Origin of the sequence: Nitrospira moscoviensis, from assembly GCF_001273775.1 — a bacterium.
GTDB lineage: Bacteria > Nitrospirota > Nitrospiria > Nitrospirales > Nitrospiraceae > Nitrospira_D > Nitrospira_D moscoviensis.
Window position 1 is genome coordinate 1173170 of record NZ_CP011801.1, and the last position, 56702, is coordinate 1229871.

General features: G+C 60.8%; 54 protein-coding genes and 1 pseudogene (1 of these 55 cut by a window edge). 47 read left to right on the forward strand and 8 right to left on the reverse strand.

All coding sequences use genetic code 11. The features are described from left to right. The 14 genes from aroB to NITMOv2_RS05855 form a co-directional block, all read left to right on the forward strand. Positions 1-841, forward strand: partial view of a 3-dehydroquinate synthase gene (gene aroB, locus NITMOv2_RS05800; protein WP_238590475.1) — the 3' portion only. The gene continues 299 nt to the left of window position 1, outside the view; 841 of the gene's 1140 nt are visible here — the last part of the coding sequence; its start codon lies off the left edge, out of view; its stop codon occupies positions 839-841. 8 nt (positions 842-849) lie between these two features. Next, positions 850-2112 (forward strand): GAF and ANTAR domain-containing protein, encoded by a 1263-nt coding sequence (locus tag NITMOv2_RS22530; protein WP_083447782.1) that lies wholly within the window; start codon positions 850-852, stop codon positions 2110-2112. 147 nt (positions 2113-2259) lie between these two features. Then, the gene (locus tag NITMOv2_RS23800) at positions 2260-2430 is read left to right on the forward strand and encodes a hypothetical protein (RefSeq protein WP_187299372.1); all 171 of its coding nucleotides are present in this window, start codon (positions 2260-2262) and stop codon (positions 2428-2430) included. 113 nt (positions 2431-2543) lie between these two features. Beyond that, positions 2544-3809, forward strand: coding sequence for an urea ABC transporter substrate-binding protein (urtA, locus tag NITMOv2_RS05810; protein WP_053382008.1), 1266 nt, complete (start codon positions 2544-2546; stop codon positions 3807-3809). A gap of 101 nt (positions 3810-3910) precedes the next feature. Beyond that, on the forward strand, positions 3911-4327 hold the full coding sequence (locus NITMOv2_RS05815; protein WP_145976181.1) for a hypothetical protein: 417 nt from the start codon (positions 3911-3913) through the stop codon (positions 4325-4327). Between the two features lie 10 nt (positions 4328-4337). Beyond that, positions 4338-4640 carry an urease subunit gamma gene (ureA, locus tag NITMOv2_RS05820; RefSeq protein WP_053378977.1) on the forward strand — a complete coding sequence of 101 codons (303 nt, stop codon included), beginning with the start codon at positions 4338-4340 and terminating at the stop codon, positions 4638-4640. A gap of 23 nt (positions 4641-4663) precedes the next feature. After that, positions 4664-5140, forward strand: coding sequence for a relaxase family protein (locus NITMOv2_RS05825; protein ID WP_053378978.1), 477 nt, complete (start codon positions 4664-4666; stop codon positions 5138-5140). A gap of 42 nt (positions 5141-5182) precedes the next feature. Next, positions 5183-5677: an urease subunit beta gene (gene ureB / locus NITMOv2_RS05830; RefSeq protein WP_053378979.1), complete on the forward strand. Its 495-nt coding sequence runs from the start codon at positions 5183-5185 to the stop codon at positions 5675-5677. Between the two features lie 53 nt (positions 5678-5730). After that, a complete protein-coding gene (locus NITMOv2_RS23280; protein WP_145976182.1) occupies positions 5731-6222 on the forward strand; it encodes a hypothetical protein in 492 nt (163 codons plus the stop codon). A gap of 187 nt (positions 6223-6409) precedes the next feature. Continuing rightward, positions 6410-7291 carry a hypothetical protein gene (locus tag NITMOv2_RS05835; protein WP_145976183.1) on the forward strand — a complete coding sequence of 294 codons (882 nt, stop codon included), beginning with the start codon at positions 6410-6412 and terminating at the stop codon, positions 7289-7291. Between the two features lie 666 nt (positions 7292-7957). After that, positions 7958-9685: an urease subunit alpha gene (gene ureC, locus NITMOv2_RS05840; protein ID WP_053378981.1), complete on the forward strand. Its 1728-nt coding sequence runs from the start codon at positions 7958-7960 to the stop codon at positions 9683-9685. Between the two features lie 9 nt (positions 9686-9694). After that, on the forward strand, positions 9695-10381 hold the full coding sequence (locus NITMOv2_RS05845) for an urease accessory protein UreF (RefSeq protein ID WP_053378982.1): 687 nt from the start codon (positions 9695-9697) through the stop codon (positions 10379-10381). 61 nt (positions 10382-10442) lie between these two features. Beyond that, positions 10443-11114, forward strand: a complete 672-nt coding sequence (gene ureG / locus NITMOv2_RS05850; RefSeq protein ID WP_083447783.1) for an urease accessory protein UreG — start codon at positions 10443-10445, stop codon at positions 11112-11114. Continuing rightward, positions 11098-11979 (forward strand): urease accessory protein UreD, encoded by an 882-nt coding sequence (locus NITMOv2_RS05855; protein ID WP_053378983.1) that lies wholly within the window; start codon positions 11098-11100, stop codon positions 11977-11979. Before ureG ends, NITMOv2_RS05855 begins: the two co-directional genes overlap by 17 nt. A 1-nt stretch (position 11980) precedes the next feature. Here NITMOv2_RS05855 and NITMOv2_RS05860 read toward each other — a convergent pair whose 3' ends face one another. Further along, on the reverse strand, positions 11981-12772 hold the full coding sequence (locus NITMOv2_RS05860; RefSeq protein ID WP_145976184.1) for a hypothetical protein: 792 nt from the start codon (positions 12770-12772) through the stop codon (positions 11981-11983). A gap of 337 nt (positions 12773-13109) precedes the next feature. Here NITMOv2_RS05860 and NITMOv2_RS05865 point away from each other — a divergent pair, with 337 nt between their 5' ends. The 21 genes from NITMOv2_RS05865 (at position 13110) to NITMOv2_RS05965 (ending at position 37343) form a co-directional block, all read left to right on the forward strand. Then, a complete protein-coding gene (locus NITMOv2_RS05865) occupies positions 13110-14882 on the forward strand; it encodes an NAD+ synthase (RefSeq protein ID WP_053378985.1) in 1773 nt (590 codons plus the stop codon). 151 nt (positions 14883-15033) lie between these two features. Beyond that, positions 15034-15930 (forward strand): DUF6733 family protein, encoded by an 897-nt coding sequence (locus NITMOv2_RS05870; RefSeq protein WP_145976185.1) that lies wholly within the window; start codon positions 15034-15036, stop codon positions 15928-15930. A gap of 142 nt (positions 15931-16072) precedes the next feature. Beyond that, entirely contained in the window at positions 16073-17332 is a 1260-nt protein-coding gene (locus tag NITMOv2_RS05875; protein WP_053382010.1) for an ammonium transporter, read from the forward strand. A gap of 97 nt (positions 17333-17429) precedes the next feature. Further along, entirely contained in the window at positions 17430-17768 is a 339-nt protein-coding gene (locus NITMOv2_RS05880) for a P-II family nitrogen regulator (protein ID WP_053378987.1), read from the forward strand. Between the two features lie 5 nt (positions 17769-17773). Next, positions 17774-20449, forward strand: a complete 2676-nt coding sequence (gene glnD / locus NITMOv2_RS05885) for a [protein-PII] uridylyltransferase (protein ID WP_053378988.1) — start codon at positions 17774-17776, stop codon at positions 20447-20449. 50 nt (positions 20450-20499) lie between these two features. Beyond that, the gene (glnA, locus tag NITMOv2_RS05890) at positions 20500-21909 is read left to right on the forward strand and encodes a type I glutamate--ammonia ligase (RefSeq protein WP_053378989.1); all 1410 of its coding nucleotides are present in this window, start codon (positions 20500-20502) and stop codon (positions 21907-21909) included. Positions 21910-22213: 304 nt separating this feature from the next. After that, entirely contained in the window at positions 22214-23536 is a 1323-nt protein-coding gene (locus tag NITMOv2_RS05895; RefSeq protein ID WP_420799891.1) for a CmpA/NrtA family ABC transporter substrate-binding protein, read from the forward strand. Positions 23537-23559: 23 nt separating this feature from the next. Beyond that, positions 23560-24537 (forward strand): ABC transporter permease, encoded by a 978-nt coding sequence (locus tag NITMOv2_RS05900; protein ID WP_053378990.1) that lies wholly within the window; start codon positions 23560-23562, stop codon positions 24535-24537. A gap of 59 nt (positions 24538-24596) precedes the next feature. Next, positions 24597-25439, forward strand: a complete 843-nt coding sequence (locus tag NITMOv2_RS05905; RefSeq protein WP_053378991.1) for an ABC transporter ATP-binding protein — start codon at positions 24597-24599, stop codon at positions 25437-25439. Positions 25440-25495: 56 nt separating this feature from the next. Continuing rightward, positions 25496-25936, forward strand: coding sequence for a cyanase (gene cynS / locus NITMOv2_RS05910; protein WP_053378992.1), 441 nt, complete (start codon positions 25496-25498; stop codon positions 25934-25936). A gap of 304 nt (positions 25937-26240) precedes the next feature. Beyond that, positions 26241-27458, forward strand: a complete 1218-nt coding sequence (locus NITMOv2_RS05915; RefSeq protein WP_053382012.1) for an ammonium transporter — start codon at positions 26241-26243, stop codon at positions 27456-27458. A 247-nt stretch (positions 27459-27705) separates the two neighbouring features. Next, positions 27706-27936: a hypothetical protein gene (locus NITMOv2_RS05920; RefSeq protein WP_053378993.1), complete on the forward strand. Its 231-nt coding sequence runs from the start codon at positions 27706-27708 to the stop codon at positions 27934-27936. 26 nt (positions 27937-27962) lie between these two features. After that, complete coding sequence (locus NITMOv2_RS05925) at positions 27963-29096, forward strand: ammonium transporter (RefSeq protein WP_053378994.1); 1134 nt, start codon at positions 27963-27965, stop codon at positions 29094-29096. A gap of 3 nt (positions 29097-29099) precedes the next feature. Continuing rightward, positions 29100-29546 carry a QcrA and Rieske domain-containing protein gene (locus NITMOv2_RS05930; protein ID WP_053378995.1) on the forward strand — a complete coding sequence of 149 codons (447 nt, stop codon included), beginning with the start codon at positions 29100-29102 and terminating at the stop codon, positions 29544-29546. A 55-nt stretch (positions 29547-29601) separates the two neighbouring features. Continuing rightward, the gene (locus tag NITMOv2_RS05935) at positions 29602-30648 is read left to right on the forward strand and encodes a cytochrome b (RefSeq protein ID WP_053378996.1); all 1047 of its coding nucleotides are present in this window, start codon (positions 29602-29604) and stop codon (positions 30646-30648) included. 28 nt (positions 30649-30676) lie between these two features. Then, positions 30677-32101, forward strand: a complete 1425-nt coding sequence (locus NITMOv2_RS05940) for a multiheme c-type cytochrome (RefSeq protein WP_053378997.1) — start codon at positions 30677-30679, stop codon at positions 32099-32101. A 14-nt stretch (positions 32102-32115) separates the two neighbouring features. Beyond that, on the forward strand, positions 32116-32631 hold the full coding sequence (locus NITMOv2_RS05945) for a nuclear transport factor 2 family protein (protein ID WP_238590478.1): 516 nt from the start codon (positions 32116-32118) through the stop codon (positions 32629-32631). Between the two features lie 47 nt (positions 32632-32678). Further along, positions 32679-33530, forward strand: a complete 852-nt coding sequence (locus NITMOv2_RS05950; protein ID WP_053378998.1) for a CBS domain-containing protein — start codon at positions 32679-32681, stop codon at positions 33528-33530. A gap of 114 nt (positions 33531-33644) precedes the next feature. Next, entirely contained in the window at positions 33645-34820 is a 1176-nt protein-coding gene (locus NITMOv2_RS05955; RefSeq protein WP_187299375.1) for a delta-60 repeat domain-containing protein, read from the forward strand. A 133-nt stretch (positions 34821-34953) separates the two neighbouring features. Further along, on the forward strand, positions 34954-36171 hold the full coding sequence (locus tag NITMOv2_RS05960) for a hypothetical protein (protein WP_145976186.1): 1218 nt from the start codon (positions 34954-34956) through the stop codon (positions 36169-36171). A 251-nt stretch (positions 36172-36422) separates the two neighbouring features. Further along, on the forward strand, positions 36423-37343 hold the full coding sequence (locus NITMOv2_RS05965; protein ID WP_053379001.1) for a PilZ domain-containing protein: 921 nt from the start codon (positions 36423-36425) through the stop codon (positions 37341-37343). Between the two features lie 816 nt (positions 37344-38159). Here the strand turns inward: NITMOv2_RS05965 and NITMOv2_RS24910 are convergent. Both NITMOv2_RS24910 and NITMOv2_RS05970 read right to left on the reverse strand, forming a co-directional pair. Then, positions 38160-38339: pseudogene (locus NITMOv2_RS24910) on the reverse strand (hypothetical protein); the annotation flags it as partial. A 150-nt stretch (positions 38340-38489) separates the two neighbouring features. Then, positions 38490-40775: a [protein-PII] uridylyltransferase family protein gene (locus NITMOv2_RS05970; RefSeq protein ID WP_083447789.1), complete on the reverse strand. Its 2286-nt coding sequence runs from the start codon at positions 40773-40775 to the stop codon at positions 38490-38492. Between the two features lie 67 nt (positions 40776-40842). Here NITMOv2_RS05970 and NITMOv2_RS05975 point away from each other — a divergent pair, with 67 nt between their 5' ends. Next, positions 40843-42567, forward strand: a complete 1725-nt coding sequence (locus NITMOv2_RS05975; protein ID WP_053379003.1) for a [protein-PII] uridylyltransferase family protein — start codon at positions 40843-40845, stop codon at positions 42565-42567. A 2-nt stretch (positions 42568-42569) separates the two neighbouring features. Here NITMOv2_RS05975 and NITMOv2_RS05980 read toward each other — a convergent pair whose 3' ends face one another. From NITMOv2_RS05980 to NITMOv2_RS06000, 5 genes are all read right to left on the reverse strand, one after another. After that, positions 42570-43664: an ATP-binding response regulator gene (locus NITMOv2_RS05980; protein WP_053379004.1), complete on the reverse strand. Its 1095-nt coding sequence runs from the start codon at positions 43662-43664 to the stop codon at positions 42570-42572. 115 nt (positions 43665-43779) lie between these two features. Further along, positions 43780-44058 (reverse strand): hypothetical protein, encoded by a 279-nt coding sequence (locus NITMOv2_RS05985; protein ID WP_238590479.1) that lies wholly within the window; start codon positions 44056-44058, stop codon positions 43780-43782. Positions 44059-44273: 215 nt separating this feature from the next. Next, complete coding sequence (groL, locus tag NITMOv2_RS05990; RefSeq protein WP_053379006.1) at positions 44274-45911, reverse strand: chaperonin GroEL; 1638 nt, start codon at positions 45909-45911, stop codon at positions 44274-44276. Positions 45912-45952: 41 nt separating this feature from the next. Then, entirely contained in the window at positions 45953-46252 is a 300-nt protein-coding gene (locus tag NITMOv2_RS05995) for a GroES family chaperonin (protein ID WP_053379007.1), read from the reverse strand. 240 nt (positions 46253-46492) lie between these two features. Beyond that, complete coding sequence (locus NITMOv2_RS06000; RefSeq protein ID WP_053379008.1) at positions 46493-47491, reverse strand: sigma-70 family RNA polymerase sigma factor; 999 nt, start codon at positions 47489-47491, stop codon at positions 46493-46495. A 205-nt stretch (positions 47492-47696) separates the two neighbouring features. Here NITMOv2_RS06000 and NITMOv2_RS06005 point away from each other — a divergent pair, with 205 nt between their 5' ends. The 11 genes from NITMOv2_RS06005 to NITMOv2_RS06055 all read left to right on the forward strand — a co-directional run bounded on the left by NITMOv2_RS06005 (position 47697) and on the right by NITMOv2_RS06055 (position 56698). Then, on the forward strand, positions 47697-48893 hold the full coding sequence (locus NITMOv2_RS06005; RefSeq protein ID WP_053379009.1) for an MFS transporter: 1197 nt from the start codon (positions 47697-47699) through the stop codon (positions 48891-48893). Positions 48894-48981: 88 nt separating this feature from the next. Further along, positions 48982-50190 (forward strand): bifunctional 3,4-dihydroxy-2-butanone-4-phosphate synthase/GTP cyclohydrolase II, encoded by a 1209-nt coding sequence (locus NITMOv2_RS06010; RefSeq protein WP_053379010.1) that lies wholly within the window; start codon positions 48982-48984, stop codon positions 50188-50190. A 133-nt stretch (positions 50191-50323) separates the two neighbouring features. Beyond that, positions 50324-50860, forward strand: coding sequence for a 6,7-dimethyl-8-ribityllumazine synthase (ribH, locus tag NITMOv2_RS06015; protein WP_083447791.1), 537 nt, complete (start codon positions 50324-50326; stop codon positions 50858-50860). Then, complete coding sequence (gene nusB / locus NITMOv2_RS06020; RefSeq protein WP_083447792.1) at positions 50850-51320, forward strand: transcription antitermination factor NusB; 471 nt, start codon at positions 50850-50852, stop codon at positions 51318-51320. The genes ribH and nusB overlap by 11 nt, the downstream gene beginning before the upstream one ends. Next, on the forward strand, positions 51317-52651 hold the full coding sequence (purB, locus tag NITMOv2_RS06025; protein WP_053382014.1) for an adenylosuccinate lyase: 1335 nt from the start codon (positions 51317-51319) through the stop codon (positions 52649-52651). Before nusB ends, purB begins: the two co-directional genes overlap by 4 nt. Further along, positions 52648-53439, forward strand: coding sequence for a chlorite dismutase family protein (locus NITMOv2_RS06030; RefSeq protein ID WP_083447793.1), 792 nt, complete (start codon positions 52648-52650; stop codon positions 53437-53439). The genes purB and NITMOv2_RS06030 overlap by 4 nt, the downstream gene beginning before the upstream one ends. A 28-nt stretch (positions 53440-53467) precedes the next feature. Next, positions 53468-54175 (forward strand): phosphoribosylaminoimidazolesuccinocarboxamide synthase, encoded by a 708-nt coding sequence (gene purC / locus NITMOv2_RS06035; RefSeq protein ID WP_053379013.1) that lies wholly within the window; start codon positions 53468-53470, stop codon positions 54173-54175. A gap of 139 nt (positions 54176-54314) precedes the next feature. Then, entirely contained in the window at positions 54315-54536 is a 222-nt protein-coding gene (locus NITMOv2_RS06040) for a hypothetical protein (protein WP_053379014.1), read from the forward strand. 67 nt (positions 54537-54603) lie between these two features. Continuing rightward, the gene (purS, locus tag NITMOv2_RS06045; protein WP_053379015.1) at positions 54604-54843 is read left to right on the forward strand and encodes a phosphoribosylformylglycinamidine synthase subunit PurS; all 240 of its coding nucleotides are present in this window, start codon (positions 54604-54606) and stop codon (positions 54841-54843) included. A 77-nt stretch (positions 54844-54920) separates the two neighbouring features. Then, positions 54921-55640 (forward strand): phosphoribosylformylglycinamidine synthase subunit PurQ, encoded by a 720-nt coding sequence (purQ, locus tag NITMOv2_RS06050; RefSeq protein WP_053379016.1) that lies wholly within the window; start codon positions 54921-54923, stop codon positions 55638-55640. Continuing rightward, on the forward strand, positions 55640-56698 hold the full coding sequence (locus NITMOv2_RS06055; RefSeq protein WP_083447794.1) for a DUF262 domain-containing protein: 1059 nt from the start codon (positions 55640-55642) through the stop codon (positions 56696-56698). Before purQ ends, NITMOv2_RS06055 begins: the two co-directional genes overlap by 1 nt. The last annotated feature ends 4 nt before the right edge of the window (positions 56699-56702 follow it).

The window sequence follows — 56702 nt, forward strand, 5'->3', positions numbered from 1 at the left end:
CGAGCGGAGCTCATGGCTGCTGGCTCTTGGAGGAGGGGTCGTGGGCGATATTACCGGGTTTGCGGCCGCTATCTATCAACGCGGCATTCCCTTTGTACAGATCCCGACCACGCTGGTCGCGCAGGTCGATTCCAGCGTCGGGGGCAAAACGGGCGTGGACCATCGTCTCGGCAAGAACCTTATCGGGGCCTTTTATCAGCCGCGGGCGGTGTGGATCGACCCCATGACGTTGCGCACATTGCCGGAGCGCGAATGGATCGCCGGTCTTGCGGAGGTCATCAAATACGGGATTATCGCCGACGAGCCGTTTTTTTCATTCCTCGAGCGCGAGATGCCGGCCATACGAGTCCGTCAACCCGACGGCGTCGCCGCCATCATCAAACGATCCTGTGAGATCAAAGCGAGCGTCGTGGCGGCCGATGAGCGGGAGGGGGATCGGAGGCGGATACTCAACTACGGGCATACCATCGGACATGCGTTAGAAGCGTTAGGCGGGTATCGATCGTTGATTCATGGGGAAGCGGTTGGGATTGGGCTCTTTCAGGAAGCCGACTTGGCGTGTTATCAAGGCATGTGTGATAGATCCACCGTGCAAAGAATTGGAGACGTTGTGCAGGATGCCGGGCTGAGCGTGGACATGCCTCGATGGCCGTCGAGCCGGCTTTGGAAAGCCATGTTGCATGACAAGAAAGTCTCCGGCGGACAAGTCGTGGGCGTCTGGCCGGAAAAGATCGGGCAGGTTCGCGTGGCGCCTCTCGGGCGGAAAGTCTTCGAACGGTGGTACGCCGAACGGAAGGACGCGCCGCCGCAACGGGTGGCCGCCAAGGCTTCTCGGAAGTAGAGACCGGTATGGAAGGCAGAAAGACATCGACCGCGCAGTTGGAACAGGCCCTGCGGGAAAAAACCCGCGAAGTCGATGTACTGCACCGCATCAGCGAATCGATCAGCAATACCTTGGACCTGGAAGCGGTGCTCAGGCACATCGTGGACGTCGTCGTGGAAGTCACCAAAGCGGATGCCTGCCTCTTGTATCTGCTGTCGGATCGCCGTGATGAGCTGATTTTGCGGGCGTCCAAAAACCCGCACCCCAAACTCATCGGGCGAATCACCATCGGTCTCGGTGAAGGGATCACGGGGTGGGTCGCCCGCGAGCGGACACGCGTCGTGATCCCGAGCAACGCCAGCGAAGATCCGCGGTTTAAGTTCTACAACAATCTTCCCGAGGATCGGTATCAGGCCTTCGTGTCCGTTCCCATCATGGTGAAAAAGGAAGTGATCGGCGTCATCAATGTGCAGCATAAACGACCGCGCCGATACCGGGAGGACGAGCTGGCGTTGCTGACCACCATCGCGAACCAGGTCGGCGGCGCCATCGAAAACGCGCGGTTGTACGATCAGATGAAGCGGAAAGCGCTCCAGCTCGAGACGTTGTCACAAGTGTCCGATACGGTGGCGTCCAACCGGCTGATCGACGACATGCTGCAGCTCATCGTCACGATGACCGCGCAGATGATGGGCTCCAAAATCTGCTCGGTCATGTTGCTGGACGAGCAGACGGGCGATCTGCGCATTGCGGCCACGCAAAGCCTGAGCGAAGAGTATCGGCGCAAGCCGCATTTGAAGATCGGGCAGAGCATCAGCGGCAAAGCGGTGCAGGAGCGCCGGCCGATCATCGTGCCGGATGTCACCAAAGAACGCACGTACATGTATCCGGATCTGGCGGTGAAGGAAGGGCTCTGCTCGTTATTGAGCGTGCCGATGCTGATGCGCGACAAGGCCGTGGGCGTGATCAACAGCTACACGTCCGTGCCGCATACGTTTACCTCCGAAGATATCCGTCTGATGCAAACCATCGCCAACCAAGCGGCGATTGCCATCGAACACACGACCCTGATGGAAAAATCTTTCGAAATGCAGGAGGCGTTGGCGGTCCGCAAGCTGCTGGAACGGGCCAAAGGCTATCTCATGAAATCCAAGAAGCTGTCGGAAGAGGACGCGTTCAAGCTGATCCAGCGCCAGAGCATGGATCTGCGGAAGTCGATGCGCGAAATCGCCGAGGCGATTCTGCTCGCGGGTGAGATCGAAGAGCGGGCGGGTGTGAAGAGCCGATAGCCCTCTTTCCGCCGGCATACGGTGTACGAGGCCCGCTCGTGCATCCGAGCCGACGGTCGCAGGTTTTTTCTCACCTCCTCCAACTCGACGGTCTTCGGGCGCATCTGCTCCTGGAGTCGGGGTAGTCGTGTGTGAGCCCAGCTCGACATGGTCCGCGCCGAGTCTGCCGGTGAAGCGTTCGATTGCGTCGCGATGCCGGCGTGGTTTCGCCATCGGGAGCGAAGCCAAGGGTTCATCGTCGATGACGAGGGTGGCGTGGAAAAAAACGGCAAGCGGTTCAGCGGCGACAGAGTCATGTCCACCCCGTACCACTGCTAACCGCGCCCGGCGGTGAAATGAGGCAGACCGTGTCACACCAGCGGATCGATGAACAGAAAGACGTGAGTGGCGAAGACGCGTCGCGGCGTGAATTGTTGGTGCGTGGCGTTCGGATGACGGCCGGCGTAGGGATCGCCTCCCTGCTCGGCAATCTGGGCCAGTGGGCGTTGTCGTATGCGGCGGACAGGGAGCCGATTAAAATCGGCGTGCTGCACTCGTTGAGCGGCACGATGGCGATCAGCGAGGTCTCGCTGCGCGACGTCGTCCTGATGGCGGTGGGGGAGATCAATGCCAAGGGCGGCGTGTTGGGCCGGCAGATCAAGCCCGTGGTGGTCGATCCGGCGTCGAACTGGGATTTGTTCGCCGAAAAGGCCAAGCAACTGTTGCTCCAAGACAAGGTGGCGGTCGTGTTCGGCTGCTGGACGTCGGTGAGCCGCAAGTCCGTGCTGCCGGTGTTCGAAAAAAACAACGGGTTGTTGTTCTATCCCGTGCAGTACGAAGGCGAAGAGTGTTCGCACAACGTGTTCTACACCGGTGCGGCGGTGAACCAGCAGGCCGTGCCGGCGGTGGAATACTTGATGAGCCAGGCCGGCGGCGGCTACAAGAAGTTTTATCTGCTCGGGACGGATTATGTCTATCCGCGCACGACGAACAAAATCCTGCGCGCGATGCTGGTGGCGAAGAAAGTGCCGCCAGCGTACATCATGGAAGAATACACGCCGTTCCACCACCAGGATTATCACGCCATCGTCGGGAGGATTCAAAAGTTCGCGGCCGGTGGCGGGGCCTGTGTGATCAGCACGATCAACGGCGACAGCAACGTGCCGTTCTACAAAGAATTCGCCAGGCAGGGCTTGCGCGCCGAAGATGCGCCCATCATGGCGTTTAGCGTGGCGGAGGACGAATTGCGGGGCATGGATACCACGGCGCTGGTCGGCCATCTAGCCGCGTGGAATTACTTTCAGAGCGTCGACACGCCCCAGAACAAGCAGTTCGTGGCGAACTTTAAAGCCTATTGCAAGAGGAACAATCTGCCCGACGGCGACAAGCGCGTCACGGACGACCCGATGGAAGCGGCCTATTTCGGTGTGCACGTGTGGAAGCAGGCGGTGGAAAAAGCCGGAAAGACGGATGTGGAGGCCGTGCGCAAGGCAGTCTACGGGCGGAAGTTCCTGGCGCCGGGCGGCGAAATCATGATGGACCCGGCCAACCATCATACGCACAAGCCGGTGCTGATCGGCGAGATCCTCAAGGACGGCCAGTTCAAAATCGTCTGGCGCTCCACAGGGTTGGTCAAACCGGAGCCCTGGAGCGAGTACACTAATCCGGACAAGGGCTGCGATTGGATCGATCATCAGGGGACCTATCAGAAGAGATAGACAGTCCCCGCGCGCGCCGCCAAGCCGGCGGCACCTGCCGGGAGAAGAGGATATAGAGCGAAGTGACTTGCCGGCGGATAATGGCGGCCATGGTGCCCGTGATGGCTGCCGTCATCACATGTGCCGGTGCAGTCGGTGCAGAGCTTCCCGTGGGGAAGCAGGTGCCGATCCAAGAGTTGCGCGAACGGGCCAGCTCGTTGGTCGGGCGTGACGTCGTGATCGCCGGCGTCGTTGAAACGGTGGAGCCCGTCACCGAGGAGAATTTTGAAAGCTGGAAGTTGGCGGCTCCATGCGTCGGCAGCTATTTCGTGACGATGAAGGACCACTCGGGGTCAATCGACGTCTTGGTGCGAGGAAATTGCATTAACCAACTACAGGCGAGGCATGGGCCGCGACTTGAAAAAGGGCAAACGGTCTGGATCAAGGTCAGGATGTTCGTGCCGGATTTGAACATCTTTGCTTTGAATCCGCTGGTCCGAGCGGTGGCGCAGGATTTCGGTCCTTTGGCGCCGGAATAAGAAAAGGCTTATGCATCTGACACCACGCGAGCAGGAAAAGCTGCTCATCTATGTCGCGGCGAATCTCGCCAAGGAGCGCAAGGCGCGCGGGCTCAAGTTGAACCACCCCGAAGCCATGGCCTATCTCACCGCCGCCATCCTTGAAGGTATCCGCGACGGCCGCTCCGTGTCGGATCTCATGAGCTACGGCGCGACATTGCTGAAGAAGCAGGACGTGATGCCGGGCGTGGCGGAGATGATTCCCGAGCTGCAAGTCGAAGGCACGTTTCCGGACGGGACGAAGCTGGTGACGGTGCACGAGCCGATTCGATAGGCTGATCGTTGAATAGGTGACGCATGGATGACCAAACCCGGAAATCCATTTCGGAAATTTTGGGGAGCTCTAAACCAAGAGATTTAGTTGAGGAGTTCAAGGAACATTTGCAAGAGGCCGGAATAGAGATCAGGGAGTTCCGTCAAGGGAAATACTGTGCTGCTTTGAAGGACGGAAAAACAACATTTCTACTCGCGCACGGATCTACAACTCTGGACGGATGGTGGGGGATACCTGAAGAACACGTCAAGATACTAGAAACTGATTCGGAAGGGGCCGGGATTTCCAGTTGGGGTGCAGTATTGTTGCACAAGGCTTCTCATCGAGGCTATTGGATTAGCAGCGAGCATTTGTTGGAGCTTATCGACATAATTCCGTTAAGGCCTGATAGGCAGGGAAAGTATCACTTAACCAGCGATCTGCTCGATAAACAATCTATGCTAGCGCCTCCATTTTTCAGTATTAAGAAATTTCTCGATCTCACAGGGATGGGTGTATGAAAAGTTCCGGCCGAAAGATAAAAACGACGTTCGGAGATAACTATGAAAACAAAGACTAAAGCGACGGGAGCAAAGTCTCGACACAAGATCTCACCTAGAAAGAAGCCTGTTAGATCCCTCCATCCCGCTGCTGTTATTCCCGGCGAAGTGATCCTCGGCGACGGCGACATCGTGGCGTTCACCGGCCGGCAGACTGTGGAGCTGACGGTGGCGAACACCGGTGACCGGCCGATTCAAGTCGGCTCGCACTGCCACTTCTTCGAAGCGAATCGCGCTTTGCGATTCGCTCGCGAGAAGGCCTACGGCTTCCGGTTGCAAGTGCCGGCGGGGACGGCCGTGCGGTTCGAGCCGGGCGAGGAGAAACGCGTGAAGCTGGTAGCGATTGGTGGAAACCGCGTGGCGTATGGAATCAACGGCCTGGTCAATGGCCGACTGGATGATCTAGCGGTGAGGGAGCGAGCGCTGGGACGGGCAAGGGAACAAGGATTTATCACCTCCTCACCCCAGCCCTCTCCCCCTGCGAGGGGGAGAGGATGAAGGTGAGGGGGCGTATCATTGGCTCGTTAAACCTTTAGACGGAAGGTTCTGTCATGCGATTACACCCTTACTGCTCTGTGCTGCTTACCCTGTTACTGACCATCGTTCTTAATGACATTGCGCTGGCCCTGAATGCAAAAAAGGACCCTACCGTGGTGGATGTAAGCAATACTGTCGTGGGCGAGGTAGTGGGGATTTCGGCGATTCCATCCGCTCTTACGGATGTTGCCATAAGTGCCGCGGTCGCTTTGGACATTCCAGGGCAGTCCATGGTCGCTCATGTGTCCTCAGCACAATTTTTCGGTAATGCGCGTGTCATCTATGACCAGCCGAACTGTACTGGTCAAGCGTACTTCAACGCTGCTGGCCTTTTGGCAACGCCCCGTGTATTTCCTATCATTGGGATAGGCGCAGGTGGATTTGCTCTTTACATCCCTCGACCCAATACCATGCCTGTCACGATTACAGCACAGGGTTCCAGTTGGGATTTTACAGGCGTATGCAATGCCGGCAGCGCCACGAGTGTCGTGCGGCCGACTTATTAATTGACCTAAGCCAGCGATTCGTGGTGTCATTCCGCTTTGTCAATCCATAGCTATGACATGTCGATGGGTTCAATGACTGAATCTTGAGCGGCGGAGTGCCGATTAACATCTGGTCCACTAAGCTAAGGTAAGGCTGATGGCTCTATTGCTAATATTAGTGTTGGGCGCCGTTTTACTATGCCCCCCAGTGACTGTCGCCGAAAGCGTCGGTGAGCAACGTGCAAAAGACCTGCTACAGAGGCAACTAGAGCCCAACAAGAAAAACCGAGCGAGAGAAGGGCAAAAACTCCAGCCAGCAACGGAACCATTGAAGCCGTTCGCGCCATTTTCTTGGGACGATGACATTCTTCTAGCTGTCCGGAAATTAAATGCACTGCCCGGAGTGGACCGTGTCACCATGGGAGATGGCTCCGGTACAGAGCTTGATGTACGGCATATTGAAACTAAAGAACACTTAGAGACGCTGCTTCAAAAATATGTCCGCGAAAGCGCCTATAGCCGTGGAGATATAGATACTTTAATAAGTCTAAACATCACGGGCGAGTATTTAGACAAGATGGGTAGTCAGCGTCTCTATCACAAAGCTTTTATGTATCTCAGTGCTCGTCCCGTAATCATTTCTGGAACTCCATTTGAGCTTACAGTGGCTTTCGCTGGAAATCCTGGTTTGGCGGTAGCCCATCCTGACAAGGTGCTCACGGCGAATGTTGTGTCACGCACTAGCAAAACACCACTAGCTCTCGATTTTTCCGGTGTGATGATGAAAGTGGACCTTATCTCTGATTCCGTCATACTCAATGAGACGTTGCCCTCAATCGAAAGGCTCTTAGAAGACAAATACCGGAGATATGATCCCAATCATCACTACATCCATGAATGGCGGAATGGGGGAACTCTTCATACAAATGAGAACCAAAATCTGCTCACTGTCTATGGGCCGCACCCGTTTGGATTGGAATACAGCAGTGAAGCATTAGCGCGTTCACTAGCCCAAAGGTATCTCAACCATGTCGCTAATTTGGAATCACAACAGTTTAAGGGCAAGAAGGACATGAAAGAAGGCTTATAGCGCTTATGACTTATGGCATTTACAACGTCAGTCGAGCTGGAGGCAGCATTAGTTCGTCGTTGCGGGCTTGAATTAGCGGAGAACGGCACAAGCAGCGGAGTTCTAGTTTTTCGGACTACAAGTCTATCCTCACGGGGCCGGAGCAAAGAAGAATAGATATGCGCCGAAGGATTTGTGGAGCGTTCACAGTTAGCCTAGGAATCTGCCTTTGCCTGACGTCGTGTGTATGGCCTAATGTTGTAGCGCCGGGGTCCAAATTATGCCCGGTTGGCAGGGAAGATGTCGTTGTAGTGCCGTTTTCTAGCTTTGGGGATAAGGGAGATCAAGGAGCAAGGCTCTACTTTAAAGAATCTCGCTATGTCCGACATACGGACGAGGTCGTTTATATTGGCAAAGAAATTAACCCGTTCAGTAAGCAGGATTTCAAGCCAGGGACCGTGAAACTGGCAAACATCGGATACTTGCCTACGCCATCTCAGGCTTATGCCGACAGAGGCCTTATCGCAGGTTCCTATCTTGAGCCATGTTCACCGCAGTGGTTTGATGATAGCAAGATACCGTCGTACGTGAAGGAACGACGTTGATTTTCCCTTTCTATCCTTGCTCTGGCCAAGAACACGTCGAGTCAGTCGTCCGCATACGGCAGCTCTAGCGGAGGGGCAGGCAATGAGAATTCCGCGCCGCCAGTACAACGATCTCTACGGCCCGACGGCCGGCGATCGCATCCGCCTGGCCGACACCGAGTTGCTGATTGAGATTACGCGCGACCTCACCGTGCCCGGCGAGGAAGCCAAATTCGGCGGCGGCAAAGTCATCCGCGACGGCATGGGGCAATCGCCCGCGGCGACACGCGCCAAGGGCGCGCTCGATCTGGTCATCACCAACGCCATCATCATCGACTGGTGGGGCATCGTGAAGGCCGACATCGGCATTCGCGACGGCCGCATCGCCGGCATTGGGAAGGCCGGCAACTCCGATCTGATGGACGGCGTCACGAAGGGAATGGAGATCGGCCCAGGAACGGAAGTGCTGTCGGCGGAAGGCAAGATCATCACGGCGGGCGGGATCGACACGCATATCCATTTCATCTGCCCGCAGATCATCACCGAAGCGCTGGCGAACGGACTGACCACCTTGATCGGCGGCGGCACGGGGCCGGCAACCGGCACGAACGCCACGACCTGCACGCCCGGTCCCTGGAACATCCACCGGATGCTCGAAGCAGCGGACGGGCTTCCGATCAATCTGGGCTTTCTCGGCAAAGGCAATGCCTCATTACCCGACGGATTGCGTGAACAGGTGGAAGCCGGCGCCATCGGGCTCAAGCTGCATGAAGATTGGGGGACGACGCCGGCGGCGATTTCCACCTGTCTCGACGTGGCGGAAGAATACGATGTGCAGGTCGCGATTCACACCGATACGTTGAATGAGGCCGGGTTCGTCGAAGACACGATCAAGGCCTTCAAGGGCCGCACCATCCACTCGTTCCATACGGAAGGGGCGGGGGGCGGCCATGCGCCGGACATCATCAAGGTCTGCGGCGAAGCCAACGTGCTGCCCTCCTCGACGAATCCGACCATGCCCTTCACTGTCAATACGATGGACGAGCATCTCGACATGCTGATGGTCTGCCATCATTTGAATCCGCGTGTGCCGGAAGACATTGCGTTCGCCGAGTCGCGAATCAGACGCGAGACCATCGCAGCGGAGGATATTCTGCATGACATGGGCGCCATCAGCATCATGTCATCCGACTCGCAAGCCATGGGCCGTGTCGGCGAAGTGATCATCCGCACCTGGCAGACGGCTCATAAGATGAAAGTGCAGCGGGGGCATTTGTCGCAAACGGCGGCCGAGAAGCTGTCGGCGGCGAACGACAACTTCCGCGTGCGCCGGTACGTCGCCAAGTACACGATCAATCCGGCCATCGCGCACGGCATCGCTCATGAGGTGGGTTCGGTGGAAGTCGGCAAATTGGCGGACCTCGTCCTCTGGAAGCCGGCCTTCTTCGGCGTGAAGCCCGAGATCGTTTTGAAGGGCGGCTTTCCGATGTCCGCCGCGATGGGCGACCCCAACGCCTCCATCCCGACCCCGCAGCCCGTCTTGACGAGGCCGATGTTCGGCAGCTTCGGCCGCGCGCCGTTTACGACGAGCCTGACGTTCGTGTCGAAAGCGGCGCTGGAGCGAAATGTTCCGGCCACGTTGCGGCTGCAAAAGACCGTGTCGGCGATTAAGAAATGCCGCGGCATCGGCAAACGGGATTTAAAGCTGAACGACGCGCTCCCGCGCATCGACGTCGATCCGGAAACCTATGTCGTGAAGGCGGATGGGCAAGTGTTGAAATGCGAGCCGATGGCGGTTCTTCCGATGGCCCAACGCTACTTTTTATTTTGACGGCTGCCTATGAACGCGCTGTCCCTGCTCCGCGGCCTTCGCTTTGTCGACAGCTTTTTCCCATCCGGCGGGTATGCCTTCTCGTCAGGGTTGGAAGCGGCGGTGTACGGCGGGCTGGTCAAGAATGCTGAAGACCTGTCTCGTTTCGTGTTCGAGTCGTTGACGACAGGAATAGGAGAACGTGAAGCAGTCGCTGCTGGGGTCGCGCACGACGCGTTCGTGTCCGGCCGTCTTGAAACGGCCTTGAAAGCTGATCGAGAACTGGATGCGATGAAGCTGAGCTGTGAGGGACGAACCGCCAGCCGGCAAATGGGGCGGCAAGTGATACGCGTTGCCGCTGGGCAGAGCGAGCCGCCTCCTCTCTTGGCGGATTACCAGGCACTGGTCGAGTCTGAAAAGACGCCCGGACACATGGCTGTCGCCCTTGGGCTAGCGTTGGCGTCTGCCGGATGGTCCAAAGAAGACTCCATTGCCGCATTTCTCTATCAGGCAGCGACAGGATATGTCGCGGCCGCGATGAAGTTGCTTCCGATCGGCCAGCGGGAAGGGCAGGGGTTGATCGAAAGCTGGCTTCCGGCAATCGGGCGCGTCAGCAAGCAGGCGGCGCCGCAGCGAGTGTTCCGCTCCTGGTCGCCGGTGCAAGATATCTACGCCATGCGACACAGCCGGCTGGAGTCGCGGTTGTTTCGGTCTTAGGAGCCGCTCTCCCTAACCTCTCCCCCACCGTGGGGAGAGGCGAAGGTGAGGAGGAATTTTCATGCATCGTTCCGACGAACATCTCTGCGGCAATGGCCGAACGACGGCGGCGCGTCAGCGGCACATTCCCGTCATCGGCGTCGGCGGGCCGGTGGGATCCGGCAAGACGGCGCTGGTCGAAGCGCTCTGCCTGAAGCTCCGCGATCGCTACAGCCTGGCCGTCGTCACCAACGACATCTTTACGAAAGAAGACGCCGAGTTTCTCACGCGCCGCGGCGCCTTGCCGCAAGATCGGATTCTCGGCGTCGAGACCGGCGGCTGCCCGCACACGGCCATCCGCGAAGATGCGTCGCACAATCAGGAGGCCCTGAACGATTTATTGAAGCGCCATCCCGACGCCGAGTTGATGTTCGTGGAGAGCGGCGGCGACAATCTCGCCGCGACGTTCAGCCCCGAATTAGTGGACAAAGTGATCTACGTCATCGACGTGGCCGCCGGCGACAAAATCCCGCGCAAAGGCGGGCCGGGCATTACGCGGTCGGATCTGCTCATCATCAATAAAATCGATCTTGCCCCGCACGTCGGCGCGGATTTGTCGGTGATGGACCGCGACAGCCGGCGCATGCGTGGCAGCCTGCCGTTTGTCTTTACCAATCTCAAAACCGGCCAGGGTCTCGATCAGGTCATTGCCTGGGTCGAGCAACTGATTCCGCGCCATGCGCATCGCCGCTGACAACATGTCGAATGCGGCGTCGCAAGCCGTGCGGCTCGATGCCGTCGGCCGCTGCGGCGCGGCGGAGTACCGATTCGAACGGAAGGGACCGCGCACCATCCTGGCTCGATCATCCTGCTCCAGCCCGTGGCATTACTTCCCTCCGTCCCATTTGGACGACAGCGGCTGCGCCTATACGTGGTTGGTCAACCCGTCCGGCGGTTTGGTCGGCGGGGACCATGTCACCGTTGCGGCAGAGCTGCGCGACGACACGCATGTCGTGATGACCAGCCCGTCGGCCAACCGGGTCTATAGAAGCGTCTCAGAGCCGGCTGTACAGGACATCCGTCTCTCGGTGGGGCCGGGCGCGCGACTGGAATGGCTGCCGGAACTGACGATTCCCTTCGCCGGATCGCGCTTTCAGCAGTCGATCCACGTCGGCCTGGCTCCCGGTGCGACGCTCGTGTTGTGGGACGCGATGGCCTCCGGCCGCATTGCGCGGGGCGAACGCTGGGTCTTTGCCGAGTATGCCAATGAGATTCAGATCCACTGCGATTCCGGGGGCGCCGTCGTCGAACGATTCCAATTGACGCCGGAGACAGTCGGCACCGTTGCGGTTCAATGGGACTACGTGGCCTCGCTCTTCGTGGTGGGCGGCGGGATTTCCGCGGATGGCGCTAAGCGGCTTCATGAGCGCCTGGGTGAAGTCTGTGATCGGCAACCCGGAGCGTTGCTCGGCGGAGTATCCGAGCCGGCCGCTCCCGGTCTCGCGGTCAAGGTGGTCGCCAACTCGGCTCACGCGCTGGCGCGGTTTCAAGAAGCGGCGTGGACGGCGGTGAGGCACTGCCTGTGGGATCTGCCCGCGCCTGCGCTGCGCCGGTATTGAACTAGCGCGCAGGTTGAGTCTGCATCCGCTTCTTGAGCGCTTCCAACTCCGCCTTCAACGCGTCCAGCTCTTTGGCCTGTTGGTCCACCACTTCTTTCATCGATCGCTGGTCGCCGCTCGAAAGAGCCGGTGTCGAGGGCGGGGTAGCGGGGGAAGAAATTGTCCGCAGCGCCGCATAATTGATCGCGAGCCGCGGCTGTTCCGGCTCGATTTCAGCCCACCGCTGTCCGTTCGACGACGCTTCCTGGGCCTGTTCCGGTTTGAACGATAAGACGTAGATCGACAGAGGTTCGTCTTTTGTCTGAGGAGAGGCGTGCAGGTGGCTCAAGGCCAGCCGAATGGTCCCGCCGTCCACGTACAATGTGCCGGCGGTGCGATCCGAGTCGGGCCCGACCTGGAATCGCACGCGTTGATCCGGCTCGGCGCGCTCCAGCGCGGCGGCAATAGCCGGTGCCAGAAAGGCGGTCTCTTTGGCGGAAAACAGCGGGGCGGGCTTGATGCCCCGGCTCGCGCCATCGCCGTCCGCCGGCGCAATGCCGACGTGAATACCCAGCACGACCCGTTCAACGACGTCGGACGAGATGGACACCGGATGGCCGGCCCGAAACGACTTCAGTGGCCCGCTGTATCGGACGGTCGTTCCGCGAGACGCGAGCCGTTCCAGCACGACGGCTCCTTCCGGTCCGCTCTTCACCGGGATGACGTCCGGTGCCAGCAGGCCGCAGCCCGCCAAAGTACAGACGGTGGCCATAAGCAGAGAGCGGAGGAGCTGTATCGTACGAATGTTGCCCACGCGGTTCTCCGAAGGGAGCCAGTGTAGCATAAGCGCGTCCGGGAATCCGCGCTGGTCCCCTCCGAAAGGCGGGATGCCGAACCATTGACAGGAGCGAAGGGCGATTGCTATAAAGGCCTACCTTTTTCCGGGGACAATGGAGTCTCCCGGTGGCGGTATAAGCGAAGCAGGACAATGACGTCCTCGGGCCTCTTCTTCATGAGAAGAGACCGGAGGGCGTTTTTTTTTGATTGGAATGTACCGGGGAGCGGCCAGCCGTCAGCCTTCAGCCATCAGCGTAAGACGGACTTTTTCCGTTTAGGCTGATCGCTGACTGCTGAAAGCTGAATGTATCTTTATGCGGACGCTTCGAATCGCCATGGCCCAAATCAACCCGACGGTCGGCGACATCGCCGGGAACACCCGTCTGATCAAGGCCTGGTTGAAGGAAGCGCGGAAGGCCAAGGCTGATGTCGTGGCGTTTCCCGAATTGGCGGTCACCGGCTATCCGCCCGAGGATTTGCTGCTGAAGCCGCGCTTTGTGGCCGACAATCGTCGCGCGTTGGATGACATTGCGAAAGACTGCAAGGGCCTCATCGCGGTGGTCGGCTATGTCGGACAGGGCGAGGCGGATACCGCGAAGCCGCGACAGGCGACGGTGATTGCGGCCGGGCACCATGCCCTCTCCAATGCCGCGGCCGTGATGACAGAACGGCGCATCGTCACGACCTATAGCAAATGGCTTCTCCCGAACTACGGCGTCTTCGACGAGCGCCGGTACTTCGATCCGGGCCGCCGGCTTCCCTTGTTCACACTTCGAGGCGTGACAATCGCCGTCAACATCTGTGAGGACATCTGGGTCCCCGACGGCCCGACGCGCTGGCAGGCCGCGGCCGGCGCCGATGTGATCGTCAATATCAACGCCTCTCCGTTTCACATCGGCAAGAGCCGGGCACGGGAGCACATGCTCGCCACGCGCGCGCGCGAAAACGGCGTGATCGTCAGCTACACCAATACGGTGGGCGGGCAGGACGAGTTGGTGTTCGACGGGAACAGCGTCATCGTGGATCAAAACGGCGAGATCGTCGCGCGCGGAAAAGCCTTTGCGGAGGATCTGATCGTCGCCGATCTGAACATCGAAGCCGTCGCGCGCCATCGCCTCGCCCAGGGGCGCAAGAAGCGGCTCACGGCCTCGATGGCCGGGGCGGTGGAGCGGATTACCGTCAAGGTTCCCGCGGGGTCGGCGAAGCGGCCGCGCCTCGTGCCGCCGCTGGAAGCCCCCCTCGGCGAACTGGACGAAGTTTATCGCGCCCTGGTGGTGGGCGTGCAGGACTACGTCCGGAAGAATCACTTCAAGAACGTGGTGATCGGGCTGAGCGGCGGCGTCGATTCGGCGCTCACCGCGGTGATCGCCGTCGATGCGCTGGGTCCGCAGAACGTGCTGGGCATTTTCATGCCGTCCCCCTATACGTCGCGGGAAAGCGGAGAAGACGTGGCGGAGCTCGCGCGCCGGCTCGGGATCGAGTACCGGACGATCCCGATCACGCCGACCTTCCAGTCGTACCGGGATGCCCTGGCGCCGGCGTTTCAGGGAAAGCCGGTCGATACGACCGAGGAGAATCTTCAGGCACGGATTCGCGGCAACGTCCTGATGGCCTTCTCGAACAAGTTCGGCCATCTGGTCCTCACCACCGGCAACAAGAGCGAAATGAGCGTGGGCTACGCGACCTTGTACGGCGACATGGCGGGCGGTTTCGCGGTCATCAAAGACGTGCCGAAGACGATGGTCTACGCCTTGTCGCGGCTGCGCAACGCGAGAGGGCCGGCGCCGGTGATTCCGAAGCGCGTGCTCGATCGCGCGCCGACCGCCGAGTTGCGGCCGGACCAGAAGGACGAAGACAGTCTGCCGCCGTACAGCGTGTTGGATCCGATTCTCAAAGCCTATGTGGAAGAGGACCGGTCTATCGAAGAGATCGTGGAGATGGGCTACGACCGCGCCGTCGTCGCCAAAGTGATGGCGATGGTCGATCGCAGCGAGTACAAGCGGCGGCAAGCGCCGATCGGCATCAAGATCACCTTGCGGGCGTTCGGCAAGGATCGGCGGATGCCGATTACGAACGGCTACCGCTAGGCAGGTTGTTGAAACGTGCTGCGGCCTTGCAGAGACCGACAATGGCGTCGGTCGTTTCCACTGGCAATGGCGCCAGAGAATGTGGGCACGCCGCTCCATCGTGGAGCCGGCGAAAGACAATGTCTTTTCATTCTTGGGAGGTGCCATGTCAATGTTCGAACGACGACGTGGGAGTGGGGCGGTATGTGGAGTGATCCTGGCGGGGAGTCTGTTGGTCGGCTCCCTCGGCCACGCGCAGGAGGTGGACGTTCTGACGCCGAGAGTGACCGAAGATTTGATGGATACGAAGAAGCATCCCGTGACCGTCACGATGGCCCTGCAAGCCGACAGCTTCTTCGGCTTCAACCCGCAGGTTTACGGTACCTATGGCCTTACGGAAAATGTGGCCCTAGCCTTCAACTTTACCTATTGGACGATGATTTCCGGCGTCGGCGTCCACGACGCCAATCCTTGGCTGGAGACGGACATCGGGTTGAGCCTCACGTTTCTCGACAAGCGGCTCGCGATCACGCCGATGATCGGCTTCGTCCATGGCCAGTTATTGTCGTCCCGCGGCGGCTTCTTCCCGAACGGAGGCGGCAGCGTGAACGAGCGGACGACGGCCTTCGAGGGCGCCGTGCCGAACATCACGGTGAATTACATCGACAAGTACGTCGAAGGCGAATTCTACTTGGGCTACTACAAGGCGATCCGGAGCGAGGGGGGAAGTCCGGGTGATACTGGACCTACCTGTACTCCGGTGCCGGCAGCGGGGGGAAATTGCCTCGGTCCCACACAGGGCGGTGCGCGCGGCACCTGGGACTTCCTGCACTACTGGGCCAACGTCGGCTATCGCGTGAACAGCATGTTCTCGCTCGGCGTGCACTACGAGCATTTGCTGACGACGCGCGACAACAGCGCACCGGGGGCTCAGCAAGACTACTATCGTTGGTTGGGACCGTATGTCGAGCTGAAGCTGGCCGGCGGCATGGCCTTCCGGTTCACCACCGGCCACGACTTTACCGACAACCAGGACTTCTACAAGCTGAAGTTCACCAAGACGTTCTAGGCGGCCATCGGCGTCCTCCTCTCAAGAGGAGGGGAGGGCGCAGGCAACGAGCGGTGGGTTACAGAAGGAGGCGGATGTGCGCATACGAACGGGTTGGATGGGCCTGCTCTCCAGCGGCATGGTTGCATTGACCGCGGTCCTGATGCCGGCATCGGCTTGGGCGCAGGCTGCGGCGCCTCTCAAAGCCGACACCGGAGATACCGCGTGGGTGTTGATCTCCTCCGCGCTGGTCCTGGCCATGCTGGCGCCCGGCCTCGCTCTGTTCTACGGAGGGCTGGTGCGCAGCAAAAACGTCCTGGGGACGATCATGCAAAGTTTCATGATCCTGGCCGTGGTCAGCCTGTTGTGGGTGCTGTTCGGGTACAGTCTGGCCTTCGGTCCGGACAAGGGCGGCGTGATCGGCGGAGTTGATTGGATCGGGCTCAACGGCGTGGGGGCGGAGCCGCATCCCTCCTATGGCCCGACGATACCGCATCAAGCCTTCATGCTGTTTCAGCTCATGTTCGCGGCCATTACACCGGCCTTGATCACCGGAGCCTTTGCCGAGCGCAAGCGGTTCAGCGCGATGGTGCTGTTTTCCGCCCTGTGGTCGGTGCTCGTCTACGTGCCCCTCGCCCATTGGATTTGGGGCGGCGGGTGGCTCGCCAAAATGGGCGCGCTGGATTTTGCGGGCGGCGCCGTCGTCCATATCAGCTCCGGCGCGGCGGCGTTGGTCTGCGCCCTCGTGTTGGGGCACCGGCGGGGATACGGGACGGATTATATGGCCCCGCACAATCTGCCGATGACGCTCTTGGGCACGGGCCTGCTGTGGTTCGGCTGGTTCGGGTTCAACGGCGGCAGCGCGCTGGCGGCCAACGGCGTGGCGGTGTCCGCGATCGTCGCGACCCACACGGCTGCGGCGATGGCCGCATTGATGTGGTGCCTGGTGGAATGGCTCCATCGCGGCAAGCCGACCGTCCTGGGCGTGGCCAGCGGCGCGGTGGCGGGCTTGGCGACGGTCACGCCGGCGGCCGGCTACATCGGGGCGTTTCCGGCCATGGTGATCGGCTTTTTCGCCGGTCTGGTCTGCTATTTCGCAATTGTGTGGAAGGGGCGGTTCGGCTATGATGACTCGCTCGATGTCGTGGGGATTCATGGGGTTGGAGGGATCCTCGGTATCCTGGCGACAGGTTTGTTTGCCAGCAAAGCGATCAACGCCGGGGGCGCGGACGGCTTATTCTACGGCAACCCCGGCCAGTTCGGCGTGCAAGCGCTGACTGCCGTGGTCACGGCGGTGTTTTCCGCCGTCGGCAGTTACGTGATTCTCAAGATTGTGGACGGCGTGACGGGATTGCGCATTCAGCCGGATGAGGAAGCCACCGGTTTGGATCTAAGTCAACATAATGAAAGGGCATATTCGTGAGCGGGCGAGGGGCTAGAGGCGAGAGGCTAGGTTGTCAGCAAAAGCCGAACGTATCGATGAGCCCCTGGCCCCTTGCCTCTAGCCTGGAGGGATCGACATGAAATTGGTCGAAGCCATCATCAAGCCGTTCAAGCTGGATGAGGTCAAAGACGCCTTGTTGGAAATCGGCATCCAAGGCATGACCGTCACCGAAGTCAAAGGCTTCGGCCGCCAGAAGGGACACAAAGAGACTTATCGCGGCCAGGAATACACGATCGAATTCGTGCCGAAAGTGAAGGTCGAAGTGGCCGTGCAGGACAGCCAGGTGCAGCGCGTGTTGGATACGATCACGCGTACGGCGAAAACCGGCAGCATCGGCGACGGCAAGATTTTCGTGCGCGATCTCGAGACGGCGGTCCGGATTCGCACTGGAGAAACGGGGGATACGGCTCTGTGAGCTTTATGCCGGATCAACGGGCGGTGGCGTTGCATGACGCGGACGGCGCGACGGTGGGCGCCGTGCTGGCGGAGCAGCGGCAAGCCATCGCCCAGCGTTTGATGGAGGGCGCGTCGGGGACCGAGATCGTGGCGGCGCAGACGGACTTGGTGGACGGTTTGATCATCGGCCGCTATCGGAACGCCGCCCGGCAGGGCGACGAGGCGGTGATGTCGGCCGCGTTCCAACATTGTTGCCTGGTGGCGCTGGGCGGCTACGGCCGCCGGGAGATGGCGCCGTACTCCGATGTGGATCTCATGGTGCTGTACCGGCCGGAGGTCGCGAAGATCGTTCCGGAGTTCGTCCGGCAGGTGTTGCATCCATTGTGGGACGTGGGCTTTCAAGTGGGCCACAGTGTGCGGACTATCCAAGACTGCCTGAGCCTGGGGCTGACCGACGTCACGGTCCGCACCTCTATGATGGAAGCGCGATTCTTGACCGGCAACCCGCAGCTCTTTCAGGAGTTCCATTCGGCTTATCTCCGCAAAGTGGCGACCGCCGGGGTGGACAGGTATCTCGATCTGAAACTGAACGAGCGGCAGCGCGAGTACGAGAAGTTCGGCGAGACGGTCTATCTGCTCGAGCCGAACGTGAAGAAAAGCAAGGGCGGTCTCCGGGATCTCCACGTCCTGCAATGGGCGGGGCTGGCGCGCTATCAAGCCCCCACGATTCGGGAACTCTCGGACCGCGGCATCCTGTCGCGGCAGGATTATGTGACCGTCAGCGAGGCGCGCGAATTCCTGCTGCGCGTGCGCTCGCTGCTCCATGTCCATGCCGGCATGGCGCAGGAAATTTTGTCGTTCGACGAGCAGGTGTGGCTGGCCGAGCGGTTCGGGTTTCAGAATCGCCCGCATCTGCTGGCCGTCGAGCAGTTCATGCAACAGTATTATCGCCATACGGTGGGCTTGCACGAAGCGTCCGTCCGGTTCATCCGCCGCTGCCGGTCGCAATCGTGGTGGGCGAGAATCAAGAGCTGGCTGCCGGCTCCGGCGCTCGACACCCATTTCGTGTTGAACGGGGAGACGCTCACCGTGCCGGCCGAGGCGCGTCCGCGGGTGCTCGAAAGTCCGGCCCTGCTCATGCGGCTGTTCGACCTGGCCCGTTCCCGCCGGCTGTCGATCGATACGGCGTTGTTGGAGGACATTCACCGGCACGTGGAAGGACTGTCGGACCGGGGATTCCGCGATCCGGAGGTCAGCCGGACGTTCGTGCAGATCCTCGCCGGTCCGGGAACGGCCCAGACGTTGGAGGCGATGCATCGGGCGCACTTGCTGGAAAAAATCATCCCGGTGTTCGCCACCGTGCGCGGGCTGATGCAATTCAACCAGTACCACAAATACACGGTGGACGAGCACAGCCTGCTGGCGGTCGCCAAGGTCGAGGCCCTTAATCAGGATAACGGCGTGCTCGGCGACGTGTACCGCGAGATCAAGCGGAAGGATCTGCTGCACCTCGCCGTCCTCTTGCATGACTTGGGCAAGGGCCAGGAGGAAGACCACAGTGAGGCGGGCCGGCGCATCGCCGAGGAAGCCGCGGCCCGCTTGGGCTTCGATGAAGCGGACGGCCGCACGTTGACGTTTCTCGTGCACCGCCATCTGCTGATGGCTCACACGGCCTTCCGGCGCGATCCCAACGACGAACGCGTCGTGCTGCCTTTTGCCCGGGAAGTCGGCACCCCGGAAGTCTTGCGGAAGTTGCTGGCGCTGACGGCGGCCGATATCGCCGCCGTCGGCCCCGGCGTGCTCACGAAGTGGAAAGAATCGTTGCTGATCGAGCTGTATCTCCGGACGATTCAGGAAGTGTCGGGCGAACGGGAGGCCGCCGAAGCGCCGGAGCGGCTGAAGCGCATCGTCGCCGACGTGCTCGGGCAGCCGCCGCTGCGCGGCAATCCGGACGTGTCTCAGGAGTGGGTCGAAGCGCAGCTCGGGCAGTTCCCCTTGCGGTACGCGTACGGCACCGCGCCCAAGCGGATTGCCGCCCAGTTGGACGTGATCCGCCGGTTGTCTCCGGGAGACGTGCTGGTCAGCGCGGAATTCAACGCCTCGCTGGGAACCTGCGAGTACGCCGTCACGACGTTCAACGATCTCATCCCGGGCATCTTTTCGAAGTTGGCCGGCGTGATGGCCGCCAACGGTCTGCAGATTCTGGACGCGCAGATCATGACGCGGCAGGACGGCATCGTGGTCGATACGTTTCAGGTGACCGATCCCGATTATGCGGGCGCGCCGCCGGCCGACCGGTTGGAATCCGTCGGCGATATGATATGCGCCGTCTTGAAGGGCACGGAGCGGATCGAAGACGTGGTGCGCCGGGGTACGCGGTTGTCCGCGCCGCGGGTCTTGCCGGCCGCCAGGCAGGCGACGGAAGTGCGGATCGACAACGAAACCTCGGATCGGTACACCATCGTCGACGTCTTCGCGGACGATCGGCAAGGTCTGCTGTACGTGATCACCCACGCCATCTTCGCCCAGGGGCTGTCGGTTCACGCGGCCCGCATTTCCACCAGGCTGGACCAGGTGGCCGACGTGTTCTACGTGACCGATGCCGACGGGCGAAAAATCGAAGATCCCGCGCAGATCGAGCGCATCAGACAAGGCCTGCGGCAGCACATCGAGACGTTTTTGGGAGCCATCGCCGCGTAACCATTGACCCAGGATTCACCGTTGGTGTGTGAGCCTGAAAGGAGGAGGGGATGAACGTTCGGGAGGTTTTGGAATTCGCGAAGAAGAACAAGGTGCAGGTCGTCGATCTCAAGTTCGTGGACTTGATCGGCACCTGGCAGCATTTCAGCATTCCCGTGAGCGAGCTGACGGAGAATCTGTTCAAGGACGGGTCGGGGCTGGACGGCTCTTCCATCCGAGGCTGGAAGGCGATCAACAACAGCGACATGCTGGTGGTGCCGGACCCCGCGACCGCCTGCCTGGATCCCTTCTGCGCCGTGCCGACGTTGAGTCTCGTCGGCAACGTCATGGATCCGATCACCCGGGAGACCTACGATCGCGATCCCCGCTACATCGCCCAGAAGGCGGAAAAGTATTTGCAGAGCACCAAGCTCGGCGACATTTCCTACTGGGGGCCGGAAGCCGAGTTCTTCATCTTCGATCAGGCCCGCTACGACCAGACGAGCCACAGCGGGTACTACTTCATCGATTCGGAAGAAGGCGTGTGGAACATGGGGCAGGACGGCGTGAACCTGGGCGGCAAGATCCGCCACAAAGAAGGTTACTTCCCCGTGGCGCCGACCGACACCCAGCAGGACATCCGGACCGAGATGATTCTCGAGATGGAAAAGTGCGGCATCGAAATCGAAAAGCACCATCACGAGGTGGCGACAGCCGGGCAGGCCGAGATCGACATCCGGTTCGATTCGCTGGTCCGCACCGCCGACAAAATGATGATGTACAAGTACATCGTCAAGAACGTCGCGCGCCGCCACGGCAAGACCGTCACCTTCATGCCGAAGCCGATCTTCGGCGACAACGGCTCCGGTATGCATACGCACCAGAGCATTTGGAAGGACGGGAAGCCGCTCTTCGCCGGGAAAGAATACGCCGGTGTCTCGCAGCTCTGCCTCTACTATATCGGCGGCATCTTGAAGCACGCGCCGGCCCTCGCGGCCTTCACCAACCCGACGACCAACTCGTACAAGCGGCTCACGCCGGGCTTCGAAGCGCCGGTGTTGCTGGCCTATTCCAGCCGCAACCGGTCGGCCGGCATCCGCATCCCGATGTATTCGCCGAGCCCGAAGGCGAAGCGGATCGAGGTGCGCTTCCCCGATCCCGGCGCCAATCCGTATCTCGCCTTCTCCGCCATGCTGATGGCGGGATTGGACGGGATCGAAAACAAGATCAATCCGGGCGAGCCGGCCGAAAAGGACCTGTACGATCTCGAGCCCAAGGAAGCGGCCAAGATCCGGACGATGCCGGGCAGCCTGGACGAAGCCTTGCATAATCTGGAAAAAGATCACCAATTCCTGCTGAAGGGCGGGGTATTTTCAGAAGATCTGATCGAGGCCTGGATCAGCTACAAACGGACAAAGGAAGTGGACACGATGCGGCTGCGTCCGCATCCCTATGAGTTCTTCCTGTATTACGACGTCTAGATTTCCGGACCCCTCCGAAAGAAGTAGTTGACGAGCATCGGGGGGTCGTGCTACAAGGGCAAACTATGAGTTGAGCCGAGGCAACGGCGCCCCGGCGAGGCTCTCAGAAATAAGGCAACGGACAAAGGCGTCCGTCATTCTGGTACAGAGTGACGGGCGCCTTTTTATTTGGTCCGGAACGAACACAGCGTCCCGCATCGTGTGCAGGACGCTGGGCGGGACAACGGCGTCCCCATTTCCGAACAAGGGAATGGGGACGTTTTGTTTTTGGGGCCGGCGGCAGCTGGCGGAGGGGGACCAGAACATGGAGAACAAGACGTGGGCGGATCGAGCGGCCGGAGGGGCGGCGACGGACACGAGCCTCGGCTCGGAGGCGGCGATCGAGAAAGCGGTCGCGGAGTCGGTCGTACACGCGGTGATCGAAGGGGCCGGACCCTCACGGCGTCAATTTTTGGCGGCGCTCGGGGCGACGGCGTTGACGGCGCTCATCGCCGAGGTCTTTCCCTTCAAGGCGGCGACGGCGATGGCGGCGGATCCGGTGGGGAAACCCGAGAAGACGGACTTGAGCGTCGGCTTCATCCCCATCACATGCGCCACGCCGATCATCATGGCGGAGCCGTTGGGCTTTTATAAGAAGCACGGCCTGAATGCGTCGGTGAAGCGCGCGGCGGGCTGGGCCATGATCCGGGACTGGGCGATCAACGGCGAAGTGGACGCGGCCCATATGCTGACCCCGATGCCGCTCGCCATCACGCTGGGAGCCGGCTCGGTCCCCAAGCCCTTCTACATGCCGGCCGTCGAGAACATCAACGGCCAGGCGATCACGCTGCACATCAAGCACAAGGGCGTGAAATCGGCGGCGGACATGAAGGGGTTCCGCTTCTGCGTGCCGTTCGATTTCTCCATGCACAACTATCTGCTGCGCTATTTTCTCGCGGAAGGGGGCGTGCATCCGGATAAGGACGTGCAAATTCGTGTCGTGCCTCCGCCGGAAATGGTGGCTAATCTGAAAGCGGGCAACGTGGACGGCTATCTGGCGCCGGACCCGTTCAACCAACGGGCGGTGTACGAAAACGTGGGCTTCATCTACAAGCTTTCGAAAGAGATCTGGGACCGGCATCCCTGCTGCGCCTTTACCGTGTCGCAGGACTTCGCCACGAAGTATCCAAATACGTTCGCGGCGCTATTCCGCGCGATCGTCGACGCCACGCACTATGCGTCGAATCCCGCGCACCGCAAGGAAATCGCCGCCGCGATCGCGCCGACCAATTACTTGAATCAGCCGGTCACGGTTCTGGAACAGGTCCTGACCGGCACCTATGCGGACGGGCTCGGGGCGATCAAGAAGGAGCCGAGCCGGATCGACTTCGATCCCTATCCTTGGCACTCGATGGCCGTCTGGATCCTCACGCAGATGAAGCGTTGGGGGCATGTGAAGGGCGACGTGAACTACAAGGCGGTGGCCGAGCAGGTCTATCGCGCCGCCGATTGCGACCGGATCGCCAAAGAGCTCGGCTATCCCACGCATGCGGGCACGATGGCGAAACACGTGATCATGGGACGGGAATTTGATCCGCATCAGCCGGACGCCTATGTGAAGAGCTTTCCCATCCACAGTATGGCGTAACACCAGGAAGGAGAGAGGCAGAGATGCTCGTGAATACGACCGTCCCGGGAAGAGCCGAGATCGAGATCCCGGCGGAGACCCGCGGGACACCCAGCAAGGAGAAGACGCGCACCATGGCCGGACAGAGGGGGGGCAATCCCTGGTTGATCACGGGATTTCTGTTGGTTGTGTTTCTCGCGGGATGGCAGTTGGCCACGCTGCGGACGGCGTTCGACCCGAAGGGGCTGACCGACGAGCAACTCCAGCTCATGGAGTTCAACGGCGACATCGTGCGCGAGGCGGACGGCACGTACCGGTGGAATCCGGAGAAAGAGAAGGTCCAAGGGATCCCCGGCCCGCTCGCCGTGCTCGACAAGGCCCGCGTCGAGCTGAGCGAGGCCTTTGTGAAAAAAGGCACCAATGACCATGGGATCGGCTTCCTGGTGTTCTACACCGTCGCGCGGTTCGGCGCCGGCTTTCTGGCCGCATCGGTGGTGGCGATCATCGTGGGAGTCCTGTTGGGCTTGAACAAGGTGCTGTTTCGAGCCGTGAATCCGTTCATCCAAATTTTGAAGCCGATTTCGCCGCTGGCTTGGATGCCGCTGCTGCTCTACACGGTGAAAGATCCGAAGTGGACCGCCATCCTGGTGGTGTTCATGGCCGCGCTGTGGCCGACGCTGGCGACCACGGCGTTCGGGGTGAACGGACTGCGCAAGGACTATCTGCATGTCGCGGCGATCTTGCAGCTGTCCTGGTTCAAGCGGCTCTTCACCGTCATTCTTCCGGGGGCCGCCCCTACGATCGTCAACGGCTTGCGGATCTCGTTCGGCAGCGCGCTGGTGGCGGTGGTGCCGGCGGAAATGCTGCTCGGGGAACTGGGCGTCGGGTATTTGAGCTGGATCGAGTGGAACAACCTGGACATTTCCGGCGTGATCTTCGCCATCCTGGTGGTCGGGGCGGTCGGCGTCATCCTGGATTCGGGATTCAACAAACTGGCGGGGTTGGTGACGTATCAGGACTGAGCGATGAAGCCAAGTCGTCAGCGATCTGACAGCTGATAGCCATCTTCAAGGAGTCATCCATGGCCTTTTTGCAAATCGACAATGTCAGCAAATACTTTCCCAATCCCTCCGGCGATGGACGGGTGTGCGTCTTCAAGGACGTCACGATCAAGATCGAAAAGGGAGAGTTCGTGACGGTCATCGGCCATTCCGGGTGCGGGAAGAGCACCTTGCTGAACATCATCGCCGGGCTCGATACGGCCTCCGAAGGAGGGGTGCTGCTCGGGGGGCGCGAGGTGTCCGGTCCTGGGTTGGACCGCATGGTGGTCTTCCAGAACTTTTCCCTCATGCCGTGGATGACAGTATTCGAGAACATCGCGCTGGCCGTGCGGTCCGCCTATCCGAACTGGGACGCGTCTCAGGTGACGGCGCATGTGAACAAGTACATCGCCCTGGTGGGATTGAAGGGGGCGGAAGGCAAACGCCCGACGGCCTTGTCCGGCGGCATGAAACAGCGGGTCGGGCTGGCGCGCGCGGTTTCCATCGAACCCAAAGTCTTGTTGCTCGACGAGCCCTTTGCCCAAATCGACGCCCTGACCCGCGGCGTGATTCAGGAAGAGCTGATCCAGATGTGGAACACGTCGAAGAACACGGTCTTTATGGTGACGCACGACGTGGACGAAGCCATCTTGTTGTCGGACCGGATTCTCTTGATGACCAACGGGCCGTCCGCCCGGATCGGCGAAATGGTGGACGTGACGATTCCGCGGCCGCGATCGCGGGAGACGGTCATCGAGCATCCGCACTACTACAAGATCAGGAACCATGTGATTCATTTCTTGGTTCGGCATGCGAGTCATGCCGTTGGAGCTGGATCGGCAGACGGGCATTCCGTCGACGCGCCGGTCCTGGTGCGGTTCTAGTCGCCGCCGTTCCCGAGGCCGGGCCGGCGCTATCGTAGAAGAAGGAGGAGCTCGCGATGGACAAAGAAACGGTGCGAACAGCGGTGAAGGCCAAGCGGTTGAAGAAGAACATCACGATCGCGGACGTCGCCAAGGTCGTCGGAAAGAATCCCACATTTGTGGCGGCCGCGCTGAACGGCAACCATCGGTTCACGCCGGACGAGGCCAAGAAGGTGGGGGCTCTGTTGGAGTTGGATGGTCCGACGACCGAAGCGCTGAGCAAGTTTCCCGTGCGGGCGGACTATCCGAATACGACGGATCCGTTCAAGTATCGCCTGCTGGAGATCATCGGCGTGTACGGAGATTCCCTGCGCGAACAGGCGAACGAAATGTTCGGTGACGGCATCATGAGCGCGATCGATTTCTCCCTCGACATGGAAAAGGTCACGGGCAGTCAAGGCGAAGCCCGCTGCAAGATCACGCTGAACGGGAAGTGGCTGGAGTACAAGACGTTTTGAGCGGCCGCGCCGAGGAAGGCGCAGCGCTGCGGCATCACCAAACAGCCGAGTTGAACTGAGACGACGGAGTCCTCAGGGCAGCTCCGACAATCAGGCGCACGGACAAAGGCGTCCGTCATTCTCAACACGATGAGTGACGGGCGCCTTTCTGTTTTTGTGTCGCGGGGAGGACTCGGAAAGCCGGGTCGGAAAGGAAGACGTGACGGTGGCGTGGGGCCAAACAATCGGAAGAGCGCTCGTGCTCGTGTGCCTGGGAGAGTCGATGGCTCGGGCGCAAGAGGCCGTTGTGCCCGCCCGGGCCACGATCGATGGAGCCGATACGGCCTGGGTGCTGGTGTCTTCGGCGCTGGTGCTGGCCATGATCGTGCCGGGCCTCGCGCTGTTTTACGGAGGGCTGGTGCGCAGCAAGAACGTGCTCGGCACCATCATGCACAGTCTGGTGATCCTCTGCCTGGTGAGCCTCCTGTGGGTGCTGGCCGGCTACAGCCTGGCATTTGGTCCTGACACCGGCGGAATGATCGGTGGGCTCGACTGGGTAGGATTGGAAGGGGTGGGGACGGCGCCCCACGCGACCTACGGCCCGACGATTCCCCATCAGGCCTTCATGGTCTTCCAACTGATGTTTGCGGCGGTCACGCCCGCCTTGATCACCGGCGCCTTCGCGGAGCGCATGAAGTTCGGCGCGCTGATGTTGTTCGCCGGCCTGTGGTCGCTGTGGGTGTATGCCCCGATCGCCCATTGGCTGTGGGGCGGAGGCTGGCTGGCGGGCCTGGGAGCGTTGGATTTTGCGGGCGGCGCCGTCGTGCATCTCAGTTCGGGGGTCAGCGCCTTGGTGTGCGCGCTGGTGCTGGGGACGCGCCATGGCTATGGGACGGATTATATGGCGCCCCACAATCTGCCGATGACGCTCTTAGGGACGGGCCTGCTCTGGTTCGGCTGGTTCGGGTTCAATGCCGGCAGCGCGCTGGGAGCCAACGAAGTGGCGGTCGTGGCCGTGGTCGCAACCCATACGGCCGCCGTATCGGGCGCTCTCATGTGGCTGGCCGTGGAATGGATTCATCGGGGAACGCCGACAGTGCTCGGTGTCGCGAGCGGCGCCGTGGCCGGGTTGGCGACCGTGACGCCCGCGGCCGGCTACATCGGACCGTTTTCGGCGCTGGTGATCGGATTGATGGCCGGCGGCCTGTCGTACGCGGCCATCATCTCGAAGGGAAAGTTCGGGTATGACGACTCGCTGGATGTCGTGGGGATTCACGGCGTCGGGGGCGTGGTGGGGCTGTTGGCCGTGGGATTCTTCGCGTCAAAGGCGGTTAACTCCTCCGGGGCCGACGGCTTGTTCTTCGGGAGCGCGGGCCTGCTTGGCGCACAGGCGCTCACCGTCGCCGCGGTCGGCTTGTTCTCCGCCGGCATGACATTCGTGATTCTCAAGGTCGTCGATCGCACCGTCGGTCTGCGGGTGACGGCGGAAGAGGAATCGATGGGGTTGGATCTCAGCCAACACAACGAACGGGCCTATTCCTGATGCTGAAACAGACCCTTCAGCTGCGTTCTCGGTCGCGTGCCTCCCTGCGACGTACCGCAAGGGTACGTCTCAGTCGTCCCGCTCCCTGCGGCCTTGCTGAAGGGCTGTTTGAGCATCAGTGGGCAGGACACGGACAAGAGAGGTACCGCCTGCGGCCTTGCCGAGGAAGGGCGCGTCTCGGCGCGCCGGGGTGGGCGGGTGAGAAAGACGGCGTTTTGAGCGTCATGTTGGAAGGAAGGAGGAAGTCATGCAGATGCGATTGGACAAAGGGAATGACGCGTCGGCGGTGGAGCATCGGCTGCTTGGAATTTTGCGCGAGGAAGGTCCGCAAACGCTGGAAACGCTCTGCGCGCTTCCCGGATCGAGTTGGGCGGAGGTGCTGTTGGCGGTCGATCGGTTGAGCCGCACCGGCGCCGTGGCGATCGGCCAACTGGCGCGATGTGAATACCAAGTATCGTTGAACGGGCCGGCCGTATGACATCGGAGGGTGAGCACATTTTATGGATGCTGATCTCGACGGTCTTGTTATGGCTGACTGTGCCCGGCGCTGCGTTGTTTTACGGCGGAATGGTCCGCAGGAAAAACGTGCTCAACACCATCGGGCTTCCGCTGAGCGCTTTGATGATCGTGTCGATCGAGTGGCTTCTGCTCGGCGAGGCCGTGTCCGGCGCATCGGCGCGCCGCGCCGCCTTGCCGTCGAGCCCGGCTCAGCTCGGCTTGATCTACGATGCGCTGACCGCTTCGCTGGCGCTGATGCTGGTGACCGGAGCGATCGTGGAGCGAACCAGGTTTTCGTTTTTTCTCGTATTCGGATTCCTGTGGGCGGCCCTCGTCTACGGGCCGTTGGCGCGTTGGATGGCGAGCGGATGGCTGGCGAATCTGGGATGCCTCGATTTCGCCGGGGGCGCCGCGATCCATATCAACGCGGGGGTCAGCGCCCTGGTGGCGGCGATCGTGATCGGCCCCCGCAGAGGGTATGGAAGGATCGAAATGATGCCGAACCACCTACCGCTCTCCTTCTGCGGGGCGGCCCTGCTGTGGGTCGGCTGGTTCGGGTTTGCGGCCGGTCCCGCCCGGGCGCCGATGACCACGGTCACCGGCGCGTTCGTGGCGATCCAGATGTCCGCGGCGGCTGCAGGCTTGACCTGGATGGCGGCGGAATGGCTCCAGCGGGACAAGCCCACGACCTTGGGGACCGTGAGCGGAGCCGTGGCGGGGTTGGTGGCGATCGCTCCGGCCGCCGGCTACGTCAGCCCGCTTTCGGCGATCGTGATCGGCATCGGAGCGGGCGGGTTTTGTTACATGGTCGTGAACTACGTCAAGCTCATCGTGGGCTATGACGATTCGCTCGACGTCTTCGGGATGCACGGAGTCGGAGGGACCTGGGGCCTCGTGGCGACGGGCCTGTTCGCCTCGACGGGGGTGAACCAGGACGGGAACGACGGGCTGTTTTACGGCTATCCGTATCAGTTCTTCGCCCAACTGGTCGCCGCCTGCGCGGCGTGGTTCCTGTCCGGCGCGATGACCTGGCTGCTGCTCAAAGGGCTGATGCTGGTCATGTCGCCGCGCGTCGATGAAGAAGCCGAAATCGTGGGCATGGATCTGACGCAGCATCGGGAAAAAGCCTACACGGGGTGAACGATGGCCGTGATTCATGATGATGTCGGGCGGCGCCGCTTCTTGAGCCAGGCGGTGATGGGATTGGGAGTGCTGTTCGGTCTCGGCACGCTGGGGCTTCGCTTCCTCCAGTTTTTAGTGCCGCCGCGTCGCGAGAGGCAGGCGGAAGCCGTCCTGATCGGCGCCGAATCGCGGATTCAGCTCGGGGATGCCGTCTCCATGGACTTGGGCGGCCACAAGATCCTGGTCCTCAAGACCGAGCAGGGCGTGGCGGCGTTTTCCAGGCGCTGCACGGATCTGGGATGCCTGGTGTCCTGGAGCAAAGAGCGGGAACAGTTTCTGTGCCCCTGTCACCAAGGCGTCTATGACAAGACCGGTCTGAATATCGCCGGCCCTCCCCCGCGGCCGTTGGACCGGTTCGAGATCGTCAAGCGGGGTGAGCAGCTCTACGTGAACATCGACAGGGCGTAGCGATCGGCTTTCTGCCGTCAGCCATCGCAAGAAGCTGAAAGCTTGGAGGGAGGAGATGAGCACACCGGGGACCGAAGCCGTACAGATCCAAGCCGGAGAGACAGGCCCGGCGGCGAAAGAGAAAAGCTGGATCGATTACATCCAGAAAGACTTGCCCGAGCATCTCGAATGGTGGCCGTACACGCTGGGCGCGATCCCGCTCACGCTGTTCGGGCTGTTGGTGGCCACTGGCCTCCTGCTCACGTTCTATTACGTCCCGTCGCCGGAGAAAGCCTATGAGAGCGTCGATCAGATCACCAACGAGATCTATCTCGGCTGGTTCGTGCGCGGGGTGCACAAGACGTCCGTGGATCTCATGATCCTGTTCGTGCTGTTCCACGTCATCCGGGTCTTTCTCACGCGCGCCTATCGGACGCCCGGGGAATTGAAATGGGTCAGCGGCTCGATCGTGCTGTTCGTCACGCTGGCGATGGGATTTACCGGGTACTCCCTCGTGTACGACAACGTGTCCTATTGGGGCATGACGGTGGTGACCAGCATGATCGGGAGCCTGCCGATCGTGGGAACGCCGCTGCTGTATTTGTTGCGGGGAGGGGAAGAGGTCTCGGGCGTGACGTTGCTGCGGCTGTACGATCTGCACACGAAGCTGTTGCCGGTGCTGCTGGGCGGGCTGGTGGTCGGCCATGTCCTGATCGTCCGGCTCCTGGGTTTCGCAGAAGTCCCGGGCAGCCGCCGCTTTCATCCGTTCTATCCGGAACACACGTTGAAGATGGGAGCCATCGCGGCCGGACTGGTGGTCTTGATCGTCGATCTCGTCATGATCTTCCCGCCGCTCCTCGGTCCGCCGGCGAACCCGCTGGAGGTGGCGTCCGATGTCTCGCCTCCCTGGTATTTTTCCGCCTCCTACATGTGGATCTCGCTGCTGCCCGGGCCGGTGGCCATCTGGAGTCTGCTGGGAGGAGCCGGGCTGTTTGTGGTGTATCCCTTCGTCGATCGGGCGCTGACTGAGCGGGGCTGGCCGATGGGGATCATCAATGCGGTCGTCGCCACCGCGGTCGTCCTGGCCATGGTGGCGCTCATGCTGCTCGACGCGCGCACCTGAACCACCTGAGAACTAGAGGAGAAGGACAATGGATGACACCCGAACCGACCATGCCGATCCCGAGCCGGGAGCGCCGCATGCAGCCGACGGCCGCGTGAATTTCTCCCGCTACATGATCGGCGGCCTCTGCCTCGTGTTGTTTCTCGCCCTGACGGGGGTGGGCTACATTCAGGTCGAAGAGCGGCGGGAGGGCGGCCTCAGGCCGTTCATCTCCGCCGAGAATAAACGGTGCATCGACTGCCATCTGGCGAAGGATGTCTCGGTGGGGGGAATCAACGACTGGAAGAACAGCCGCCATGCGCCCAAAGGCATCGGCTGCGTCGAGTGTCACCGGGCGGAGGCCGGTGACGCCGACGCCTACGATCACGAGGGGTTCCTGGTGTCGACTTTGGTCACACCGAAGGACTGCATGCGCTGCCACGACAAGGAAGCGCAGCAGTTCGGCCAGTCGCACCATGCGAAGGCGGCGCAGTTTATCGGATCGCTCGACAACTTCCTCGGGAACGTGGTGGAAGGCCCTGAGGTCGGCACCACGGGGTGCGCCGGCTGCCACGGCAGCGTGGTGAAGGTGATGGAAAACGGTAAGCTGCATCCCTCCACCTGGCCGAATTCCGGCATCGGGCGGGTGAATCCCGACGGCTCCAAAGGCACCTGCTCCGCCTGCCACGCGCGCCATGGGTTTTCCGTCGCGCAGGCCCGCCAGCCGGAAAGCTGCGGGCGCTGCCACATGGGACCGGATCACCCGCAGATCGAAGCCTATTATGAAAGCAAGCACGGGGTCATGTTCACGGCCAACAAAGAGAAGATGAAGCTGGCGCATCCCAAGGAGAAGTGGCTGCCGGGCAAAGATTACCTCTTTCCCACCTGCGCCACCTGTCATATGGGAGCCACGGGAACGCAGGAGGTGACGCACGACGTAGGCGATCGCATTAGTTGGACGCTGCGCCCCGTGGTCTCGACCCGGCTTGAAAACCATGAGGCTCGGCGAAAAGCCATGACGCAGGTCTGCCTGGCCTGCCACAGCGGCGAAATCGTGGACCGGTTCTTCACGCAGATGGACCGGGGGATCGACCTCTATAACGACAAATTCGGCAAGCCCGCGAAGGCGGCGATGGACCGGCTCAAGGAGATGGGGAAGATCACGCCGACGCCGTTCGACGAGGAGATCGAATGGATCTTCTACGAGCTCTGGCACCATGAGGGCCGGCGGGCCCGCCACGGCCTCTCGAAGATGGCGCCAGATTATGTCCATTGGCAGGGCTTCTACGAAGTGGCGAAGCACTTCTATACCAAGTTTCTGCCGAAGGTCCGGGACCTCTCACCGGCTGTGGCGAAGGACTTACTGCAGCAGGAGACCCACCGGTGGATCGAGAAAGGCATGACGAAGGAAGAGATCGCCCAGATGCTGGAGTTTTACGACAAGGAAATGCAGGGCAAACGCGGAGGGTCCTAATGGAAAGGGGCGCCATGGAACGCATCGAGGCCATGTTACCGGAGACTGCCGGCTTGCCGGTGGAGGCGCCCAGACCGCCGCTGCCTCCGTTCAGCGTGACGACCGCCGTCCAGAAGGTCCGGATGGCTGAAGATGCGTGGAACACCCGCGATCCGCAGCGAGTCGCGTTGGCCTATACGGAGGACAGTCAGTGGCGGAACCGCGCCGAATTCATCGCCGGGCGCGATGCCATCCGTCAATTCCTGATGCGGAAGTGGAGCAGGGAATTGGACTATCGCCTCATCAAAGAGCTGTGGGTCTGTCATGGCAATCGAATAGCGGTCAGATTCGCCTACGAATGGCATGACGAGGCGGGCCATTGGTTCAGAGCGTACGGCAATGAAAATTGGGAGTTCGACGATCATGGGTTCATGCGGCGCCGCATCGCGAGTATCAACGATCTTCCGATCAAGGAGACGGAGCGGAAGTTTCGCTGGCCGCTCGGACGCCGTCCTGACGACCATCCCGGACTGTCCGAGTTGGGCCTGTAAGAAGATCCGGCCGGCGGTCTCTCGACCGGCCTGAAGGAGGGCGAACGATGCCGCATGGCATGACGGCGACGGGGCTTGAGCCGGATCGCGCGCTTGCGTTATCCTCCGGTCCAACCTGGGAGGGGCACAGCATGGGCAAGCGGGTTCGCACGGGATTGACGCGCGTCGATATTCTCGATCGCTACATCGAGCGGTTCAAGCAACAATTGGTGCGGTTTCAGCCGTTTCTCTCCCGGAAGCGGGCGACGGTCTCCTTGGAACAGTTCGACGAGGCGGCGGAGGACTTGATCAGCCAAGTCTTCGGCGCCGCGTCCGACGAGGCGGAGGCCTATCTGTACGCCAAGACCGGTGAATCGGCGCTGTTGCCGGAAGAAGCCCAGGAGAGCGGCACGCATGACGTGGAGCGGGAAAGCCTCCAACAGCGGCGGCAAGTGCTGGAGAGCTGCCTCGCGGACCTGGAACTGCGTCGGCGTGTGCAAAGTCAGCGGCAGAGCGCCCGCGAGGCCAACGGGGCGCTGCGCGGGACAGTGGAAGACTACATGTCGCATGACGTGCGCAGCATCCACCGGGCGGCGACGATCAAGGAGGCAGGGAGGCTGCTGCAAAAATATCGGGTCGGCTCGCTCTTGGTGGATGACGGCTCGCGGTACATCGGGATCGTGACCGATTCGGATCTGAGTCGCAAAGCCGTGGCCAAAGGGTTGGACCCCAATACGACCACCGTCATGGCCTGCATGAGCAAGCCGGTCGTCAGCATTGAAGAAACCGAACCCCTCAGCGAAGCCGTAGCCTTGATGAAGAAAGAGGGCATCCGGCATCTTGCGGTGACCGCCGACCGGACGATCATCGGCGTGTTGTCGATTTCCGACCTCCTCAGGGCCTACGAAGCCAACTCATAGCGCCGCCGGCCCCAGGGTAACCCGACGCCGCTACCAGGGGGTCTCCCAGCCTGCTTTTCCACTCGTTCCCTCTATAGTGCCACCCCGTCAACGGCCATGGAGGGAGCGACACTCATGCCAATGAAATCCGCCGTGCTCTGTATCGGGGCGCTCTTGTCGATCCTTACCATTACGTACAGCGGAGCGAGCGCCGATCCGAACGCCTTGCCGCCACAGCCAGGGTCGCAGCCGACGGATCCAACGAAAGCTCGGGGCGACATGGCGGCTCAGTTCAATGGACGGATCACCGCTAGGCTGAGCGTCCCCGACGGCGGCGGAGACATCTATGTCGCCGGAGAGTTCTCCGCATACCGCGGCAAGCCGGTTCTGCCGATCATTCGTATTCGGCCCGACGGCAGCCTCAATGACACGTTTCGGCCGGCGGAAGGAGTGTTCAAACGGATCGCCGCCATGGCGCCGGCCGACGATGGTAGCGGAGATGTGTATGTGGCCGACTATGCCGCGGAGCCGGCGCGGCATGCCGGGTGGCGATTCCGCAGCACCGTCCGGCGTCTCCATGCAGACGGGACACCGGACGAGCGATTCGTCGTCGCTACGTTCACCCATGACGACATCTATGTGCCTGATGCGCGTTTCGTGCCGGTGGTCACCGGCCTCGCGCCGGCCGGTGACGGAACAGGGCGGCTCTATGCCGCCGGGCGGTTCGGCGTCGTCCGGCTGAACCGCGACGGCAGCCGGGATGCGGCGTTCCGTTACGGAACGAGCGCGTGTCATGTCGTGCCGGCGAAGGACGGCACCGGACATGTGTACGTGACCTCCAATGAGCGGATTGCGGCCAGCGGCCGGCATGCGTCGCAACGCATCCTGCGGCTGAAGAACGACGGCTCCCGCGATCCGCGATTTAGCGCCGGCACCGGCGTCGCGCCGGCCTGGGACATCTTCGCCCTCGTTCCGGTGGAAGACGGCACAGGCGATCTGTTCGTGGGCGGCAGCTTCGCCAACTACGGCGACCCGAATCCGCGCGGCCGGCATGCGGTTCGGCTTCTCGCCAGAATCAACGCGGACGGTTCGCTGGATCGCACCTCGCCCAGCCCTCCGATCGACGAGCGCCAGGGCGCCGTCACGGCGCTCGCCAAAGCCGACGACGGCAGCGGCGATTGGCTGGTGACTCAAAACCAAACGACGATCAGATACCGCGTGGAGGGCGCCAGGGTGTCCGAAGCAGCCGATGTGGCCGCCACGCTGTCGTCATCGACCTCGCGCCATGCGCCGAGCGGCGCAGCCGACTAGGCCGCAGGCTCGCCCCGAAACATTACAAACATTTTACCGCTCGCTTACCCCCGGCGATTGATCGCGCTCGGGCTCCCGCTTACCATCCCCGGACATCATGCCGTGCCCGACGGATGGTCTGAAATTCCGGGCCATGCCTCGCGTCCTGCGATCGGCGCTGATGTGCGTGCTCGCTCTGGCGGCCACCGCGACGTGGGGAGGCGGGCAGGACGCGCCTCAGATCTCTCACCGGTGGGCTTCCTGGTTCTCCAGTCATGACGTGCAGACCGATACGAAGGCGGAAGCCGCCGCTCCGTACCAGGTGAATCTCGCCCCGACCTTCTATACTGCTCCGGTCGCGCTCGCCAGCGTGCGCAGTCTCACGCCGGACACCGCCCGTACGCAGGGCTTCCTCGGCTCGGCGACATGGCTCAAGGGAATGTTTTCTACGGAAATGGAAGTGGCGGCCAACCAGGAAGAGTCCGACACGCTCGTCAGCGGCCTTCCGGCGCAGGCGGGACCTCATCCTTCGGCCCGCATGATGCGGTTCGGCTTCACCGGCTCATCCGGGCCACTCCGCTACGGCATGACATACCGCGATGCGGGCCAAGCTTTTTACAATGCGCCGGATCAAGCCCTCAGAGAAATGTGGGGGGAATGGAAGCAGGGCGCGATCGGGCTTCGAACGGCTATCGGCCGGCAATGGAATAATCTCGGCGGCGATCCCACGCGCTCCCGCGTCGAACAGACCTATCAGCGGATCGGCCTCTCATGGAACACGCCGGCTTGGCCGAACCTTTCTCTGACCTATCAGCAGAATATGTTGAGGAGCGCGCTGGACCCGATCGGCGTCGCGCCGCAGAGATCGGGCAGCCATACGATCGAAGCGGCGCTCGGTTATACCGGGGTCTCCTGGACTGCCAGGCTGGCGTCCAGCTACGGGTTCTCGGCCGATCTCATTCGTCCGGGAGCGAAGAGTCGCGTCCAAACGGAAACGCTCACGGCGTCGTTTCGTCCGCTCACTACGCTGACCATCGCGCCGACGCTCGGCTATCGCGTCGAGCGGCAAGACTGGTCGGGTGTGCGGACCGATCAGCCTTCGGCCTCTCTCACGCTGCATTATAGGCAGAGCCGGTGGCTCCTCATCAGCGCGATGGGGAATTATTCCAGCATGCGATCGAGCGATCACCTTGTCGATCTGGAGAACATCGGCGGGAAGGGCATGCTCGCGTGGGAGCTTGAACCGGTACGAGACTGGACGCCGCTGCTTTCGTTGGAAGCCGGCTACAACTTGCAGGTCAATCGGCTGTTGCCGTCCACCCAAACCGAAGATCTTTCCGGCCTCCTCCGCCTCGTGCTGGCGAGGCTCTAATCTCCGCCTAAAATATCCCGCGCGCCCTTCCGGCGCTGGACCGTCGAGAGCGCCAAGAGGCCGGCGTTTTACCAATTCTTTACAAATGACACGTACCATTAGGAGCACTCTGTCGGGATCCTCCTTCTGATCTCGCCCCTGATAGATGAACGTAAGTTGTCGATATTGTTAGTATAAAATGAGGCTTCAGTCTTGCTCTAGCTCGTGCAGCTGTGTCGAGCGGTATGAGTTGCGACGAATGGAGGGCAGAGATGGACCAACAGAAGGCAGCAGTCGAATGTTATGAGCGCGCCTTGGTGCTGAAGCAGTTGCGCATGTTTTATCCCGCGATCGACGATTTCCGAAAAGCCGCAGCTAATCCCCGTTATGCCGGAAAGGCCCACGTGCAGATCGCACTGTGCTTGAAGGCCGCCGGTCGTCCTGAGGAAGCCATCATGGCGTTTCGGCAAGCCTTGGCGTCGCCCACGCTGTCCCCCGAAGAGCAGCGCCACATCCTCTACCACATGGGTCAGACATTGGAATCGTTAGGCCGGTATGCGGAAAGCCTGGAGGTGTATGGCTGGATCAGGAAAGAGGACCCGGGGTTCCGCGATGTGACGCAACGGATCAAACATCTCAGCTCGGGACGTGGGCCGGCCCCACAGCATCGGGGGGCCGTGCCGGTGTGGAAGAAGGATTTGGGCACGCTGGCGCGGGAATTCACGCCTCATATGGTGTCGTGGCTGGAACAGACCGGGGAATGGATGAAAAGCCAACAATTGTTCGGAAGCAAGAAACCTTCACATGCCGGCGAAGGTACCCAGGCGCCCAGCGGAAGGCCATATAGCCGGCCGGCGAAGCGGGATCGTACACAAGAGAGCCGCCGCCACCCCCGCGTGCCAGTGCGGTTGCGGAGCCACTTCTCGACGAAAGGCCGGATGCTGACAGGCGAAGGCGAGTTGCGGGATCTCTCCCCGTGGGGCTGTCGCCTTACCAGTCCTGTAGCGGTCCCTGTCGGAGAAAATTTGGAATGTTATATCTTTCCGAAAGACGAGGGCCGTCCCGTCGTTATCGACGGGGCGACGGTCCGCTGGATCAACTCGCATGAATTCGGTCTGGCCTTCACGAACGTGCGTCCGAACGTGCAGCGGCAGATCGCGCAGCTGTGCAGGACACAGACCGTTGTGGGGTAACCGATTTATTTAGGCCGAAGAGGGCAAGCGGCTCGATCCTATGGTGCGATTCAGTTAGTTCCAGGGATCATGCCAGGGATCCGGGGGGCCTTCAGGCTCTTTTGGCTCCCTCCCTGGTTCAGAAGTGCATGGGCGTAACATGTCCATAGTGCCTCCTTAGGTGGATCATATTAATCCTTCCACTCCCACCAATTCTTATAATTCAATCTATGCTTTATCGACCCAAAATGCTGCCGCGTGCCGGAATCGCAAGGTCTAATGATCACTTCTTTCTCAGAATAATCTTTCCACCGATAAGTTCTCTGCTGGGATTTGGTGATTCTTCATTTACGGTTTGGCCAGTTGGGATCTCATGGAGCGCGCGGATAATATCGTCCCTCTTTGTGTTTGAGACCCTTCGATCAAGGCTGTCGCGATATTGTACGAAAACATATGCTGAGTAGCCGGGAGCCCAAATTGCAACGAGATGGCAACGAGATGGTTTGGGACGGGGATTCCTCCTGGAGCCGGAAGCCAAAACCCCCATTGTCTTGTGCTGCCGATAGCGATCTTCCCCTGCTCGTTGGCTTTCGTTCGGACAAGGGTGGCATGGTTGCAGCTGAAGTCGTGGAAATCGCAGGCTAGGTAAACAACATCAGCGAGAGGAATTGGATTTCCTGAAGCAGCGTCCACGACTTCTGCCTCCAACCCTTCAGCTATTTTAAGTGGCCAAATGCAGCCTCCAAGGTTGAGTGCCAATGCAGCTAACAAGAGGGATTTCAACAGGAGCATAGGCTGACGTGGCGTCGCTGCGCACCGAAAGTTCAGATGTCCTCGTTATTTTTTCCGATTACTTTCTGCGAGCTGCCGAATACGATTCCATTCAGGACATGACAGCCTGGGGCGCCGTCGTGTAGCCGACGCGCACAAGTCCTGCAAATCGCGCGTGGCCGTGGCTTTTGAGGCTCCGGTGATCGACATGTATTTCTTGGCGCTCATGCCGCCTTCGAACCCTTCATGTGGGCCAGTCGGGCTGTTGCCAGTTATACGTCATGAGCCGATCATACACGGTATTTGGTTCAGGAGTTAATGAATCGTGAGCCGAATAGTGGAATCTTTCGGCTCACAGGCAATGTCGTTGGAGGAAAGTGTAAACAAGGGGAGGTGTTACAGCGCCCCAAACGTCCGTTCAAAGAACGTCTTGGTGTGCCTCATCTGCTCCTCAATATCCATCTGCAAGTGCCTCGCGCCGGCTTGCCAATCGTCCGTCGTGTAGCCGACGCGGCGGGCGAGGAAAATGAACTCGTCGGAATCGGGTGGGGGCAATACTAAATCCTTGGCGTTGCCGCGGACCATGCGAAGCCCGTCGATGAGCATTCTCAGAAAGTAATAGGCCTTTCGCAAATTCTCGCCGTCTTGCCGGCTCACGAGGCCGGTTTCGACCAGGCCCGACAGGGCTTGCATGGTGTTGGGCGTCCGGAGGATCACATGCTTGTGCCCGTGCATGACCTGCAGATACTGCACGGCATATTCGATGTCGATCACGCCGCCGGGGCTGTGTTTCACGTTGATGGTGCCGGGCTTGACGAACTGTTTCACTTGCTGCCGCCGCAAGTCCAACGCCGTCGCGATGTCCCAGGATTCGCCGCTGTAGACGAAGCGATCGCGATGGGCTTCCACCTGTTTGCCGAGTGCGGCGTCGCCGGCGACGTGGCGGAGCTTGATCATGGCCTGCCGCTCGAAGGGTGCGGCAAGTCCGGTCGAGCTATAGTAGCTGGTGATTTCGTCCAAGGGATTCGCCAGCGAGCCTTTGCCGCCGTGGGGGCGCAGCCGCACGTCGATGTGGAAGATGCCTTCCTGCTTGGCCTCGATCCACTGCAGCAGTTCCTGGGCGAGCCGTTCAAAGTATTCGCTGTTCTCGATGGCTTGCTTGCCGCTCGTCCGTCCGGCGCCGCCGTAGACGAACAGGACTTCGATGTCGGAGGCGTAGCCCAATTCCCGGCCTCCGAATTTGCCGGCGCCGCAGATCGCGAAGGGACAAGGCTTTTTGTCGGCCGACTTGGGCATGCCGTAGTCTTTCTTCAGCTTCGCTTCGCAATCCAGCAGGCTGCGCTCCACGATGACTTCCGCCAGCTCGGTCAGCGCCAGCGAAAAGTCGGCGAGGCCGGTGGCCGGCTCGACGATGTGCTTCATGTCGATGCGAAACAGCTCGCGGTCCTTGAATTGATTCAGGGCGTCCTTGCGTGCCTCCAGCGTCCTGGCTTTGCCGACCGCTTTGTCCAATTCCTTCCGGAGGAAGGCTTTCGGTTTGATCAGCGGCGCATCACGATAGTCTTTGAGCAGCGGCAATAAGTTGCCGTGCTGCCGGCGCAAGAAGTCTTCCCAGAGAAAATCGCTGGCGCCGAGCAGGCGGGCCAAGAGCGGAAACGTTTTCTTGTCGCTCAAAAATGCCAGTGCCTGTTGCTGGTCCTTGCCGCTCCGCTCCTGCACGGTAAGGTCTAAGAACTGGTCGAAGGCTTCCAGCGCCTTGGCCGGGTCCGGGGCCCACGTCAGGGCATGGGTGAATTGCTTGATGAGGACGGCGGTGAGGCGCAGCTGCTGCTGGTCGTGCGGGTCGGTGATTTTCTGGCCGTGGCGGTTGCGGACGTAAAACCGGTCGTGCAGCTTGCCGCCGTCAATTTCGAATTGGGCCTTGGCGATATAGACGTTCCGCATCGCCAGCGCGTTGGCGAAGGCGTAGAGAAAGGCCGGCGTGTCGTCCGACTTGATGTCCATGATCGTATCCGTCGGCGATTGGCTGTTGTCGAAGGTGATCTGCACCATATGAAGGAGGCCGCTGAATGAGCCGCGGCGCTTGCCGAGCTGCTCCACCAGTTGGCGGTTTACGGCCTGGCGCGCGTCTTCCACACGGCCTTCGTGCAGCAGACGCATCATGGCGGACAGCTCGTCCGCCAGCCGGCGCTGTTCGTCCGGTCCGAACGCCACGCTGCGCACCGGTTGCACGCGAAAGACATCCACGATTTTCTTCCGGCTCAGGCCCGGGCGGCTTCGGCCGGCCGCGCTTCGGGCAGGCGGCGCCTGCGACTGATCCATAAACGTGAAAATCTGCCCTTCTTCGATATTCAACCCGGACGCCGAGAGCAGCCCGCAGATCGTGGCGAATTCGGAGAAATAGTCGTAGGCCACGACGGTGATGTCATACCGTTGATCCCCCTGCTCCGTGATCGCGACTTCGCAGGGGCGCTCCGGCGTCAGGCGCGCGGCGAGGCGGAGATGGCGGATCAGTGCCGTCTGATCGAAGCGCCGGAAGTACTCCGGATCCATGCGGCTGATGAAATCGTGCACGATGTCCGGAGGGATGTCCGGGCAGAGCGGTTCGACGGCGCTGCGCAGGGCGTTGCGATCGACCACGGGGAGCGACATAGGCAGCGAGTATACCTGAAGGCGCTTCATTGTGCGTAGATCATCGCGCCAGTATAATGCCGCGCCAATAGAAGTGATGCGTGATGAGTGAAGCGTGATGCGTGATGGAAAAAAGGCGGGCGCGAAGCCGGCTCCGCTGCCCGTGAGGCCGCCCTTGAGCAGACCGGACCCCCGGCCGGTGCTCCTGGCCCCGGAGCGGCAAGCCGATCAGCTCAAGGCGATCCTGTCGGCGTACAACCTTCGCGACTGCGACCAGGCCGACCGGAATCTTCAGCTCATGGCCGGCGATCCGCACCAGCGGCGGCAGCTGGCCGACATTCTCCCGCTGCTGCTCGACGCGATTGCGCGGACGGCGGATCCCGACCAGGCGCTGAATCATTGGGAGCGGCTGCTGGAGGGCGTCACCCGATCGTCGTTCCTCGAGTATCTGCGCAGCAGTCCCCGGATGCTCGACCTGCTGTGCACGATCTTCGGCAACAGCGATGCGCTCGCCTTTACCGTCATCCGCGATCCCATGCTGATCTATTGGTTGGCCGAGGAAGACGTGCTGAGCCGGCAGCCGGTCCGCGCGGCGATGGAGGAGGCCCTCCGCAAGACGCTCGGCCAGCTCACGGTCACGGAGCTGAAGCTGGAAGTGCTGCGCCGGTTTCGGAGGCGCGAGATGCTGCGCATCGGCGTGCGGGATCTGCTGCGGTTGGCCGGCGTGCCGGAGACCACGGCGGCTCTGTCGGACCTCGCCGGTCTGTTGATCCAAGCGGCCTATGACGTGATCGACGCGGATCTCCGCAAGCAATACGGTGTCCCGATGCACAAGAATCGCCGAGGCCGGTGGGTGAAAACCGGTTTTGCGGTGATCGGCATGGGGAAGCTCGGTGGGCACGAGCTGAACTACAGTTCCGACGTGGATCTGATTTATGTGTACGAGTCGCATGACGGGGAAACCCGCCAGCCCGGGGGCAAACAGGCCGGCAAGCCGGCGGCCGCGGGCATTTCCAACGAGGAATATTTCGAGATCCTCTCGCGGGAATTGACGAAAGCGCTGACCGAGCAAACGAAAGAAGGCTATGTGTTCCGTGTCGACTTGCGCCTGCGGGCGGAAGGGTCGATCGGCCAGCTGGCGCGCTCGCTGGACGAGTATCGACAATACTATGCTACGCGTGGGCAGGTGTGGGAACGCTTGGCACTGCTCAAGGCCTGGCCGGTGGCCGGATCGATGGAGGTCGGCCGGTCGTTTGTGAAAATGGCGAAGCCGTTCATCTTCGGCGCCGCCGCGGCGCGCGGCGATCTCGGTGCGGCCCTGGCGGTCGTGCGGGACGTGCGGGCGGTGAAGGAGATGATCGACGCGAAGATGGCGGATCGGGGGCACGAGCGCCGAAACGTGAAGCTCGGCACCGGCGGCATCCGGGAAATCGAATTCTTGGCGCAGACGATTCAGGTCTTGGCGGGCAGGACTATTCCCGGGCTCGTCGATCGCAGTACCCTCCGGGCGCTGGACCGGTTTCTCCGGTATCGGCTGATTTCCACGCGCGAGCGGGACGACCTGCGGGCGGCCTATCTGTTTTTACGGGATGTCGAGCACAAGCTGCAGATGGTGCATGATCTGCAGACACACGCCTTGCCGGAAGGCGGTGAAGAGCTGGAGCGGTGTGCCGTGCGCGCCGGCTATGATGCCGCCGATCGAACCCGAGGGGCGGCGGCCTTTCGCGCCGATCACCGGCGCCATACGGGCCTGGTGAACCGCGTCTTTCGATCCTTTTTTTATGAGCCGGATCGGTCGCCGATCTTGAAAGCGACCCTGCGCCTCTGTCGCGCCGGACGGTAGAGCTATCGGGCGCTCACGATCGCGTCGTGGAGATGGCTCGCGGCGCGGTCTTTCGTCAGAAATTTCGCCGCGCCGGCGGAGATCATCGCCTGTTCGATCTGACTGGAGTCCTGCACCGAGATCCCGATGACCGCCGTCGATGGCAGGTCGCGCTTGATCTGCCGAGTGGCGGCGATGCCGTCCAGCCGTGGCATGTTGATGTCCATCACCACGACGTCGGGATGGCGGGTGCGGGCCAGTTTGACGGCTTCCATGCCGTCGCCTGCTTCCCCCACGACTTCCAAGTCGTGGTAGTGTTCCAAGATACTCCGCAGGCCTTCCCGCACCATCGCATGGTCGTCCACCAGTAAGACACGTAACCGCTCCGTCGTCTCCGGCTTGCCGTCGGACAGATCCGCCTCGGGCGGAGAGCCGATGGGGATGAGGAGTGTCACGCTGGTTCCCTGGCCGGGGAGGGAGCGCACCTCCATGCGCCCGGTCAGCTTCGCCATCCGTTCTTTGATCGTGAACAGGCCGAACCGGCTGTCAGGATCGCCCGGCTGCTCGAGCTCGTCTGTTTGGATGCCCCGGCCTTCGTCTTTGACCGTGACACTGAGGTGGCCGGTCGGCTGATGCGCCACCGACAGCGCCGCGCGCCTCGTCCCGGCATGCTTCAGCACATTGAAGAGAAGCTCACGGACCGATTGAAACAAGATGATGGCTTGGTCGGAGTCGAGCCGGGGCTCCTTCGGGGTCGGGTGCAACGATACGGCCAAGCCGTGCTGCCCCATCCTGTTGGCCAGCCACTGCAGCGCCGGCTGGAAACCCTGTTCGTGCAGCACCGGCGGAGTCAGGTTGACGGCCAAGGACTCCGTGAACTTCAAGGCCCGATCCATAATCTCGTCGATGTCCTGGAGCAGCGCGCCGACACTGGCCGTGGTGGTTTGCCGGATCACATGTCCCAGCTTCATGCGGCCCAGCTTGAGGGGCTGAGTGAGATGGTCTTCCAACTCCCGGGCGATGTGCCGGCGCTCCCGTTCCTCCGCCACCGCCAGTTCGGCCGCGAGCGAACGCAGTTTCTCGCGCGACCGCTGTAGTTCCTGAGACTGCTCAGCCATGTGTCGATTGATGGTGCGTCGGTGTGCGCCGGTTGATGGAGCGCTGGACGTTCTAGCTATCGTACCGAACGCCGCTGAAGATGGATAGCCGAGGAAAGGCGGTAGTGAGAACGCCTCAAGGAGAAGGTGCGTCGGCATAACGCACGTCGCGCTCGCTGGCGAGCGAGAGATAGGCTTCGCCCCATTGCTGTGGATCGTCGAGGCTCCAGGGACGGTCGCTTGATGCCGGTTTGAAGCGCAGTCCGTGGATTCCCCCGTACACCAGGTGGGCCAATCCGGATCCCGAGTCTTCGACAAGTTGGGCATAGGCGGGACAGAGCGGCGCCTGTTCGTTGTCGCTCCACCCGGTGACCCGATACCATTCGCCGGAAGGATTGCGGTCGTAGAGCTTCACGTGCGTTATCGGCCGCGCGGGGCCCGCTGCTTTGAAGCGTCCAAAGAAACTGGTCGGGCAATTTTCGCAGGACTCGACTTCGACAATCATGGGCCATTGTACCGCGTACCGCCGCCAACGGCTCAAAATACGAAGGGCCCGGCGGTTTAACCGCCGGGCCCTTCTTTCCGACCTCGGAGCTACCGGCTATCAGCCGTGAGCTCTTGAGGCTTAGCTTAGTACATCCCTTCCATGCCGTGGCTGTGGCCATGGCCGCCCATCGCCGGTTCCTTCTTCTCTTCAGGAATCTCGGTGATCATGACTTCAGTCGTCAGCATCAGGGCTGCCACGGAGGCCGCGTTTTGCAGCGCCGTGCGCGACACCTTGGTCGGATCGATGATACCGGCCTTGATCATGTCCACGTACTCTTCCGTTGCCGCGTTGAATCCGGCGTTGACATTCTTGTCCGCCCGGACCTTCTCCACGACGACGGAGCCTTCGCCGCCGGCATTGGCGACGATCTGGCGGATGGGCTCTTCCAACGCCCGACGGACGATATTCACGCCCACCTGCTGCTCGGGAATGAGCTTGAGGCTGTCCAGCGCCGAGACGCAGCGTAGATACGCCACGCCGCCGCCCGGCACGATGCCCTCTTCCACCGCCGCCTTGGTCGCGTGCAGCGCGTCCTCGACCCGGGCTTTCTTTTCCTTCATTTCGGTCTCGGTCGCCGCGCCGACGTTGATGACGGCCACGCCGCCCACGATCTTGGCGAGCCGTTCTTGTAATTTCTCGCGATCGTAGTCGCTGGTGGTCTCCTCGATCTGGGCCTTGATCTGCTTCACGCGGCCCTCGATCTTCTTCGGGTCGCCGTAGCCCTCGACGATCGTGCTGTTGTCCTTGTCGATCGTCACGCGCTTCGCGCGGCCGAGGTCGGTCAGCTTCACGTTCTCGAGCTTGATGCCGAGGTCTTCTGAGATCACCTGGCCGCCGGTCAGGATCGCGATGTCCTCCAGCATGGCCTTGCGGCGATCGCCGAAGCCCGGCGCTTTCACGGCCGCCACGTTCAAGGTGCCGCGCAGCTTGTTGACCACGAGGGTCGCGAGCGCCTCGCCTTCGACCTCTTCCGCGATGATCACGAGCGGCTTGCCCATCTTGGCCACCTGCTCGAGAATCGGAAGCAGGTCCTTCATGCTGCTGATCTTCTTTTCATTGATGAGGATGAGCGGCTCTTCGAGCGAGCACTCCATCCGCTCGGCGTTGGTGACGAAATAGGGGGAGATGTAGCCGCGATCGAACTGCATGCCTTCGACGACATCCAGCGAGGTCGTCATCGACTTGGCTTCCTCGACCGTGATCACACCGTCCTTGCCGACCTTCTCCATCGCTTCCGCGATCAGGTCGCCGATCGTCTTGTCGTTGTTGGCGGAGATGGTTCCGACCTGGGAGATCTCGGTCTTGTTCTGGCAGGGCTTGCTGAGCTTCTTCAGCTCGGCGACGACGACTTCGACGGCCTTGTCGATGCCGCGCTTGATTTCCATCGGGTTCGCGCCGGCGGTGATGTTCTTCGCACCTTCGCGGTAGATCGCCTGCGCCAGCACGGTGGCGGTGGTGGTGCCGTCGCCTGCCGTATCGCTGGTCTTGCTCGCGACTTCGCGGACGAGCTGCGCGCCCATGTTCTCGTAGGGGTTCTTCAGTTCGACTTCCTTGGCGACGGTCACGCCGTCTTTCGTAATGGTCGGAGCCCCGAACTTCTTGTCGAGAATCGCGTTCCGGCCCTTCGGCCCGAGCGTCGCCTTCACGGCGTCGGCCAGCTGGTTGACCCCCTTGAGAATGGAGGCCCGAGCCGCCTCGCTGTACAACAGTTGCTTTGCCATATGCTTCCTCCCTTTGATTCAGTCGTCGTCGTGGATTGCGGTTAGCTGGCGAAGATACCGAGGATGTCTTCTTCCTTGAGGATCAAGCATTCCTCGTCCTCAATGCGAAGCTTGCTGCCGGAGTATTTGTCGAACAGGACTTGGTCGCCGACCTTGACGTTTTCGACCTTCTTGCCCACGGCCTGGACCACGCCCCGCTGCGGCTTTTCCTTGGCTGAATCCGGCACATAGATCCCGCCGGCGGTCCGCTCCAGCTCCTCGGTGTAGGTGACGAACACCCGGTCACCCAGCGGCTGGAAGCCCTTGGCGACGTTCTTCTTCTCCTTCGCGGCTGTGCTCATAACAGACCCTCCTCCTGCTGATGAAGTTAACTCTGACAATGTGTTGGCGATTGTGGACCGATGCGCCCCGAGCAGTGCGGAAACCCTCGCCTTTCAAACTCGGGGTAGAGATAGTTTCGGGCCCTTCCAAGTCAAGGGCCCCGGCCAAAAAAATCTTGGCCGGTCCTCCCCATGCGGAAAGAGCATCCTAACCCATTGAGTTTTCGTATTGCTACTAGAATAGTAGGGCTGAGGAGGTGCTCATAACCGGTCGAAATCCTTCACGTCCTTCTTCATGTACTCGCGCAAGCGCTTGATGATGCGGGCTTCCAACTGGCGGGTCCGCTCCTTGGTAACGCCGTATTTGGCGCCCAAATCGTCCAACGTCAGCGGGGTTTCGGAAAGGAGCCGATTGCGGAGAATATCTTCCTCCCGCTCATCGAGCGTTTTGGTGAACTCGGCGAGTTTTTTCCGGAACAGCACCCGCAGCTCATTGTCGGCGATCTGGTCGTCGGCGGCGACCTGTTGCGAGGGGAGGATATCGAGCAGCGTACTGTCCTGCTCTTCGCCGATCGGCTGATCCAATGACAGCTCCCAATTGCCGAGCCGCTGATCCATCTCGATCACGTCCCGTTCGCGGACGTTGAGCCGGTCCGCCAGCAATTTTGTATCGGGCGCGAAGCCCTCCCGTTCCAGCTTCGACTTTTCTTTCTTGAGGTTGTAGAACAGCTTGCGCTGATCCTGCGTCGTGCCGATTTTCACCAGGCGGAAATTATTGAGCAGGTAGCGCAAAATATAGGCGCGCGACCACCAGGCGGCGTAGGCGTAGAAACGCACGTTCTTCGTCGGATCGAACTTCTTGATGGCTTGCATGAGGCCGACGTTGCCCTCTTGGATCAAATCCAAGTGGTCCGCGCCCGTGTGCAGATATTCGCTGGCGATCGCCACGGAGACGCGCAGGTTCGCGAGGATCAATTTCACGGCCGCCTCGCGGCTCCCTTGCGTGCGATACTCGTGGAAGAGCATGAGCTCCTCTTCCTTGGTGAGATAGGGATAGCGCCGCACCTCGGCGAGATACTGTTGCAGGCCGGTGGCGGGGACAACGGCCGTGCTCTCGGCCTTCGCTTGGCCGTCGGCCGACGCATCGCTCAGCGGCGCGCCGGCGGGGAGTTCGACGGCCAGTTCCTCTACCGAGGGCTCCAGCACTTCCGGCTCGACCGCTTCCTGACTCTTCTCTTCTTTACGGTTGCGTGTGGCCATGGCCGATCACTGACTATAGCAGAAGGGTGCAGGAAGCCAAAAGTTGGAGTGACAGGCGGCGAGTTGCACGAAAGAAAGTGCGTCGCCTATGATGCCGCCCTTCGACCCTTCGACAAGCTGGGGGCAGGCCCTTTGCCTCATGGACAGCTCAGGGTTCAGGGCAGGCCTTCACGGTTACGGCGGGGACTGACGAGACGTATTCGCTATGCCGATTCTGACCGTATTGAAAAGCGGCCATTGGCCGTCCCTTGCCGGAGCCTGGCTGCATCTCACCGTGAGCTTCATGGTGTGGCTGCTGATGGGCGCCCTGAGCATTCCGCTGGCGCGGGATCTTCACCTGAGTGACCAGGAGACCGCGTGGCTGATTGCGTTGCCCCTTCTTGGCGGGGCGATGCTCCGCGTCATTGCGGGATGGAGCGCCGACTGGATGGGCGCGAGACGGACGGCCCTGGTGATCCTTCTTGCGGAACTGGCGGTGTTGCTCTGGGGCTGGCAGGGCGTCGCCGACTATCAGGCCGCCCTGGCCTTTGCGGCCTGCCTGGGAATTGCCGGCGCCAGCTTCGCGGTTGCCTTGCCGATCGCCGGTCGCGCCTATCCACCGACGGCGCAGGGCTTGGTCCTGGGATTGGCCGCCTCGGGGAATATCGGGACGGTGCTCATCTTGTTTTTCGCCCCGCGGCTGGCCTCTACATTGGATTGGCATCACGTCTGTGCCGTGATGGCCGGTCTCGTGGCCGTCACGTCGGGGTTGTTTGTGCTGCTCGTGCCACGCGAGCGCGATACCGGCCGCCATGATGCCGCACACTGGTGGCAGGGCGCGGCCGGACTGATCCGGCATCGCGCCGCCTATTGGCTGTGCTTTCTCTATGCCGTGACCTTCGGCGGGTTCGTGGGACTGTGCAGCGTGCTCCCGTTGCTGCTGCACGACGTCTATCAATTGGACGCCCTGTTGGCCGGTTCGCTGGCCGCCGCCTGCGGGCTGGTGGGAAGCCTCATCCGGCCGTTTGGCGGGTATGTCGCCGATCGACAGGGAGGCCTGCGGACGCTGTATTATGTGCTGCCGCTCATCATCGGCGCCATCGTGGCGATTACCAGTCCGTCTTTTGCCATGGCGGTCTTCATGATGGTCGTGACCGCGGGGGCGATGGGGTTCGGCAATGGCGTCGTCTTTCAACTGGTCGCCGAGTGGTTCCCCAAGGACATCGGGCTGGCGTCCGGCGTCGTGGGCGCCGCCGGCGGGATCGGCGGGTTTTTCCTGCCCGTGGCGGCCGGCACGATCAAAGGCCTCACCGGCAGCTATGACATCGGTCTCTGGCTCTTCGCCGGCCTGGGAATCGGCGCCTGGGGGACGGTGATGATGGCTCTGCGCGCCGACGCACCGCCGGCCGCGGGCGAGAGCTAGGCCAAAAAACCCATATAAATGTTCGATGTCAAATGATAAATTGGTCCTCCGTTGAATCAGGATCCCACGATCGCAAGCGGTGAACGTTATGCCGAGTCCATTCAACAGTATTGAAGACGCGATTCGCGACATCAAAAAGGGCAAGTTTGTCATCCTGGTCGATGACGAAGACCGCGAGAACGAGGGCGATCTCGTCATTGCCGCCGAGAAGGTGACGCCGCAGGCCATCAACTTCATGGCCAGGCACGCCCGCGGCTTGATTTGTTTGGCCCTGACACCAGAACGCGTTGAAGAATTACAACTGCCGCAGCAGGCGGTCGAGAACACGGCGACGTTTGGGACCGCCTTTACCGTGTCCATCGATGCGCGCAAGGACATCACGACCGGGATTTCCGCAGCGGACCGGGCGACCACGGTGCACGTCGCCATCGATCCCACATCCAAGCCGAGCGACCTGGCGCGGCCCGGCCATATTTTTCCGCTCAAAGCACAACAGGGCGGCGTGCTGAAGCGGGCCGGCCAGACGGAAGGGTCGGTGGATCTGGCGCGGTTGGCGGGGCTCTATCCGGCGGGCGTCATCTGCGAGATCATGAACGAAGACGGCACCATGGCCCGTGTGCCGGAGTTGGCGAAATTCGCCCGGCGGCACCAGCTCAAAATGGTGACGATCAAGTCGCTGATCGAATATCGGATGCGCCGCGAAACCTTCGTCAAACGCATGGCGAGCGCGCGGCTGCCGACGATGTTCGGGGAATTCGAAGCGGTCGCGTTTGAGAATCAGGTGGACAACGTCACGCACATCGCGCTCGTGAAAGGCCGAGTGGACAACGGCGAGCCGACCTTGGTGCGGGTGCACTCCGGCTGCCTGACGGCCGACGCGCTTGGGTCACTGCGCTGCGATTGCCGCGAGCAACTGCACAAGGCGATGGAGATCATTGAGAAGGAAGGCCGCGGCGTGTTGCTCTATCTGAATCAGGAAGGCCGTGGAATCGGCCTGCTCAACAAGATTCGAGCGTACGGATTGCAAGATGAGGGCAGCGATACGGTGGAGGCGAATTTGAAGCTGGGCTTCAAGGCGGATCTGCGGGAGTACGGCGTCGGCGCGCAGATCCTCGTCAATTTGGGCCTGCATAAGATCAAGCTGATCACGAACAATCCGCGCAAGATCGTCGGCATCGACGGCTATGGTTTGAGCGTCGTGGAACGCGTGCCGATCGAGATCCCGCCGCGCGATGCCAACATGAGGTATTTGCGGACGAAGAAGAAGAAGCTCGGGCACATTCTGAAAAAAGTGTGAGGGGAATGAGCGGCAGCCGGCCCGCCCTTCGTGCTCGCTGAGCCCCCACGATAAAGCTGTGGTGGCTCAATGCGCGCAGTAGAAGGGTACACCAGCCGCCGCTCTGAGGTGGAGGCGCAGAAGAAAGCGAAAGATGAAGCTGCGGAAGGGGCATCACGATGCGACGGGGCTGCGATTCGGGATCGTCGTCGCGAAGTTCAACAAGTTCGTCACGAGCAAGCTGCTGTCGTCGTGTTTGGACCGGCTCACGAAGCACGGGGTGAAGGAGCACGATATCGAGGTCGTGCGTGTGCCGGGCGCATTTGAGATTCCATTGGTGGCCCGCACGCTCGGCAAGTCCCGTCGGTTCGATGCCGTCGTGTGCCTGGGCGCGGTGATCCGGGGCGATACGCCGCATTTCGATTACATCAGCGCGGAGGCGAGCCGGGGCATCGGCCAAGCAGCGCTGGACAGCGACGTGCCGATTATTTTCGGTGTACTGACGACCGATACCGTCGCACAGGCGATCGAACGGGCCGATCCCGGGAAATTCAACCGCGGCGGGGAGGCGGCGAAGTCGGCGATCGAGATGGCGTCGCTGCTGAAACAACTCAAAGCGATGGAGCAGGATCCGACCATCGGCGAGCGCCCGTCCCGACCGAAGCGCGCGGCGCGCCGGCATGCCACGTAACATGGGAACCAGACACCAGGCCCGCGAACGGGCATTGCAGATTCTGTTTCAGTACGACATCCACGGCAAGCCGGGCCTGTGGTTGGACGAGTTTTGGAAGCAGGCGCCCGAAGGCGACGATACCAAGCCGTTCACCGAGCAAGTCGTGCAGGGCGTGCTCGATCACAAGAAGGAGTTGGACGCCCTTATCGGCAAGTATGCGACGAATTGGACGGTCGGTAGGATGCCGATTGTCGATCGGAACATCTTACGGGCGGGTCTCTTTGAGTTGCTGTGGATGGACGACGTGCCGGCGAAAGTCACCATGGATGAATCGATCGAGCTTGCGAAGAGCTTCGGCGACGACGAGGCATCGAAGTTTGTGAACGGATTGCTGGACAAAGTCTTGACGACGGATGCGCGGCTCGCCGAAAAGCGGGCGCATCCCGATCGGCCGGTATGGAGGAGGGCTGGCTCGTGATCGACCGGTATTCCCGTCACCACATGAAGGCCGTTTGGGATCTCAAACACAAGTATGAGATCTGGCTCGAAGTGGAGTTGCAGGCCTGCGCCGCCTTCGAGCGCGCCGGCCGGGCGCCGCGCGGGACGGCCGCGAAGATCCGCAAGAAAGCCAAGATCAACGTCGAACGGATCGCCGAAATCGAGCAGGTGACGAAGCATGACGTGATCGCGTTCCTGGAATCGCTCATGGATTCCGTCGGCCCCGAGCATCGGTTCCTCCATATGGGACTCACTTCTTCGGACATCGTCGATACGTCGTTGGCGATCCAAATGACGGAGGCGCTCGATCTCATTCTGGAGAGCGTGGACGGGTTCCTGGCCGTCTTGAAGCGGCAGGCGTTGCGGCACAAGAACACGGTGATGGTGGGACGCTCGCACGGGATCCATGGCGAGCCGATCTCGTTCGGGTTCAAACTGGCCGTCTGGTACGAGGAGTTCCGCCGGCATTACGAACGGCTTCAGGCGGTGCGGGGCGAAATCGCCGTCGGCAAGTTGTCCGGCGCCATGGGGACCTTCGCGCACCAGGCGCCGGAGATCGAAGAATATGTCTGCGCCAAGCTGGGCTTGAAACCGGACCCCGTCTCGAATCAAGTAGTCCAGCGCGACCGCCATGCCGCCTACGCCACGGCGCTTGCGCTGTTGGCGGCCAGCATCGAAAAGATCGCCGTCGAAATCCGCCATCTCCAACGGACGGAAGTGCTGGAAGCGGAAGAGTTCTTCTCGGAGGGCCAGAAGGGCTCGTCGGCCATGCCGCACAAGCGGAACCCGATTGTGTCGGAAAATCTATGCGGCTTAGCCAGGCTGGTGCGGTCGAATAGCTTGGCGGCGATGGAAAACGTCGCCCTCTGGCATGAACGCGACATCAGCCATTCGTCCGTCGAGCGGGTCATCATGCCGGACAGCACGATCCTGATCGACTATATGCTGGCGCGGGTGACGGATCTCATCAAGCATCTGGTCGTCTATCCCGAGCGGATGAAGCGGAACCTGGAACTGACCGGCGGGCTGGTGTATTCCCAGCGGCTGCTGCTGGCGCTGATCGAGAAGGGCGCGCAGCGAAAAGAATCCTACGAGGCCGTGCAGCGCAATGCGATGGCCTCCTGGCGCGGGGCGGGCACCCTGCAGGAGCTGGTCGGCAAAGATCCCTTCATCAGCCGGCATCTTTCGAAGCGCGACATGGCCGCGTGCTTCACTCCCACATACTATTTACGGCATCTCGACGAGATCTATCGCCGGGTCTTTTCGAGGCGGACCCCGACAACCAGCGGCGGCAGACGAGGCGCAAGATGATGAGTAGAGCGCGGGCACTTTTCATAGGACTCTTGGTCTCGCTGGGCATGCTTCTGGTCGGGTTCGACTCGTGGGCCGTCGATCGGGATAAGCTGCTGTCGGACCCCGGCGTCTACGGCACCTTCGCCGCCTATCGTGTCGATGCCGATTGGGCCAGGCTGGAGCAGTCGGCCCGGATCGCCCATCTGACCGCCTTGAAGGGCGTCATTGAACAGTATCGCGAAAAAATGGCGATCGACCTGTATCTCCTGCGCGGACTGTCGGATCATGCGGACATTTTGTTCCGCGTGCACGCGACGGAGTTGAAGGACAGCCAACAGTTTCTCGTGGATCTGCAGGCGAGCCTCTTCGGCAAGTTTCTGAACACCGTGGCGATCCTGCACGGCTTGACCAAGAAGGCCAATTACGTGCCGGGATTTCCCGAGCCGATGAAGAACGACCTCAAAGCGCCGAGTGAGTCGGGTCCCTATGCCATCGTGATTCCGATCCGGAAGGATGCGGAGTGGTGGTCGCTGGCGCACGACAAGCGGGCGGCGATGATGCAGGAACATACGGCGGCGGCGCTGCCGTATCATAAGACGGTCAAGCGGAAGCTCTATCACGCGACCGGCCTGGACGATTTCGATTTCATCACCTACTTCGAGACGGCCAAGCTCGACGATTTTCAGAGCTTGATCCTGGCTTTGCAGCAGGTGAAAGAGGCGAAGCACAACCGCCGTTTCGGCAATCCGACGTTCATCGGCACCGTGAAGAGCCTGGATCAACTGATCGAAACCCTGGCGCAGTAGCGCCGGATGAGATGTGAGCGAGGCTGGCATGGGCGGCATCGGCGAAATGCTGTACGAAGGCAAGGCGAAGAAGATCTTCGCCACGGCGCGGCCCGACCAGGTGATGCAGTATTTCAAGGATGACGCCACGGCGTTCAACGCGCAGAAGCGCGGGACGATCGTCGAGAAGGGCATCGTCAACAACAAAGTCTCCGAGCGGCTCTTCAAGCTGTTGGAAGCCGAGGGCATTCCGACCCATTTCATCGAACGGCTGAGCGACCGGGAGATGCTGACGAAGAAAGTCACCATCGTGCCGGTCGAAGTGGTGGTGCGCAATGTCGTGGCCGGGAGCCTGGCCAAACGCTTGGGGCTGAGAGAGGGCGATCGCATCGAGCCGGCGATCATCGAGTTCTATTATAAGAACGACGCGCTGGGCGATCCGCTGGTCAACGACGATCATCTTCGGCTGATGAAAGTCGCGACGCCCGCTGTCTTGCGTGAGCTGCGTGAACTCGGTCATTCAATCAACACGGTCCTCAAGCCCTTCTTTGCCGAGCGGAAGATGCAGCTCGTCGATTTCAAGCTGGAGTTCGGTGTCTTCCATAACAAACTGGTCCTTGCGGACGAGATTTCGCCCGACACCTGCCGCCTCTGGGACATGTCCACCGGCGAATCCATGGACAAGGACCGGTTCCGGAAGGACATGGGGAAGATCGAAGAGGCGTATCAGGAGGTGCTGCGTCGGGTGTGCGGGTGAGGGCGGGAGGATCGCTCTCTTTGCTCGCGCAGCGCGCACCAGGAGTAATCAAATGATCTCTGGTGGGCGGTGCTCGCTGCATGCGCGCAGTAGAGAGCAACCCTCCCACCCTCCTATAGGGTAAGGTGGAGAAGAAAAAGTGAAAGGCTTTCTCCAATACTTCATGAATTACGGCCTCGTCGCAGCCGTGGTCGTCTGGGCCGCGGTTGTGGCGTTGATGGCTTACCACCTGGATGAGTCGCCGTGGCGCTGGGTGTTTGTTGCGTTGTCGTTGGCGGGTGTGGCCACGGTGGCCGGCATCTTTCGGATCAGAAGATATATCGATGGGCTTGCGAAGGCGTCCGAGCAGAAGAATCCGTGACGCGAAGTCTGACTGAAAGCAGTTCCCTCGCCCCTTGGGGGAGAGGGAAGGGTGAGGGGGTAAAGGAGTGAAGGCGAAAATTCACATTACGCTGAAGCAAGGGATTCTCGATCCCCAAGGCAAGGCGATCGAACATGCGCTGGATTCATTGGGGTTCAAAAGCGCGGCCAACGTGCGGGTCGGCAAGTACATGGAAGTGGAATTGAATGAGAAAGATAAGGCCAAGGCTGAAGTGGAGGTGAAGCAGATGTGCGAGAAGCTGCTGGCCAATACGATCGTGGAAGAATACCGGTACGAGCTGGGATAGGAGCTGATGGCCGATAGCTGATGGCACGGACGTAAGAAGAGTTCTCCTCTGTTCGTGTGACACGCCATTGAGGAATTATGAACATCGGAGTGGTGGTTTTCCCAGGCAGTAACTGCGATCACGATTGCGAGCATGTTTTTAAGGACGTGTTGGGGCAGGACGTGACGATGGTCTGGCACAAGGAGACATCGCTGGTCGGCCTCGATGGCGTGATTTTGCCCGGCGGCTTTTCCTATGGTGATTACCTGCGTACCGGCGCGATTGCCCGCTTCTCTCCGGTCATGAGCGCGGTCAAACAGTTTGCGACCGACGGTGGACTGGTACTCGGCATCTGTAACGGTTTTCAAATTCTCCTGGAAGCCGGCCTCTTGCCGGGCGCCATGCTCCGGAACAAGTCGCTCCACTTCATCTGCAAGGACATCTATCTGCGGGTCGAGAACGCGGCCACGCCGTTTACGAGCGCCTGCCGGCCCGGCCAGATCCTCAAGATCCCGATCGCCCACGCCGACGGCAATTACTACACCGACCCCGTCACGCTGGCCGGCTTGCAGGCGAACGCCCAAGTCGTCTTCCGCTATTGCGATCAAGACGGCAACGTGACGCCGGAAGCGAATCCCAACGGCTCGCTCGACAACATCGCCGGCATCCGCAACGCCGAAGGCAACGTGCTGGGCATGATGCCGCATCCGGAGCGCTCTGCGGAGTCGGTGTTGGGGAATGAGGATGGGCGGCTGATTTTGGCGTCGATGGTGGAAGGAATTAAGAAGATAAAAGGCACTCCAGTAGCGATAAGCTGATGAGCACACATAAACCACGTGGCTATAGCGTCAACGATTTTCTTTCTTGGCATCAAAGATCAGAGCTTGTCTTACAGCCGAAATTTCAAAGGAGAGACGTTTGGTCTCATAAAGCCAAATCGCACTTACTAGATACGATCCTTGAGGGGCTACCCGTTCCTTTGATCTTTATTCGACAGCAAATTGATCCTTTGAAGAGGAAAACCGTTCGTGAAGTGGTTGACGGGCAGCAACGATTGAATGCCGTTCTTGATTTTATAGATCCTAAAGATAGTGAAAAGCCTTTCAGGTTAGACAAGTCTATCCATCCGAAATACGGTGGCAAAACCTTTGCGGAGCTTCCCAAAGAAGTTCAGAACGATTTTCTGTCGTATGAATTCTCTGTTGTCCTGTTAGAGGGTGCCACAGACGCTGATGTGCTAGACATATTTGCACGTCTTAACACCTACTCTCAAAAGTTAACCGATCAGGAGCTTCTTAATGCAGCTTTCTATGGTCAGTTCAAGAGGACGGTATACAAACTTGGATTTGAGCATCTCAATTTTTGGCGCGAGAACGGGATTCTGACTGATAGACAAATCATAAGAATGGCCGAGGCTGAGCTGGTTTCAGAGCTTGTCGTTGCAATGCTTGACGGACTTCAGGCTAAGAAGGAAAAACTTCGGAAGTTTTATGAGAAATACGACGAAGATTTCCCTGCCAAAGGCATTGTGAAAAAACAATTTAGGGCGACTATAGATCTCATCTCTCAAATTCTGGGTGAGCAGCTCTCAACCTCAATCTACTCAGGGCGTGTCTTGTTCTATTCGCTCTTTTTGTCGTTTTTCGACCTCACGTACGGGCTCCCTGATAGTCCAATCGGAAAGCATCCTAGGAAGATAAGTCGGGAGAGCTGCCCGTTAATCAGGAAAAACCTACTCCGTCTTAGCGACCAGTTCGAAAGTGAAGAGGAGAGAATAAGTGAATTTGTCGATGCGTCCACTAAACATACAAATGACAAGAGAGAGCGAACTATTCGTCATAAGGTACTTTACGAATGTATAAGGTCTGCTTTCTAAAGAC

What these genes read in the sequence shown, in the direction of transcription:
- NITMOv2_RS22530 (WP_083447782.1), top strand. Translation starts at nt 850, where the DNA reads ATGGAAGGCAGAAAGACATCGACCGCGCAGTTGGAACAGGCCCTGCGG.
- NITMOv2_RS23800 (WP_187299372.1), top strand. Translation starts at nt 2,260, where the DNA reads ATGGTCCGCGCCGAGTCTGCCGGTGAAGCGTTCGATTGCGTCGCGATG.
- urtA (WP_053382008.1), top strand. Translation starts at nt 2,544, where the DNA reads ATGACGGCCGGCGTAGGGATCGCCTCCCTGCTCGGCAATCTGGGCCAG.
- NITMOv2_RS05815 (WP_145976181.1), top strand. Translation starts at nt 3,911, where the DNA reads ATGGCTGCCGTCATCACATGTGCCGGTGCAGTCGGTGCAGAGCTTCCC.
- ureA (WP_053378977.1), top strand. Translation starts at nt 4,338, where the DNA reads ATGCATCTGACACCACGCGAGCAGGAAAAGCTGCTCATCTATGTCGCG.
- NITMOv2_RS05825 (WP_053378978.1), top strand. Translation starts at nt 4,664, where the DNA reads ATGGATGACCAAACCCGGAAATCCATTTCGGAAATTTTGGGGAGCTCT.
- ureB (WP_053378979.1), top strand. Translation starts at nt 5,183, where the DNA reads ATGAAAACAAAGACTAAAGCGACGGGAGCAAAGTCTCGACACAAGATC.
- NITMOv2_RS23280 (WP_145976182.1), top strand. Translation starts at nt 5,731, where the DNA reads ATGCGATTACACCCTTACTGCTCTGTGCTGCTTACCCTGTTACTGACC.
- ureC (WP_053378981.1), top strand. Translation starts at nt 7,958, where the DNA reads ATGAGAATTCCGCGCCGCCAGTACAACGATCTCTACGGCCCGACGGCC.
- NITMOv2_RS05845 (WP_053378982.1), top strand. Translation starts at nt 9,695, where the DNA reads ATGAACGCGCTGTCCCTGCTCCGCGGCCTTCGCTTTGTCGACAGCTTT.
- ureG (WP_083447783.1), top strand. Translation starts at nt 10,443, where the DNA reads ATGCATCGTTCCGACGAACATCTCTGCGGCAATGGCCGAACGACGGCG.
- NITMOv2_RS05855 (WP_053378983.1), top strand. Translation starts at nt 11,098, where the DNA reads ATGCGCATCGCCGCTGACAACATGTCGAATGCGGCGTCGCAAGCCGTG.
- NITMOv2_RS05865 (WP_053378985.1), top strand. Translation starts at nt 13,110, where the DNA reads ATGCGGACGCTTCGAATCGCCATGGCCCAAATCAACCCGACGGTCGGC.
- NITMOv2_RS05870 (WP_145976185.1), top strand. Translation starts at nt 15,034, where the DNA reads ATGTTCGAACGACGACGTGGGAGTGGGGCGGTATGTGGAGTGATCCTG.
- NITMOv2_RS05875 (WP_053382010.1), top strand. Translation starts at nt 16,073, where the DNA reads ATGCCGGCATCGGCTTGGGCGCAGGCTGCGGCGCCTCTCAAAGCCGAC.
- NITMOv2_RS05880 (WP_053378987.1), top strand. Translation starts at nt 17,430, where the DNA reads ATGAAATTGGTCGAAGCCATCATCAAGCCGTTCAAGCTGGATGAGGTC.
- glnD (WP_053378988.1), top strand. Translation starts at nt 17,774, where the DNA reads ATGCCGGATCAACGGGCGGTGGCGTTGCATGACGCGGACGGCGCGACG.
- glnA (WP_053378989.1), top strand. Translation starts at nt 20,500, where the DNA reads ATGAACGTTCGGGAGGTTTTGGAATTCGCGAAGAAGAACAAGGTGCAG.
- NITMOv2_RS05895 (WP_420799891.1), top strand. Translation starts at nt 22,214, where the DNA reads ATGGAGAACAAGACGTGGGCGGATCGAGCGGCCGGAGGGGCGGCGACG.
- NITMOv2_RS05900 (WP_053378990.1), top strand. Translation starts at nt 23,560, where the DNA reads ATGCTCGTGAATACGACCGTCCCGGGAAGAGCCGAGATCGAGATCCCG.
- NITMOv2_RS05905 (WP_053378991.1), top strand. Translation starts at nt 24,597, where the DNA reads ATGGCCTTTTTGCAAATCGACAATGTCAGCAAATACTTTCCCAATCCC.
- cynS (WP_053378992.1), top strand. Translation starts at nt 25,496, where the DNA reads ATGGACAAAGAAACGGTGCGAACAGCGGTGAAGGCCAAGCGGTTGAAG.
- NITMOv2_RS05920 (WP_053378993.1), top strand. Translation starts at nt 27,706, where the DNA reads ATGCAGATGCGATTGGACAAAGGGAATGACGCGTCGGCGGTGGAGCAT.
- NITMOv2_RS05925 (WP_053378994.1), top strand. Translation starts at nt 27,963, where the DNA reads ATGCTGATCTCGACGGTCTTGTTATGGCTGACTGTGCCCGGCGCTGCG.
- NITMOv2_RS05930 (WP_053378995.1), top strand. Translation starts at nt 29,100, where the DNA reads ATGGCCGTGATTCATGATGATGTCGGGCGGCGCCGCTTCTTGAGCCAG.
- NITMOv2_RS05935 (WP_053378996.1), top strand. Translation starts at nt 29,602, where the DNA reads ATGAGCACACCGGGGACCGAAGCCGTACAGATCCAAGCCGGAGAGACA.
- NITMOv2_RS05940 (WP_053378997.1), top strand. Translation starts at nt 30,677, where the DNA reads ATGGATGACACCCGAACCGACCATGCCGATCCCGAGCCGGGAGCGCCG.
- NITMOv2_RS05945 (WP_238590478.1), top strand. Translation starts at nt 32,116, where the DNA reads ATGGAACGCATCGAGGCCATGTTACCGGAGACTGCCGGCTTGCCGGTG.
- NITMOv2_RS05950 (WP_053378998.1), top strand. Translation starts at nt 32,679, where the DNA reads ATGCCGCATGGCATGACGGCGACGGGGCTTGAGCCGGATCGCGCGCTT.
- NITMOv2_RS05955 (WP_187299375.1), top strand. Translation starts at nt 33,645, where the DNA reads ATGCCAATGAAATCCGCCGTGCTCTGTATCGGGGCGCTCTTGTCGATC.
- NITMOv2_RS05960 (WP_145976186.1), top strand. Translation starts at nt 34,954, where the DNA reads ATGCCTCGCGTCCTGCGATCGGCGCTGATGTGCGTGCTCGCTCTGGCG.
- NITMOv2_RS05965 (WP_053379001.1), top strand. Translation starts at nt 36,423, where the DNA reads ATGGACCAACAGAAGGCAGCAGTCGAATGTTATGAGCGCGCCTTGGTG.
- NITMOv2_RS05970 (WP_083447789.1), bottom strand. Translation starts at nt 40,775, where the DNA reads ATGAAGCGCCTTCAGGTATACTCGCTGCCTATGTCGCTCCCCGTGGTC.
- NITMOv2_RS05975 (WP_053379003.1), top strand. Translation starts at nt 40,843, where the DNA reads ATGCGTGATGGAAAAAAGGCGGGCGCGAAGCCGGCTCCGCTGCCCGTG.
- NITMOv2_RS05980 (WP_053379004.1), bottom strand. Translation starts at nt 43,664, where the DNA reads ATGGCTGAGCAGTCTCAGGAACTACAGCGGTCGCGCGAGAAACTGCGT.
- groL (WP_053379006.1), bottom strand. Translation starts at nt 45,911, where the DNA reads ATGGCAAAGCAACTGTTGTACAGCGAGGCGGCTCGGGCCTCCATTCTC.
- NITMOv2_RS05995 (WP_053379007.1), bottom strand. Translation starts at nt 46,252, where the DNA reads ATGAGCACAGCCGCGAAGGAGAAGAAGAACGTCGCCAAGGGCTTCCAG.
- NITMOv2_RS06000 (WP_053379008.1), bottom strand. Translation starts at nt 47,491, where the DNA reads ATGGCCACACGCAACCGTAAAGAAGAGAAGAGTCAGGAAGCGGTCGAG.
- NITMOv2_RS06005 (WP_053379009.1), top strand. Translation starts at nt 47,697, where the DNA reads ATGCCGATTCTGACCGTATTGAAAAGCGGCCATTGGCCGTCCCTTGCC.
- NITMOv2_RS06010 (WP_053379010.1), top strand. Translation starts at nt 48,982, where the DNA reads ATGCCGAGTCCATTCAACAGTATTGAAGACGCGATTCGCGACATCAAA.
- ribH (WP_083447791.1), top strand. Translation starts at nt 50,324, where the DNA reads ATGAAGCTGCGGAAGGGGCATCACGATGCGACGGGGCTGCGATTCGGG.
- nusB (WP_083447792.1), top strand. Translation starts at nt 50,850, where the DNA reads ATGCCACGTAACATGGGAACCAGACACCAGGCCCGCGAACGGGCATTG.
- NITMOv2_RS06030 (WP_083447793.1), top strand. Translation starts at nt 52,648, where the DNA reads ATGATGAGTAGAGCGCGGGCACTTTTCATAGGACTCTTGGTCTCGCTG.
- purC (WP_053379013.1), top strand. Translation starts at nt 53,468, where the DNA reads ATGGGCGGCATCGGCGAAATGCTGTACGAAGGCAAGGCGAAGAAGATC.
- purQ (WP_053379016.1), top strand. Translation starts at nt 54,921, where the DNA reads ATGAACATCGGAGTGGTGGTTTTCCCAGGCAGTAACTGCGATCACGAT.
- NITMOv2_RS06055 (WP_083447794.1), top strand. Translation starts at nt 55,640, where the DNA reads ATGAGCACACATAAACCACGTGGCTATAGCGTCAACGATTTTCTTTCT.